Raw genomic sequence first — 55,909 nt, forward strand, 5'->3', positions numbered from 1 at the left:
GCCGATGATGTGATGCTGCCCGAGCGGCTGGGCACGCAGCTGGCCTACCACCAGGCCCACGCGGAGGTGGACGCCAGCAGCTGCCACTGCCACTACATCGACGAGCAGGGCCGGTATATGGGGGTGCAGCGCTACGGGGGCCTGCGCACGGCGGCGGAAGGGCGGCAGGCGCTGGCGCGAGGCGAGACGGTGCTGGTGGCTTTTACGGGCTTGATGCTCAGCCGGCGGGTGTACGGGCGCAGCGGGGGCCTGCACAACCGCTTCTGGCCCTGCGACGACTTTGAGTTTTGCAACCGCTTACTGGAGCAGGGCTACTCGCTGGTCATTCTGGAGCAAGTGCTAATGTGCTACCGTATACACACTTCGGCGGTTACTACGAGCAAGCCAATGCACGTATTCGATGTGCTGGATTACGCCTCTCATTGCATTAAACAACGGCGAGTGGGGCCGGCAGAAGAGGAGCAAGTTTCCTTCGACGCGTTCATGGCTATGCGGCAGCGCGATGCTTGGTGGGTGAAAGCTGACCGGCGGCGCTACCGCTATGCTGTTATTCTCCACCGGCAGGCTGGTTTTTCTCTGCGTACAAAGAATTACTCCCGATTCGTAGGTGAGCTAACTGCCTCGATGTTTCTGTCGCCCACTTACGGGATTGCGAGTATTCACAAGCAGCTAACTCGTCTTAGTAGCCAATAACATCTACTTTGGCTACTCTCCGTCATCTTGCCGGTTTAAGAATCAAAGGGCATCATTTGATTGCTCGGGCCTAGTGGCACGCCTTATTCGACGCGGATGATGAGTGATGCCCGAACACTTGGGCAAGCCGTTGGCTTACTACCGCGGCCACCCGCTGGTAGGTGCCACCAACCCATTAAAAAAAACAGTCGCTGCCCAACGCAACGACTGTTTTACAATAACTTCCGGCCTAAAACCTTCCGGTTACCCACTGCGCCTATCTCAGTAGGCCCGGGCCTGCCACTCGGTGAGTGAGAGACGCATGTTAGGCAGTTGGGAGCGGAAGGTTTCGTCGTCTTTGTCGCCGAGCTTGATGGCTTTGCGGGCGTAGACGATGGCCGTGCCAAAGTCCTGCTGCTGGGCGAGCAGGCGGGCCTTGATCCAGTTGTTGCTGACCTCGTTTTGCAGGCGAATCGATTCGTTGATCCAGTTCAGGGCCCGCTCGGGTTGGAGGTTGTTCTGCACCAGGTAGTCGGCGGCCTGGGCCAGCAGGTGCCAGTCGCGGGGTTGCTGGTTGAGGGCGCGCTCGATGCTGGAGAGCACCTGCTGGTGCACTTCCACCTCGAAGGGCAGCACAAGCGTGCGTTTTTCCCAGGTCAGGTTGAGGTGGGCCCCGTTGGGCCGCACGTTGGAAAACCAGTAGAGCAGGCTCTCCTGAAACTGGGCTGGCTCGGTTTGGGCCGGCACCCGGATAACGTCGTCCTGGGCATTATAGCCATCAGTACCCCAGTGGGTGGTCACGCGGTTGAGCACCACCTCCCAGTCACGGTCCTGGTGGGGCAGCACGTAGAAGGAGTATTGGCCGGCTGGCACTGCCTGGCCGCGCAGCACAATGGGCGTGGAGAAGCGGATGAGCGTGTTTTCATTGGCCCCGGCCCGCCAGATTTCGTCGTAAGGTACCAGTCCGCCCCACACGCCCCGGCCGCGCACTGAGGGCGAGTGGTATTCGACCGTCACGTCGGTCAGGCCCACGGTTTGGGCTACCACGGCGTGGGGGCTGGCCTGGGGCAGGAGCAGCTCAATGCCGGTGGGCACGCCCGTGGTGGGCGGCGGCAACGGGGCCGCCGCGTCTGTTTGCTGGGCCTGGGCCGTTAGGCCTCCACCGGCCAAGGCTACAATAAATCCGAGACGAAAAGCGAGCGAGCGGGCAATAAGCATAGGGCAAAAGGTAAGGCAGGGGAGCAGCGAGGCATAAAATACCGGCAGCAGCGACGAAGCGGCGGTGGGTACTCCGAAACAATGATGCCAAAACCGGGTTGAACCGGTACTGAAAACGTGAAGATCCGGCATTTAGGGTAAATTTTTCATGAAAAAGTTTTCATCCTAACCGCCGCCGCGTACATTTGCCCCGCTACTCCGCACCCCGTATGCCCTTCTCCGCGCTTTTTTTGAGTTCCCAGTGCCACCCGGCCGCCCCCGTTGCGGGTCGCCTGGCCGGGACCCGCGCGTCCGAGACCCAGCATCATCAGCATCACGGGCACCATTCCTCTTTTTAGAGGAATGAACGCATCATATCGACCCCGTTGGGCGAACCAGATTCGGTTCCCCGGCCCCCGAAACCCGGTGGCCCGGCCGGCTTTTGCTCCCGCCCCAACTCCCGGGTCAGCCCGCCCCGATTTCTGCCCCCAACTCTTCCCGAATTACCAGTTAAGAACCCTGTCAAACGGCCAATTCTCAACTCCTAATTCTCAATTCTTAATTAAAATCACATGCTCCGTCTGGCTATCCAGAAATCCGGCCGCTTAAGCGAAGACTCTCAGAACCTGATCCGGGAATGCGGAATCAGCTTCCTCGCCGCTTCCAACAAGCTCAAAACCGAAGCCACCAACTTCCCCCTCGAAATCCTCTACCTGCGCGACGACGACATCCCCGGCTACGTGCAGGACGGCGTGGCCGACCTGGGCATTGTGGGCCAGAACGTGTTGGTAGAAGCCGGTTTCCCGGCCTTGGAAGTAGAAGGCCTGGGTTTCAGCAAGTGCCGCCTGAGCTTGGCCGTGCCCCGCGCCGCCGCCTACGACTCCATCCAGGATTTGCAGGGCGTGAGCATCGCCACCTCGTATCCCCAGATTCTGGGCAACTACCTGCGCGAAAAAGGGGTGGAGGCGCACCTGCACACCATCAGCGGTTCGGTGGAAATTGCCCCGAGCATCGGGCTGGCCGAGGCTATCTGCGACATCGTGAGCAGCGGCTCGACGCTGCTCGGCAATGGCCTACGCGAAGTGGAAACCGTGTTCCGCTCTGAAGCCGTGCTCATCGCCAACCAGAACCTGAACGCCGAGAAGAAGGAGCTGCTGGAGCAGTTGCAGTTCCGGATGCAGGCCGTGCGCCGTGCTCGCCGCAACAAGTACATCATCCTCAACGCGCCCGTGGCGGCCCTGGATGCCGTTAAGCAGTTGCTGCCGGGCATCAAGTCGCCTACCATTACGCCGCTGGCCGAAGAAGGCTGGGTGAGCGTGCAGTCGGTGGTAAACGAGGACGACTTCTGGCACATCACCAGCCAGCTTAAAGCCGTGGGCGCCGAAGGTATCCTGGTACTGCCGATTGAGAAAATGATCAGCTAACCCAGCTGTTGGCTATTAGCTGAGAGCTGTTAGCTTCCAATTGGAGGCTCTCAGAACGAAAGCTACTAGCTGACAGCTCTCAGCTAACAGCTATGAAATTGATTCAAAACCCCTCTCGGCCGGAATGGGCGGCGCTCCAGCAGCGGGCGGCCCAGCAGCAGGCCCAGGACGTGGAGCAGCGCGTGCAGCAGATTTTTGAGGACGTGCGCCAGCGCGGCGACGCGGCCCTGCTGGACTACGCCCAACAGTTCGACCGTGCCGATCTGGCGGCGGTCGGCGGCCTGCGCGTGAGCCCAGAAGAGCTGGCGGCCGCCGCGGCCCAGGTGCCGGCGGAACTCCAAACGGCCATCCGGCAGGCCCACGCCAATATTCTCCGCTTTCACCAGGCCCAGGTGCCGAAGGAGGAACGCGTGGAAACCATGCCGGGCGTGAGCTGCTGGCGGCGGGCGGTGCCCGTGCAGCGGGTGGGCCTCTACATCCCGGGCGGCACCGCGCCCCTATTCAGCACCCTACTGATGCTGGGCGTGCCGGCCAAGCTGGCCGGCTGCCCCCAAATCGTGCTCTGCACCCCGCCCCAGCCGGACGGCTCGGTGAACCCGATTATCCTGTTCACGGCCCAGCTACTCGGCATCACGACCATCGTGAAGGCCGGCGGGGCCCAAGCCGTGGCCGCGTTGAGTGGCGGAACGGACTCGGTGCCGGCCGTGGACAAGATTTTCGGCCCCGGCAACCGCTACGTGACGGCTGCCAAGCAACTGGCCACCCGCTACGGCGTGGCCATCGATATGCCGGCCGGCCCCTCGGAAGTGCTCGTCATGGCCGACTCGTCGGCCAACCCGGCTTTCGTGGCCGCCGACCTGCTCAGCCAGGCCGAGCACGGCCCCGACTCCCAGGTAATTCTGCTCTCCGACTCCTTATATATGTTGGAGCAGACCAAAGAAGAGGTGGAACGCCAATTGCGTGAGCTGCCCCGGGCCGAAGTTGCCGCCCAGGCCCTCACCGAAAGCCGCGCCATTCTGCTGGCAACCCCGCAGGACATGCTCGACTTCTCGAACGAGTATGCGCCCGAACACCTGATTCTGGCGGTGCACAACCCCGAGCAGCTGGCCGAGGGCGTGACGAATGCCGGTTCGGTATTCCTGGGCCACCTGACCCCGGAGGCCGTCGGCGACTACGCCTCGGGCACCAACCACACGCTGCCCACCAACGGCTACGCCCGCAACTACAGCGGCGTCTCGCTGGATTCGTTCTTCAAGAAAATCACGTTCCAACGCCTGACCCCCGAAGGTCTGCTCAACGTGGGCCCCGTGGTTGAAATCATGGCCGAAGCCGAAGGCCTGCGCGCCCACGCCCGTGCCGTAACTCTTCGTCTGGAGTCGTTGGCCAGCGGCGGGGAGCGGGGTTGAAAATAGGGCGTCATTCAGAGGCACTGCTGAAATAACTCGCGTTCATTCTTTTGACAAGCAAGATTACTTCTATGAAAGCTCACAAAGAGAAGTATATCACCTCGTCGTCTATCGAGGAGTTTTTGCAGGGTCTATTGAATCATCAGACCAGCCGAGAAGAGGCATCTCAATGGGCCTTGAACTCGCGAGAGGGGCTGGAGCGAAGGGCTTTAAAATACTTCCCTGCCTCTGCAGAGTCAAAAATTTGGGATGCTGTTCTCTTTATTGAAGGAATTGATTTGCAGGATGCTCCAGGGTCATATTTACATAATGAGGAAGATATTAGGCTCTTTTTAGACCAATTTTCTGCTTGATGTGTAAATCGTGTCGTTCTGCATAGTCCAATGAAACTTTCTAAATCAACGATTTGTGTTCAACCTTGATAATCTTGTACGGCCCAACCTGCGGGATATGAAGCCCTACTCGTCGGCCCGCGACGAATTCCAGGGCGAGGCCCAGGTGATGCTCGATGCCAACGAGAACAGCTTGGGCAGCGCCGGCCCCGAGCGGTTCAACCGTTACCCTGACCCCCAGCAGCGCGCTGTGAAGGCCGAGCTGGCCCAGCTCAAAGGCGTGAGCCCCGGGCAGATTTTCCTCGGCAACGGCTCCGATGAAGCTATTGACCTGCTGGTGCGCCTGACCTGCGTGCCCGGCCAGGACAGCCTGCTCATTCTGCCGCCCACTTACGGCATGTACGAAGTGGCCGCCAACCTCAATGACGTGCGCGTGGAGCGTATTCAGCTGACGCCCGACTTCCAGCTCTCGCCCGAAATCGTGACTGGGGTGCTGGGTTCGGAGGCCAAGCTGGTGTGGCTCTGCTCGCCCAATAACCCCAGCGGCAACCTGCTGGACCCGACGGCCATCGAGGAAATCCTGCGCGGTTTCCGGGGGCTGGTGGTGGTGGATGAGGCCTACGCCGACTTCGCGCCAACCGCCAGCTGGACCACCCGCCTCGCCGAATTCCTGAACCTGGTGGTGCTGCAGACTTTCTCCAAGGCCTGGGGCCTGGCCGGGCTGCGCCTGGGCATGGCCTTCGCCTCACCGGCAGTTATCGGCTACCTCAACAAAATCAAGCCGCCTTACAACATCTCCGAAGCCACCCAGCAGCACGCGCTGGCCGCCCTGCACGACGCGCCCCGCGCGGAAGAGCTGCGCCGGCAGCTACTGACGGGCCGCGACTGGCTGGCCGAGCGCCTGCCCGCGCTGCCCATCGTAGAGCAGGTGTTCCCCTCGGATGCCAACTTCCTGCTGGTCCGCTTTAAGCCCGACGCCACGGCCCTCTACAATTTCCTGGTAGCCCGGGGCATCATCGTGCGCAACCGCACCACCCAGCCCGGCTGCGCCGGTACGCTCCGCCTCACGGTGGGCACGCCCGCCGAGAACGAACTGCTGCTGCGGGCGCTGGGAGAGTTTGCGGAGTAGTAACACATAATAAGCCCGTCATGCTGAGCATGTGGCGGATTGAGCCAGGGGGCGCAGCCGTAGTCGAAGCATCTCTGCCGCTTAGCCCATTAATCATGCATAATGACCGAAAACCCGGTACTTCGCCGAATAGCTAACTCGGAAAGAGTCATTCAGTACTTCGGTTACTGGCCCGGCTTTCACGATGCAGAAATCAAGAAAGTAACGTTTGAGGCTAATCCTGGCTATTATCCTACGGTTACTTTTCTGATAGCGGCTTTCGAGACTACGCGCGACACAGAAGCGCGGGGCTCTTATCGTCAAATGAAACACTGTGAAATCGAACTTCGGTTTACGGACGTCAAGGAAATAGACTTCGATGGATTCGGACATCAAAACGTCATCCTGGAAATGGAATTTGCTGAACAGGATGCTGACCTAACCTGCACAATTAATGGTTCGGTTGGCGTAGACGCATTTATCGTAGCCCGGGCTGCCGAAGTGATTGGGTTGACAATCACACAATCTAGTATAGCGCCAGCGTAAGCATCACTCTTAACCACACATGAAAAAAGTACTCTTCATTGACCGCGACGGGACTATCCTCATCGAGCCGCCGACGGATTTCCAGGTGGACGCGCTGACGCGGGAAAAATTTCAGTTCGTGCCCGGCGCCATTACCGGCCTGGCGCGCATTGCCCGCGAGCTGGATTACGAGTTGGTGCTGGTGAGCAACCAGGATGGCCTCGGTACCGCGAGCTTCCCGGAGGACACCTTCTGGCCGGCCCATACCATGATGCTCGACGTGCTGCGCTCGGAAGACGTGGAGTTTGCGCGTGAGCACATCGACCGGAGCTTCCCCCACGAGAACCTTCCCACCCGCAAGCCCGGCACCGGCCTGTTGCAGCAGTACCTGGCCGAAGGTGCGTATGACCTCAAGAACTCCTTCGTGCTCGGCGACCGGCTGACGGATGTGGAGCTGGCCGTAAACCTCGGCTGCCAGGCCATCCTGTTGCAGCCGGAAGGGGAGGAGCAGGACGAGCGCGCCGCGCTCACGACCATGAGCTGGGAAAAAATATACCAGTTCCTGCGCCTGCCCGCCCGCACCGCCGTGGTCCAGCGCGACACGAACGAAACCAAAATCAGCATCGAGCTCAACCTCGACGGCAACGGCCGCCCCGCCATGCACACCGGCCTGGGCTTCTTCGACCATATGCTCGACCAGCTCAGCAAGCACTCGGGCGTCGACATGAAGATTACGGTGCAGGGCGACCTACACATAGACGAGCACCACACCATCGAGGACACGGCCATTGCCCTGGGCGAAGCCTTCACCCAGGCCCTCGGCGACAAGCGCGGCCTGGCCCGTTACGGCTTCCTGCTACCTATGGATGACGTGCTGGCCCAAGCTGCCATTGACTTCTCGGGCCGCCCCTGGATTGTGTGGGAAGCGGACTTCAAGCGCGAGCGGGTGGGGGATATGCCCTGCGAAATGTTCTACCATTTCTTCAAGAGCTTCTCCGACGCGGCCCGCTGCAACCTCAACATCAAAGCCGAAGGTCAGAACGAGCACCATAAGATCGAAGCCATTTTTAAGGCCGTTGCTAAAGCCATGAAGATGGCCCTGGTGCGCGACGCCGGCCGCATGGAAATCCCCAGTACGAAGGGTATTTTGTAGTTTATCCATTTGTTTATACAAATGGATAAATCTGGTTCGCTGCGCTGTTTTAGACATGTTAAATGAACTCCCGATGCGCGAATAGGATAAGTAGCTATAAGCTGCTGCCAGCTTGCGTTACAGAGTAAATCAAGTGTCTAATAGCTGACAAGCACTGTGAACTCGCTTAACCATTTGTTCATGCAAAAGAATAAACCAGCTCCTCTTTCTTGATATGTTCAAATGGAAATAGCCATAGTTGATTACAAAGGCGGCAATGTGCAGTCGGTGCTGTTTGCCCTGGAACGGCTGGGCGTTCAGGCCACGCTCACGGCCGACCACGACGTGCTGCGCCGGGCCGACAAGGTCCTGTTCCCGGGCGAGGGCGAGGCGGCTTCCGCCATGAAGGAGCTACGGGTTCAGGGACTGGATGAGCTACTGCCCACGCTCACCCAACCCTTCCTTGGCATCTGTCTTGGCATGCAACTGCTGGGCCGCCACAGCCAGGAAGGCGGAGCGTTAGGTACCGATATGCTGGGAATTCTGCCCTTCGATGTAGTGCGCTTCCAGGCGGCCGCGCCGGAGCATAAGGTGCCGCACATGGGCTGGAACAATTTGCAGGCTTTGCGCGGTCCGCTGTTCGAGGGCCTAAGCGCTGAAGACTACGTGTATTTCGTGCACAGCTACTACGCGCCGGTGGGCAGCTACACCATTGCCGAGGCCGCCTACCCCGCGCCCTTCAGCGCCGCCGTGCAGCACGAAAACTTCTACGCCGTGCAGTTTCACACCGAAAAGAGCGGCCCCGTCGGCACCCGCATTCTGGAAAACTTTCTCAAGCTGTAAACTGGTAACATCAGCCCGTCATGCTGAGTGAAGGCGCAGCCGCAGTCGAAGCATCTCTACCGCTTCGTTGCAAAGTCACTTGTTAGTCAGAGGTAGAGATGCTTCGACTGCGGCTGCGCCCCCTGGCTCAATCCGCCACAGGCTCAGCATGACGAGCCTTTATCACCAGCTATTAGCACCAAGCTCCAAACCAAATGAATATCATTCCTGCCATTGACCTCATTAACGGCCAGTGCGTGCGCCTGACGGAGGGCGACTTTGCCCAGCAGACCACCTACGATTCCGACCCGCTGGCCGTGGCCCAGCGCTTTGAAGCCGCCGGCGTCAAGCGCCTGCATCTCGTCGACCTCGACGGGGCCCGGGCCAAGCAGCCCGTGAACCTGCACGTACTCGAGCGCATCGCCCGCCACACCAGCCTGCACATCGATTTCGGGGGCGGGCTGCAAAGCGAGGAAGCCGTGCGCCAGGCCTTCGACGCCGGGGCCCGGCAGATTACGGCCGGCAGCATTGCCGTGCGCGAACCCGAAACCGTAACCGGCTGGCTGCGCACCTTCGGGGCCGAGCGCATCATCATCGGGGCCGATTACCGCGACAACTACATTTCCATCAACGCCTGGGCCGAGCAGAGTGAGCGGACCCTGCGCGAGTTCGTGGAGTTCTACCTCGCCACCGGGGCCACCACCTTCATCTGCACCGACGTGAGCAAGGACGGCAAGCTCCAGGGCCCATCGCTGGCCACCTACACCGAACTGCGCCAGCAGCTGCCCGCCGCCGAGCTGATTGCCAGCGGTGGGGTAACCACCATTGCCGACGTGAAAGCCCTGGCCGCCATCGGTATGCACGGCGCCATCATCGGCAAGGCCATCTACGAAGGTACCATCACGCTGGAGCAGCTGCAACCCTGGCTGTAGGCGTTGCCGAATGGTTCTTCTGTCATCCTGAGCGAGCGAAAGACCTTATTATGTCGGAGGGATACTTATCAACGGTGTCGTGCCTACCTGATAAGGTCTTCGCTCCGCTCAGGATGACAGTTTACTCTGACCACTTATATGCTAACCAAACGAATCATTCCCTGCCTCGACGTGAAGGATGGGCGCACCGTGAAGGGCGTCCGCTTTGAGGGGCTGCGCGACGCCGGCGACCCGGTGGCGCTGGCTTCCCGCTATGCCCGCGAAGGGGCCGACGAGCTGGTGTTTCTCGACATCACGGCTACCAACCAGAAGCGCGCGACGCTCGTGGCCCTGGTGCGCGACGTGGCCCGGGAGCTGGACATTCCATTTACCGTGGGCGGCGGCATCGGCACCGTGTCCGACGTGGAAGCGCTGCTGATGAACGGGGCCGACAAGGTGAGCATCAACTCGGCCGCTTTGGCGCGGCCGGAGCTGATTGACGAGCTGGCCGCCCGCTTCGGCTCCCAGTGCATTGTGGTGGCCGCCGATGCCCGTTTCAACGACGCCGATGGCTGGCAGGTGTACACCCGCGCCGGCACCAACAACACCGGCCGCGACGCCGTGCAGTGGTGCCGCGAAGCCGCCGAGCGGGGCGCGGGCGAAATCCTGCTGACTTCCATGAGCAACGACGGCACCAAGGATGGCTTCGCCCTCGATATTACCGGGGCCGTTAGCCGGGCCGTGAGCATTCCGGTTATTGCCTCGGGCGGGGCCGGCTCCAAGCAGGACTTCACCAACGTCTTCCAACAAGCCCAGGCCGATGCCGGCCTCGCCGCCAGCATCTTCCACTTCGGCGAAATCGGTATCCGTGAGCTAAAAGAACACCTGCGCCGGGACGGTATTCCGATGCGCCTGTAGCGGCTGGTTTTTGGTGGGTGGTTTTTGGTTTTTGGCTTCTCTGAATAGATAAATCAGGAGGACAAAACAGTGAGAACGACTGCCAAAAACCAAAAACCACCCACCAAAAACCAATACCAAATGGACTTTGCCAAAATGCCCGATGGGCTGATTCCCGTGATTGTGCAGGATGCCGCTACGGGCCAGGTGCTCATGCTGGGCTACCAGAACGAGGAAGCGCAGCGCGTGACCCGCGAAACGGGCCGCGTCACGTTCTTTTCCCGCTCCAAGCAGCGCCTCTGGACCAAAGGCGAAATCTCTGGCAACTACCTGACCGTGGTGAGCGAGCACGAAGACTGCGACCAGGACGCGCTGCTCATTCGCGCCATCCCCGACGGCCCGACTTGCCACCGCGGCACCACCAGCTGCTTCGAACAACCCGACCAGACGGCTTATCCGGCCCCGGCCGTGAGCTTCATCGCGGAGCTGGAGCGCCTGGTGCAACGCCGCCACCAGTTTCCCGACGAGGACCCCAACTCCTACACTGCCTCGCTGTTCCGCAAGGGCATGCCCAAAATCGCCCAGAAAGTGGGGGAGGAGGCCGTAGAAACGGTCATCGACGCCGTGGGTGGCAACGTGGAGGGCCTCAAGGGCGAAGCCGCCGACCTGTTGTACCATTTGTTGGTCCTGCTGACGGCCTCGGGTTTGTCGCTGGAAGATGTGGTGGAAGTGCTGCGGGCGCGGCACAGTACCATTTCGGGCGGGGTACGGCGGCCGGAGTAGCCTAACGCAGTCGGTAAGTGACTTGGATAGCGGAAGCTTTGTCTTTTGCTGCGTTCCGCAACTTGGATCAGAGAAAGCGTTATGGCGACTAAAACAAACTGCCCCGGCCGGTATGGTCGGGGCAGTTTGCTGTATCTAGGAAGTAGCCTGGAAAAGAGGTTGTTGGCTTGAGGACTTGGCAGTAGGTCTGCTGCGGGATCTGTGTAAGGGCTTATTCCACTACCAACCGGCGGGTCAAGATGCCGTCGGTGGAGCTCAGGCGCAGCACGTACACACCCCGGGGCAGGTCGGCGACGGAGAGCGTGGCGGCAGGAGCAGCCAGCTCGGCGCGGCGTACTACCCGGCCGAGCGCATCGAGCAAGGTGGCGTTGAGCGTCTGGGACGAGGCGTTCGACTGGCGCACTGTCACTACGTCGCGAGCCGGATTAGGGTAAATATCCACCCCGGCCAGGCGGGCAGTGGCAGTGCTGAGCACGGTGCCCGTCTGGTTGAGCAACACATGCACCGTGTTGTCGCCCTCGCAGCCGATGACGACGTCCAACTTAAAGTCGCCGTTCACGTCGGCGAACTGCATGGTGACCGGGTTGCGGCCCACCGCGTAACTGACGGGCGTACGGTAACGGGTTATGCCCGGCTCAGAGGTATGCTCGAATACGTGGAGCTGACCATCAGCCGTAAGCACGAGCATTTCCGGCCGGCGGTCGTCGTTGAGGTCCTGGAGCATCACCTGGCGCGGGGCGGCCGAGAGCGGGTACGAGACGGTGGTGCCGAACTCGCCGGTGCGTGAGTTAAGGAAGAGCGTTATCTCGTTGCTGCCTTCGTGGGCTAGTGCAATGTCGGGCAGGAAATCGCCGCTTACATCGGCAGCGGCCACCTGCACCGGCCGGCTACCCAGGCTGGGTAGCACGTCGGCCCGCTGGTTGTTGGCCCATTCGGGGTAGCGGTCGGCGCGGGAACTAGCGATAACGACCGTAAACTGGTTGTTGTCTGGGTTGGTGACGACTAGGTCTTCTACCCCGTCGCGGTTGAAATCGGCCAGGGCAAAGTTGGAGGGACGGTAGGCGGGAGTTCGGAAGCGGGAAAACTCATACCCTGGCTGGATGCGGATTTCCGGCAGTAGCCGCTGGCGATAGATGCCAGCATTGATGGTATACCCGGTCGGGTCGATTGAGTAGATAAAGTCGATCCAGCCGTCGCTGTTGAGGTCGCGGGCTTGTAGTTGCGGGTTGACCAGCCCTTCTACCTGACCGAAGTAGTTGTTATCGACCGGGCCGTTACCCGGCGGAATGGGGGTAAACTGGCCGCTGCCGTCGTTCTTGTTGGTGAGCAGGGTATAGAGGTTGCTGGGGCCGCTGATAGCTACCAGATCAATGTACGCGCGCTGGGACGCATTGCCCAGTGGCACGGCTACCAGACCTGAGGGTGCCTGCCCCGCATCATAGGTGCCCGCGGGCTGGCTGGGGAAAGTACCATTGGAGCCTTGCAGGTAGACGCCGATGGAGTTGAGCCCGCGCTGGCAGACGGCCACATCGGGGCGTCGGTCCTGGTTGTAATCGGCGATGGCCAGGGCGCTGGGGGCGGCCCCGGCCGGCAGGGTGATGACAGTGCTGGCGGCGAGCCGCACGTGCGGCGTGGGCTGGGCGAAAGCCGTGGCGGTAGTGGCCATCAGGCCAATAAGGGGTAATAGTTTAGGCATAAAGATGTTGTTAATATGGTTTTGAGGGATGAAGATATACAAAGAGTTTGGGGGTTGGACTAACTTCCGATCAAACCTGCTAGAATAATCAAAAATTTGACTTATTCTGATAAATAACAGTAACGAATGATTTATGCATTCTATCATTTTTTATTGTTGACTCAAAACCATAACTGTTATGATGTAACTAGCGGGAATCATTTGCTATGTGTTAAAAAGGTAATAATAGTTTTATTTCTGAACGCTTAACTCAAAATTTCTGGCGATAAAATAGTGATTTATCCTTCTTGTAGCTTATCAACTATGATGCGGGTGATCATCATGAAATATGGTGAGTGCATACCCCTTCTGCATTCCTTCCGTACCTTGCCGGCCCTTTTAGCTGTTGATTCTATGCCCGCTGCCAACGCCGCTTACCTCGCCACCCAAAGCCTAACGGTGCTCGTGCCCGTGTATAACGAAGAAGAAAGCCTGGGGCAGTTCGTGGTGGAGATGGATAAGTTTCTGGCCCAGACGCCGGTGGCCACCACGGTGCTCTTCGTCAACGACGGCTCGACCGACGGCTCGCTGGTTATTCTGCGGGCGGTGTGCGGGCAGAAACCGGCCTACGAGTTCATCAGCCTCAAAGAAAACCGGGGCCTGAGCACAGCCGTCAAAGCCGGCATCGACCACGCCCGCACCACGCTCATCGGCTACATCGACTCCGATATCCAAACCACGCCGCTCGATTTCCTGACCTTTTTTGAGTTTCTGCCCGCCTTCGATATGGTGAACGGCATCCGGGCCAAGCGCCAGGATACGCTGGTCAAAAAGCTCTCCTCCAAAATTGCCAACGGGGTGCGGCGCACGCTCATCAACGACGGCATCCAGGATACGGGCTGCCCGCTGAAAATCATCAAAACTGAGCATGCCCGCCGTATTCCGTTGTTTCACGGCATGCACCGCTTCCTGGGGGCGCTGGTGCAGCTTCAGGGTGGTAAAGTCAAGCAGCTGCCGGTGCGCCACTTCCCGCGCTTCGCCGGTACGGCCAAGTACAACCTCTGGAACCGGGCCTGGAAGCCGCTGGTCGACACGTTCGGCTTCCGCTGGATTCGCAGCCGCTGGAAGAACTACGACATCAGCGAGCAGCAGGGCGGCCATGCGCCGGCCGCAGCGCCGGCAGCGGAGTAGGTAGGTGAGTGAAGTAGACGAAACAGGTAGACGACGACGAAAAAACGGTGCTGATAGCCATGAAAACGCTTTTGGGTACGGCCAATGTGGCGCTGGTTATCGGGTTGTTGTCGCAGCTGCTGTTTTCGAGTCGCATCGTGCTGCAATGGATTCAGAGCGAGCGGGCCAAGCGGGTGCTCGTGCCCACGCTGTTCTGGCAAATCAGCCTGGTATCGTCGTTTCTGATGATTGTTTACGGCATTCTGCGCCACGACCCCGTTATCCTCGGGGCCCAGCTCATCAGTTACGCCATCTACATTCGCAACCTGCAACTGCTGCGCGAGTGGGACAAGCTCAGTCCCTGGTTCCGGGCGGCCGCTTACGCCTTGCCAGTAGCCATGCTGGGTTGGTTTGTGGCCGGCAACCGCCATTTCAGTCTGCGGGCCATGTTGGGCACCGAAATTCCGGGCGGCCTGCTGCTGCTCGGGGCGGTGGGCCAGGCCATTTTTCTGCTCCGTTTCGTGTACCAATGGATTTACTCCGAGCGGAAGGGTGAATCGAGCCTGCCGCTGAGCTTCTGGATTATCAGCCTGGTGGGGTCGTTGCTGATTCTGGCCTACGCCGTTATGCGCCGGGATGCCGTGCTCATCATTGGCAACGTCTTCGGTACGGTCGTGTACGCCCGCAACATGGTGCTGCTGCGGCGGGAGCTGCGCGGGGTGCCGGCCGTGGCCCTGCCTCAAGTCAACAGCGAGTCGAATATCAACTCCTGACAATCGCCCGAACGCGCAGCATATTATCGACCTAAAAAAGGATGGTTCCCGACTCAATGAGCCGGGAACCATCCTTTTTTAGGTTCAGCCTACAAAGCCAAGGGCGGCCTTACCGCACGGCCACGGCCGGTTTGCGCAGCCACAGCAGTACGGCCAGCAACACCAACAGGACAATGGCCGGAGCGCCGCCCGCCAGGCCACCCGGGATTTTGGTGGCGTGCATCACCACCGCCCCTAGCATAATCAGGATAAGGCCCAGGGCCGCTGGGCGCACGAACCGGGGAATAAGCAGGCCGATACCGCCGAGTACTTCGGCCCCGGCCACCACGTAGGCCATCACGGCGGGTAAGCCCAGGCTTTCAAACATGCCGATCGTGCCGGCCAGATCACGGAATTTATTGCCGCCGGAGGCGATGAAGGCGAGGCCCAATAAGACCTGGAGAATCCAAGCGAGTACGTTGCGGGTAGAAGCAGACATAGCTGGTGGTTTTGGGGAACTGATCAAATGAAAAAAGCCAGGGGCTACGACCCACGGCCGGGGCAATATACTGAGAGCCGACGAGTAGGAGTTACCAGGCTGGCCGGCGGCTAGAGCCTGTTATGCACTGGTGCGCCGAAACGCGGTTTATCAAAAGCACCTCAACGCATTGGAAGCCCTTTACGACACGCAGAGACACTTTTAGTACTGGGCTACCCTTGCTTCTGCTGTAACCAGTCACAGAAAAGTGCCTCAGTTGCTCAAAAAGTACATAACAGGCTCTAGCGGTGGAAGTCTATGAATGAATTTCCGCCTGCAGGCTTGGGGCTGAAGGAAAATCCATACACGGTTTCAAGCGTGAAGCGGGTAGGGGTGAGGTCGCGCACGTACCGGCGTGTGAGGATGGGGTCGTAATTGCCCGGTCCCAGGCTGAAGCCGATTTCTTCGCCCGTGCGGCCGTAGTTTCCTTTTTCGCGCGTGGGCGCGGCCAGCGGCATCCCGCTACGATCATAGTCGTAGTCGACTTTGGTGTAGGTGGTGGCGGCAAAGTCGAATTCCTGCCGGTGGACGATGGTAGTGTCGTAGCTGATGGGTCCTCCGGTCGTCGTGTAGCGGACTAAACGCTCGGTATCAGCCTGCCAGTGGCCTAGCAGCGCGTCAACTGGCGCGGGGGTAGCATCGGCGGCTGGGGAGTGGCATCCAACCACGACTGCCAGCAGTGGGAAAAGTAAGTAGCAGGGCTTCATTGTGGCTAAAGATAGGCTGCCCGTCGCTCAAGAATGCCTGCCCCAAAGAAATTTTGCTCTTGGAAGCCCAGCGCCATAATTAGCTGCTTGTAAAGCCTGTTATTGCTGGGGAGTAACTCTCTCCTTAATGGTGACAAGTGGTGCATCGAGCCACGCCACGAAAGCCTGTAAGCCGTCAGCCAGACTGGTGCGGGGGGCGTAGTCGAGCAGTTGTCGGGCCTTGCTGATATCGGCGTAGGTTACGTCTACGTCGCCGGCCTGCATGGCTTCGAACGCTAACTGGGGCTCGATGCCCACGGCCTGCCCGACGGCCTGTATAAGGGCCAGCAGCGGGACGGGCTGGTTGTTGCCCAGGTTGATGGTTTCGTACACACCCTGGTGGCTCAGCAGGTAGTCTACGCCCCGGCTGATGCCGTCCACGGTATCGAGCACGAAGGTGTAGTCGCGGGCCGTGCTACCGTCGCCGAATACAGGAATGGGCTGCCCGGCCCGCAACAGGCGCACAAACTTATGGATGGCCAAGTCAGGCCGTTGCCGGGGGCCGAAAACGGTAAAGAAGCGGGCGTTAAGCACGTCCAGCCCGTACAGGTGGTGGTAGGTATAGGTGAGCTGCTCACCGCTGAGCTTGGAGGCCGCGTACGGGGAGATGCAGGCCCCGAGCAGGTTCATGTCTTCGCGGAAGGGCTGCTGGCGGGTGTTGCCATACACGGAGGAGGAGGAGGCAAAAAACAGCTTGCTGATGCCCCGCTGGCGCATCCACTCCAGCAGATGGGTGGTGCCGAGCACGTTGTTTTCGAGGTAGGCGACGGGCTCTTTTACGGAGGGCCCCACGCCGGCCTTGGCCGCCAGGTGTACTACTAAGTCAACGGGGTCGGCGGGCAGCGCATCTACCAGTGCGTCGAGGCCGTGGCGCAGGTCAGCTTCGTGGAAGCTGAAGCGGGGGTTGGCCCGGCAGGTGGCCAGGTTCTGCTCCTTGATGGTGCGGTCGTAGAAGGGGTCGAAATTATCGAGGCCCACCACGCGGTGGCCGTCGAGCAGGAGGCGTTCGGCCAGGTGCGAGCCGATAAAGCCCGCGCAGCCCGTAATCAGAATGGAAGCCATGCGTGAGAGGCAGGAGGAAAAAAAGGGGGAACCCTCCGGCTCCCGGGCTAAAGGTAAACGGAATTGACCGGCTCCGGGCTCCCGGCGGGCAACGGGGCCGGCCCACCGGCGTAGTAACCTGGCATTGATTAGCTGGTTATCATTGCGTATTCTTTTTCTCCTCGATGAATTCTTCCCTTCTGTACCGGCTTGCTTGCCGGGCCGGGTGGCGGTGGCCGCTGCTCTTCGTCTGGTTGCTGGCCAGTCCCGGCCAGGGGCGGGCGCAACCGGCCCCGGCGGGTAAGTTGCGGGTGCTTATCCGGCCGCGCCCCCCGGTGCCGGCCGCCGCCGCACCGCTGGTGATTGGCCACGCCGGCTCGGGCTTTCTGACCTTATTTCGGCCCTTTAACCCGTTGCCACCCAGCAGCGGCCGCAGCATCCGGCGGGCGCTGGCCCACGGGGCCGATGGGGTGGAAGTGGATGTGCGCCTGAGCCAGGACAGCATTCCAGTGCTCTACCACGACCCCCGGCTTGAATCCATGACCACCGGTACGGGCTGCGTGAGCCAGCTGTCGGCCGCGGCCCTGACCCAACTGGCCTACCAGGTGCGGTGGCCATACAACTGGTTTCAGCACGAGCGCCCCCAGACCTTCGAGAGTTTGCTGGCTTACCTGCGCGAAAGCCCCGTGTATCCTTATCTGCATCTCGACCTGCACGAAGACGACCCCTGCGCCCCCAACGACCTGGCCCGGCGCCGGGCGCTGGCCCGGCGGCTAGTGGCGTTGCTGGCCCGCTACCAGGCCCCGCCCGAACGGGTGACCATCATTACTGGTAGCCCCGCCACGCTCCGTTACCTGCATCAACTCCTGCCCGCCGTGGGCCTGGGCCTGGAAGTTGGTAATGATTATGCGGCTTCTGTGGCTGAGTTGCATCAGTTGCCGGAGGTGGGGTCGGTGGTACTGCACAAGGACGACATCACGCCCGAACGCACGGCCGAGCTGCACGCGCTGGGCCGGGAGGTGGTCGTGTTCGGAGGGCGCTCGGCCCGGGCCGTGGGCCGGGTAGTGGCCGCTCAGCCCGATGCTTACGAAGTCGACAACCTGCGGCAACTCCGTACCACGCTCCGCCGCCGGCGCAAAATGGCCAACTAGGGCCGCGTCGGTCCCACAACGCTTTCCCATACTCTTCTTTGGCGTCAAGCCACTTTATTTTTCAAGTCACTTGCGATGATGTCAATGCCCAACAAAACCCAACACCGAACGAAGGGGGGGGCTGCCAGGTCCTTGTGGGGCTGGTTTACCGGGTCAGGGTGGGGGCGGGGCCTTCTGCTGACGGTAGTTTGTGCCATCACGTTTTTTCTCCACGTGGGCGCGCCCGCCGTCAGCCTTATGGAGAGCCGTAATTTCGTGGCGGCTCGCGAAATGGTGGCGGGGGGCTCGTGGCTGATTCCGACCATGAACCACGAGCTGCGCCTGGCCAAGCCCCCGCTGCCCACCTGGGCGGTGGCCGGGATCCAGCAGCTCACTGGCCCCACCGAAAACCTGACGGTGCTGCGGCTGCCGGCCGCGCTGGCCGCTACGCTGTTCGTGTTCTTTTTCTGGGGACTGGCCCGCGAACTAACCCGCGACCGGCCCGCAGAAGTCATCTCCCCGGGCCAGACGGCCTGGTTGGCCGCGCTGGTGCTGGCCACGAGCCTGCTCGTCGTGACGACGGGCCGGGAAGGGCAGTGGGATATTTTTGCCACGAGCCTGCTGACGGGTGGCCTCTGGTTGATGGTGGCCGGGTGGCAGCGGCCAGTAAAGCAGGCCGGGGCGTGGTTGGCCGGGGCTGGGGTACTGGTGGGGTTGGCCTTCCTGAGTAAGGGCCCCGTGCCCATCTATGCGCTGCTGCTGCCGTTTCTGCTGGCCTACCTGATTCGGCAGCCCGCTCACCGCCGGGCCGTGGGGGCCCGGGCCGGGGCCACCGGCCTGGGGGCCGTACTGGCCGTGCTGATTGGTGGCAGCTGGCCGCTCTATATCTGGCTGAAGGTGGCACCGGCGGCGCGGGCCGTGGCCCGGGTCGAAATATCGTCGTGGGGCGAGCGGCACGTGCAGCCAATATGGTACTACTGGCCGTTTTTTGCTTTCACGGGTTTATGGGCCGGCGTGGCGCTGGCCGCCCTGGTGTGGCCCTACGCCCGCCCGCGGCTGCGGGCTTTCATCCCCTACGCCGTGGCCCTGACGTGGGTCTTGGCGGGGCTGGCGTTGTTGAGCATCGTGCCCGAAAAGAAAGAGCGTTACATGTTGCCCCTGATGCCGCCGTTAGCTTTGCTCGTGGCGGGGCTGCTGCGCCACTGGCTAACGCAGTCTGAGTCGGCGGCTGATCTGCCCCGGCTTACCAGGGCCGATGCCTGGATTCCGCGAGCCTGGGGTAGCCTGCTGGCGGTGGTAGTGGTGGCGTTGCCCGTGGCGATGGCCCTCACCAACTTTCCCGGCTTTGGAGTCGGCTCGGTTCGGTTTGGTTTGGTGGTAGTGCTGTCGTCCGGTCTGCTGGTACTGTTGATCCGGGGGGGCATAATTCGTCGGCAAATTCCGGTACTGATTGGCTCGACCCTGGCCACGGCGCTGGTTATTATCGTGTTGGTGCTGCCCGTGTACCCCCGTTGGGAAGGCCGCCGCGATGTTCCTAACCGCCAGCACCTGCGTGAAGCCCGACAACTGCCGGCGCTGCTCGGAGTTGCCCAGTGGTACAGCGTCGACACGATGCACGTGAAGCAGGTCTGGGCCGCCGGCCAGGCCGTTCCGATCTGGCAACCCACCGCCGCCAGATTAGCGGCGCTCCGGCAACCGGTGGTCATTCTATCGGGAGTACCCGTGCCCGAGCGTCTGCCAGCCGGCTGGGCCACCCACGTCCGCCTCACCGCCCTCGATTCGTTTTACCTCGACCGTGACCGTAACTCGAGCATCTGGTTCATTTCAAGGTTAGATCCTATTAATTAGTAACGATAGTTTTTAATGTATAAAGCTGATTGTTAATAATTTATAAAATAATAAAATATAATTTGCATTAACATAATAAATAGCCAAGTGTAATCTAAAGACACCGCCCCGTCAGAATCTCTAAGCAGAACTTGAAGATTCCGACGGGGCGGTGTCTTTAGGTTACAATACTAACGCTACAGAAAAGAATCGCGTAACATCGTACAGTAATCTGGGTGGTCCTAGGCCAGCTGACGGCGAATTTTATTGAGCAACGCCTGCACTAAGTCAAGGTCATCTACATGCTCAATGGTCAGATGCGTATCGAGGCCCGGACCGTGGAGGTGAATTGTAAAGGCGCTCGGAGTAACTTCAGCGGGCACGGGGTTGGGATTTCCGGGATTGTTATCAGGAGGGACTGGTGAGGCGTTGGCTACAGGGGCCGTTGAAGCGGTTGGCCCAACGGCAGCAGCAGTGGCCGGGCGAACCGGGGGTTGAGCTATGGGCGTGTGGGAATACTCGGGAGTAGTTCTTATGGGGGCTGATTCATTATCCAGATCATGTGTATCGAGTCCAAACAGGCTCGATACGGCATCGGTAGTCCGTGCCCCAGGTACAACGCGTGGGATGGAAGATATACCCGTAGCTGCGGCGGATGGGGGTGTAGTACTAAGTTGGTCGGTGTCCGTAGCGGAGGTATTTTTCTGAAAGTGATTAAGTGGCATCTCCGTGCTGGCCAACTCCCGGCGTGGCTGCTGCTGCGCCGAGAGCTGGTCGATGTCGGCAATGATGTTCTGCTCGTTGAGGATGCCCGCCATGCGAGCCCCTTCAATGAAAGCCTTGGAAACGTTCTGGGTGTTAATCTCCTCGACGCCGAATTCACGCACCAGCATCACATCGAACATATGAACCGGCAACTCCCGGTTCCGGAATTTGCGGCATATCTGGGTAAAGAGGGGTGGATGCAGAAATGCCTCCCGGTGGTAAATCCGCTCTTCCTGCTTGTCGTAGGCATTCTTGATGCGGCGAAACAGGTTAGTCGTTGTTAGGAGCTCGCGCTTGCTGGTGAGCAAGCCAAACTTAACTGCCGAACCAATAATGGCTTTAAAGGAACCACTGACTTTGCGATTCAATTTGCGGGCTGCTGTTTCAATAGCGCATTTGCCACCAGTATCATCAACCACTTCAGCTACTTCCCATGCGCTTTGATAGGAAGTACGGGGATAATCAATGGTTTTAGGCATGAGTAGTGGTACTAGTATAAAGTGAAGGTGACGTAGCAAATATAAGAAGAACAGTCATAAAATAAGCAAGTAATAGTATGTTATAGTAGTATAAAGCATATAAAAGTTAAACTTTCTAATACTTTTTGTACCTTTTAATACTTATATGTATTTATATTAACTTTATTCTTCCTTTATAGATTGTAACCACTCACAATTATAAATACCTTCTTACAACCCGGAGCCCGGGGGGCGGGTAGGAGGGTTCCGTTACCCATTAGAGGTGTTTTAACCCTTCAGCATCGTCTTATCTCTCCGTTTCTACTTGGTTCTTCCCTGAACGTTGAACCTGCTAAGCAACCAGTAGAATCACCTTAGAACAGCCACTGCTTCAGTTGCTGATTTTTAGGTCTTAGTAGGTGATCCGAAGGCACGTTGCGCGGCACGTACTGCCCCAGAGTTACGGGGCCCACGGTTGTCAGGCGCGGCACGTAGAGTTCGATAGTGGTATTAGCGTTGGCGTAGCCGTCAACCGCGGGCTGGCGGGTCAGCGTGAGCGTGAGCCGGATACCGGGACGGCTGGCAGCTGTGCGGGCCACGCGGGACACGATGGGCTCCGGGGCAAACAGGTTCTGCTGCAGCGGCAGCCAGACCGTGCCATCACCCCGGCAGCCGGCCGTGTTCAATCCCTGAGTAGTGGGCGAAGGCAGTTTTTCGGTAGGAGTCGAGTTGAATTTTGAGCAGGCCGCCAGGGCCAGCGTACTGAGCAGCGAAAGCCTCAGCAAAGGAGTAGCATAGCGCATGAGCAAATATGGGGATGAGTAAGTGATAACGATGATTTGAAGGAATATGACCGGTAGTTGTCAACGCCTAGGTTTGCCTGACTAATATTCTGCTAGCTCCAACACACTTCAACAAATCTACATTCTTACTGCCAAGTCATTCGGAACTAACGAACATATCACGTAACCGGCTGATACTTTATACGATATGATTGTCTTATAATTTATATTATGTTAAGTAATGTTCTTGAAAACAAGGCCGACTCTGAAGCCGGCCCTGTTTCTCTATCCCCTGCTTACGCAGAGTAGCTGTTTATTTAGCGGCGTCGAGTTTAGCCGACATCCGCTGCGAATCAGCTTTACGGTCCAGACGAAGGTATATTTTCTGTAGCGCGCTGATGGTGGCCCGATCATCGGGTTGAACTTCCAGAGCCTTCTCAAAGTACGGCAACGCATCCTGGAAGTACTTCTTACCCTCAGTTTCTAGTTTCTTACCCGACTTCTGATAATCAGTCAAACTCATCTTGGCGGCTTTCGTGTAGAGCTCGGCTGCTTTGTTGTAATTATAGATACCCACGTTGAAGTTGGCATCGAAATTACTTGGGTCTACCTGAACAGCTTTCTGGTAAGCTTCCATGGCTTTGGCTGGCTGCTTGTCCTGATCCAGAATGGAACCCTTCACGGCGTATAGATTCGAGTTCTTAGGATCTGCGGCAATGGCACGGTCAATTTTGTCCAGGGCCTCTTTGCCCCGGCCGGCGCTCAGGTACATGTTCAGCTCTTCGAGCATGAAAGTTTTATTGCTTGGATAAGCAACCAGTGCATCTTGCACCACCTTCATAGCTTCCGCGTCGTTTTTCTCCTGGCGCGCAATCTGCAACAGGCGGCCATACATCTGGGGCGACTTATAGCCGATACCCGCGAGCTTACCGTACATTTCCTTAGCACCAGCGAAATTCTCGTTGGCTTCGGCTGCATAGGCCGCGTACAGATAGGCCGTCGTATCCTGAGGCCGGATCTGCTGGGCCATCCGATAGCCATCCATAGCCTTGGCGAAATCCTTGTTATTGTAGCTCTCTACTCCGGCGTTAAGCGCCAGACCATAGAGACCATCAAGCTTCGCGGCGGCCTGCTTCCCATAGTCGCCGTCTTTACCGTCGAGGCTGATGGCTTTCGAATAGGCTTCGTAGGCAATTTTCGTCCCGTCTTCGGTGCCGAGGCTCTTTTTATAGATGGGGCTGGCATTCATGCCCTCATAGATTTCGCCCCGGGTAAACCAGGTTTTGGCCTTGTCCGACGTTTTTTCGTTGGTAATGGCCTTATCGATTTCGGCTTTCGCCTTGTCGAGCGTACCCTGACGCTGGTAGAGGATGGCATTGGTAACGGCCGAATTCTGAGCCGAAGCGGTGTGCAGAGCGGCCGCAGCCACGATAGTCAAAAGGATTTTCTTCATGGAAGGTTTGCTGAAGAAGTTGCGGTTTGGTGGAAAGGATATTAGCGCAAACGCAGAACTTCCGGGGAAGTTCTGCCGTCGCAAGTTAGTAAGGGCTTAGTTAGCGCTGAACGAATCCGGATCAGGAAGTTCCGTCAGGTCCGCCTCCGGGGCAGCTGCAGTAGCTTCCGCAACGGGGCTGCCGTTGGGCTCCGCTCCTTCGAGCAGTTGTGCTTCGAGCTCCTCTTTCTCCTCCTCGGCTGCCACTTTAGCTACCGACGAAATCTCATCACCCGAGCTGATTTTCAGTAGACGCACGCCCTGGGTGGCCCGCCCGATGCTGCGCAGCTCGCTCATCCGCAGGCGGATGGTGATGCCCGACTTGTTGATAATCATCAGATCGTCAGTGTCGTCAACGGCCTTGATGGTCACTAGCAGTCCGGTTTTGTCGGTCAGCTTCATGGCCCGCACGCCCTTGCCGCCGCGGTTGGTGATACGGTACTCGTCGAGCGGACTGCGCTTGCCGTAACCGTTTTCCGACACCACCAGTAGCTCTTGCTCGCTTTCCTTATCAATGCACACCATACCCACCACCCGGTCGCCGCCGGGCAAATCGTCGGCCAGCGTGATGCCGCGCACGCCGGCGGCGGTGCGGCCCATCGAGCGGACTTTATGCTCGGGGAAGCGTACGGCCCGGCCCGAACGCAGGGCCAGCACTACTTCGGCATTGCCGTTGAGCAGCTGCACATCGAGCAACCGGTCGCCTTCGTTGATGCTGATGGCGTTGATGCCGGCAGTACGGGGGCGCGAGTAGGCTTCGAGCGGGGTTTTCTTTACCGTGCCCTGCTCGGTGCAGAACATGAGGAACGTGTTGTCGAGGTAGTCGGGGTCGCGCAGGCCGCGCACATTGAGTACCGAGCGGATGTTGTCCTCGCGCGGAATCTCAATCAGGTTCTGAATCGGGCGGCCCTTGGTGTTCTTCCCTCCTTCCGGTACTTCGTACACTTTCAGCCAGAATACCCGGCCGGCCTCCGTGAAGAAAAGCAGGTACTCGTGGGTGGTGGCCACAAACAGGTGCTCCGTAAAGTCGTCCTGCTTGGAAGCGGCCCCGCGGGCTCCTACCCCACCCCGGCCCTGGCTGCGGTACTCATCGAGGGCGGTGCGCTTGATGTAGCCTTCGCGCGAAATGGTAATCACCATCGCCTCGTCGGCAATCATGTCCTCCATCGAGAAGTCGCCGCCGGCGTACTCAATCATGGTCCGGCGGGCATCCCCGTAGCGGTCCTTGATTTCGGCCAACTCAGTGCGGATGATGTCGCGCTGCATATCCTCGGAGGCCAGCACGGCCTTCAGGTGATCTACCAGCGCCATCAACTCGTTGTACTCGGCCACGATCTTGTCGCGCTCCAGACCCGTAAGGCGCTGCAGCCGCAAATCCAGAATAGCCCGGGCCTGAATCTCGCTTAGCGAGAACCGCTCGATGAGCTGCAGGCGAGCTACTTCGCCATCGCGCGAGCCGCGGATGATGGCAATGACTTCATCCAAATGGTCAAGCGCAATCAGCAGGCCTTCCAGGATGTGGGCCCGCTTCTGGGCTTCGGCCAACTCGTAGCGGGTGCGGCGCACTACTACGTCGGCGCGGTGCTCGACGAAGTAATGAATCAGCTCTTTCAAGTTGAGCGTCATCGGGCGACCCTTTACCAGGCACACGTTGTTGACGCCGAACGAGCTTTGCAGCTGGGTGTACTTATAGAGGTTGTTGAGCACCACGGTGGGCATGGCGTCGCGCTTGAGGTCGTACACGATGCGCATGCCGTCGCGGTCCGACTCGTCGCGCAAATCGGCGATGCCCTCAATTTTCTTATCGTTGATGAGCGCGGCCGTTTTCTCGATCATCGAGGCCTTGTTCACCATGTAGGGAATCTCAGTGATAACGACCTGCTCCTTGCCGGTGGGCGTGGTTTCGAAGTGGGCTTTGGCCCGCATCACCACCCGGCCGCGGCCGGTTTCGAAAGCCTGCTTCACGCCCTCGTAACCGTAAATGGTACCGCCTGTGGGGAAATCGGGGGCCGTCACGTGCTCCATGAGCTCGGCAATCGTGATGTCGGGGTTGGCCAGGTAGGCCACGATGCCGTCAATTACCTCCGTTAGGTTGTGGGGGGCCATGTTGGTGGCCATGCCCACGGCAATACCGGTAGTACCGTTAACGAGCAAGTTAGGGAACTTGGCTGGCAGCACCGACGGCTCCTCCAACGAGTCGTCGAAGTTGGGCTGGAAGTCCACCGTATCCTTGTCGAGGTCGCCGAGCAGCTCATCGGAGAGGCGCTTGAGGCGGGCTTCGGTGTAACGCATGGCGGCCGGTGAGTCGCCATCGATGCTACCGAAGTTACCCTGCCCATCGACGAGCGGGTAGCGCAGGCTCCACTCCTGGGCCATGCGCACCATCGTGTCGTACACCGAGGAGTCGCCGTGCGGGTGGTACTTACCCAGTACTTCGCCCACGATACGGGCGCTTTTCTTGTAGGATTTGTTGTAGGAAACGCCCAGATCGGACATGCCGTAGAGCACGCGGCGATGCACGGGCTTGAGGCCATCGCGCACGTCGGGCAGCGCCCGGGAGATGATAACCGACATCGAGTAATCGATGTAAGCCCCACGCATCTCATCTTCAATATTGATCGGAATGATTTTTTCGCCTTCCGCCATAGGGAGCATGTAGTCGGCCGGTAAGTCCCCGAGTTAAAGAGGAGCTTACCGGCTCAGGTGAGTGAACGTCGTTGAAGACGGCAAGATACGCAAAAAAGCGCGTTTTACCGCCGTAAATCCGGGCTTTGCCGGCCAGACCGACTGCCTATTTGATCGTCCGGCTCCGGTCGTTTTTGTGCTCGCCCGACTTGGGGTTGTGGGTCTTTATTTTCTCGCCGATGGCTGGGTTCTGCTTCTTGAACCAAGGCTGCCCCCGGAACTTGCTGCCGTTGTGGTAGTGCACCTTGCGGGTGTGGCAGGCCGCCATGGGACAGGTGCGGCAGGAAGAGGCAAAGGCCAGCAGGCCAAGCAGAGCCCCCAGGCTCAGGCGCGAAAGCAGCAAACGGGAAGTTTTCATTGCAGTAAAGATACCGAATAGGACGGGGCCGGGAAAACCAGTCGGCACGGGGATTTTCCCGGCCGCCTCACCCCTGCCGCCCCGTTATAACCCCGCAGACTTGATCCAACGGCTCCAGGCTGCCCAGTTCGGGCACCTGGGCCAGCGGCCGGGCCGCCCCGTGCCGGTTCAGCCACACCGGCCGGATACCCACGGCCAGCGCCCCCACCACATCGGCCAGCCAATTGTCGCCCACCATCACGGTTTCGGCCGGCGCGGCCCGCAGCTGCTCCAGGGCCACCTGGTAAATAGCGGGGTCGGGCTTGAGCACACCCACGGACTCAGACGTAATCAGGGCATCAACCAGGCCGCTCATTCCCAGAAACGCCAGCTTTTCCTCCTGCTCGGCCGTGCGGTTGTTGGTTACCACTCCGATAATATAGTCGGGTTTGAGGCGGCGCAGTAGGGCCAGCGCCCCGGCCACCGGCCACCGGCTGCCGAAACTGCCGGTAATGGCCGTAGTGCTCCTCGGCCAGTTGGGTTAGCCCAGCGGCCGACGGGGCCGGTTCGTAGGGCGCCAGCAGCTCCCGGAACCGCAGCTCACGCGCCGTCAGGTAGTCCAACTCGCCGCGCATCACCCGCAGGTGCATCTGTTCCAGCAAGTCGCTGTAGCGCTGGTACAGCGCCTGGGCCGGCACCCCGCGCAGACTGGCCCGCCCGGCCACCGTGGCCGCCAGTGCCGCCCGGGCCGTGGCGGTGTGGTCGTAGAGCGTGTCGTCGAGGTCGAAGAGAATGGTAGTGATGGGCATGTTTTTTAGCTTTTAGCTGAGAGCTTTTAGCCATCAGCTTATCCGCGTTGAACGAAGCTAACAGCTATCAGCTATCAGCTATCAGCTAAAAGCTTCGTTCAGAATCCACGTCCTCCCCTTCCCATTCGCGCAGGAACTGCTGCAGAAACTGTTCCATGTAGGCGTGGCGCTCGTCGGCTACCCGGCGGGCAGCGGGCGTGTTCATCCGCTCGCGCAGATGCAGCAGCTTCTCGTAGAAATGATTGATGGTGGGCGCCGTGTTCTGCTTGTAGCTCTCGAACGAGTCGTGGCTGACGGGCGGCACGGCAGGGTCGTGCAACGAGCGGTTCTTGTGGCCCCCGTAGGCAAAGGCCCGCGCCACGCCGATGGCCCCGATGGCGTCGAGCCGGTCGGCATCCTGTACCAGCGCGCCCTCCATGCTGCTCATGGGTGTGGGTACGCCCAGGCCTTTGAAACTGATTTCGCGGATGATGGCCTCCACCCCATCTATCACTGCCGAGTTGGCCTGCTGGCTGGTCAGCCAGGCGCGGGCGGCGCGGGGGCCGGCTTCCTCGTCGCCGTCGTGAAATTTCCAGTCGGCCACATCGTGGAGCAGCGCCCCCAACTCGGTTACCAGCAGATCGGCGCCGGACGTTTGGGCGGCCAGCCGACGGGCCACCTGCCACACCCGGCGGATGTGCTCCCAGTCGTGGCCCGAGCCTTCGTGCAGGAATTTTTCGCGGATGAAGTCGGCCGTGCGGGTAATGAGTTGGGCATCGGCAGCGGAAGGCGCAGTGGCAGCGGAAGGCATCATGAGCAGGTAAAAAGTATGTTTTCATCAAAAGTAATCCTTCCCGCGGACCCCGGCCTGGCAGCGGTGGTAAGGGGGCAACGGAATTTTTGGGACGAATGACGGGTTTACCCTTATATTGCTTTCAAATGACGATTAAATATCCGGCAAATGACAATGGTTCGTAGTACTTCCGTCGCCAGCATGGTAGCCCTGATGGGCGGGCCAGCCGTGATTCCGCAGCTCGTGCGCAACGAGATGGACTTGCTGGCCGTGGCCATCAAGGGCCTTTCGGTGCAGGCCGTGCGGGCCTTGCAGCGCCACTTGGGCTTTTCCAACAAGGAAATGAGCGCGGTACTGGGCGTTTCGGAAAGCACCCTCACCCGGCGCGAGCAAACCCAGAAGCCACTCACGCTCGACGAGAGCGAAAAGGCCATCCAGCTTTCGGCCGTGCTGGCCAAGGGGATGGAGGTGTTCGAGGAGGAAGCCGACCTGCATTTCTGGTTTAACTCCCCCATCCCGGCCCTGGGCGGGCAAAAGCCCAAAGACCTGCTCTACTCGGTTATCGGCCGCAACCAGGTCTACGATGTGCTTGGCCGCATCGAGCACGGACATTTTTCCTGAGCTGATAGCTATTAGCTTTTAGCCCCCGTTTATTCAGTCAAAAAGACTTCGGCCCGTCAAACTAACAGCTATCAGCCAATGGCTAACAGCTCCATAAAATGAAGCTTTACCGCCTGGGCAAGGCCCCCTATATTTCGGATACCTCGGGCAAGGGCGGGCTCTACTATGGGGGGCGCTGGCACCGCGTGGGCAATCAGATTCTGTACACGGCCGAGCATTTGTCGCTGGCCAAGCTGGAGGTGCTGGCCAACTCGCCAGTATTGCCGCGCCGTTACTTCGCCCTCACGCTGGAAATCCCCGACGACACGCCCTACCTGCAATATGGTCCGGCAGAGCTGCCCGCTAACTGGCAGCAGGTGCCTTACCCCGCCGAGCTGGCCGAACTGGGCCGGGCCTGGCTCGAAGCCGGCACGCACTGGGTGCTGCGCGTGCCCTCGGCCCACGCCCCGGCCGAATGGAACTACCTGCTCAATCCCCTCCACCCCGACCACAACCGACTGCTGCGCGTAGTCAGCGTGGAGCCCCACCCGTTCGATGAGCGCCTGAAATAACGAACGGTCGGGCAGTAAGCGGGTAGTGTTTTATGGACCTCGAAGTAGGATTTTCCACTGATTTTGCGGACCTTATAGGAGTACCTGTCGCGGACAGTGTTTTACGACGACTCCTTATTTGCAGCTGATGCTGCGTCGCGCTGCTCGCTTTCCCGTCATCTGCTTTCCCCATCCGCATGGTCCGGTCCAGAAGCATGCGGTCGGCTTGCCTGCTCTTACTGCTGGCTGGCCTCTCTCTCGCCCCGGGCCGGCCGGGCAGCTACCATCGGGCCCGCTCCCCACGGGGTCGGCGGAAGTACGCGCCCAACTTCGCCACCTGCTGCGCTCCGACGCAGAGAGCCAGCCGGCCGCCGACCACCTCCTGGGGCTGAAAGCCGGCCCGGCCGTGCGAGCTTTTTACGCCGCTCCCCACAACGACGCAGCTTATTGGGTAGCCGAAACCGGCTGGACGCCCCGGGCCCACGAGGCCCTGCGGCTACTGGCCCAGGCCACCGACCTGGGGCTCCCGCCGGCCCGCTACGGCAGCCCCGACCTGCCCCGTTTGCCCGACTCATTGCGGGCTACCGCCACCGCCAACCCATTGGGTCGGGCCGAGCTGCGCCTCACCGACGCGCTGCTGCGTTATCTTTCCGACCTGCAACGGGGCCACCTGATAGCTGGCACCCTCACACCGCTGTTGACTACCGACAGCCTCGCGGCCCCGGCCGCCGCCCAACAACTACACCAGGCCCTCGACGCGCCCAACCTCAGTCGGGCCCTGCTCGCGCTGCAACCCCCGGCCCGGGCCTACCGCCTCCTGCAAACGGCCTGGCAACGGGCGTTGCACGCCTCTCCCCTCGATTCGGTGCGGCTAATGGCCGACACCACGGCTGGTTTCCGACGGGTGGCCCTGAACCTGGAGCGCCTGCGCTGGGCCGCCCCCACCGACTCGGAATATGTGGTGGTGAATATTCCGGCCTACCGGCTGCAGGTACTCAAAAACGAACAAGTGGTGCTCAGCCAGCGCGTTGTTGTGGGCAAGCCCGAATTCGCTACCCCCACCATCAGCAGCCGCATCGGCGTGTTTGTGGTGGCGCCGGAGTGGCGGGTACCCTACAGTATTGCGGTGCGCGAATTTCTGCCCGAGCTGCAGCGCGACCCCGCCTACCTGGCCGACCATCACTACCGCCTCTACGACGGCCGGGGCCGGCTGCTGAATCCCTGGAACATCAACTGGAAAAAGATAACGCCCGAAACTTTCGTGTACGCCATCCGGCAACGGGCTGGCTCTTACAATGCGCTAGGCAACGTGGTGTTCTATTTCAGCAACCGACACGCCGTGTTCCTGCACGATACCCCCAGCCGAAATGCTTTCAAAAGGCCGGAACGAGCCCTGAGCCATGGCTGCGTACGGGTAGAAACGCCCTTGAAGCTGGCCGATTACCTGCTCCGCCGTGAGGGCCGCGCCCGCGAGCTGCCGGCCATGTACCGCAGCATACAGGCCCACCAGACGCAAACCTACGAGCTGCGCCGCAGCCTGCCCATATACCTGCGCTACTACACCTGCGAAACCGATAACGGCCGCCTCGTCTTCCTGCCCGACATTTATAGCCGCGACGCCCAGCTGGCCGCCGCCCTGTTTGCAGGTCTGGGCCAGTAACGCGCCCCAGTAGCCCAAGGAGAATCAGTAGCTGCCGCAGCTTCGTGAATAAGGTACCCGTTATGGTGTACAACCGCACCGTTTTGCGGCTCGTCGCTGCTGATATTGACCGTTCGCGAAACCACAACTATTTACTTTACATCACATGGCATTCGCTTATTAATGATTGCTATAAAACGAGCTGCTATTATTCATTAATTTTTATTCAGAATGCGGCAAACCAGCTCGTTAACCAGTAGAAAACCCGGGACTATAAATTATTTAGCGGCGTAGTCAATCCATTGGTGGAACCTGGCGCGTAAGTGGGGGAAATAATTACTTGAAACTTTCTTCTTCCCCTTACTTTTCCCGCATGAAAAAGCACCTGCTTTCCCTCGCTCTGGTTGCCCTGATGGGCGCCGCTTCCGCTACTTCCGCTTCGGCCCAGGCCAAAATGACGCCCGGCACCGTCATGGTAGGTGGCGAGGCGATGTACCCAACCAAGAACATCGTTGAAAACGCAGTCAACTCCAAGGATCACACCACCCTGGTAGCCGCAGTAAAGGCCGCTGGCCTGGTAGAAACCCTCTCGAGCAAAGGTCCTTTCACCGTATTCGCCCCCACCAACGCCGCCTTTAACGCCCTGCCCGCAGGCACCGTAGAGACGCTGGTAAAGCCCGAAAGCAAGGCTACGCTCACCAAGATTCTGACCTACCACGTGGTAGCCGGCAACATGACGTCCGACAAGATCATGGCTGCCATCAAGGCCGGCAAGGGTACCGCCAGCCTCAAAACGGTGAGCGGCGGCACGCTCAAAGCCATGATGAACGGCCCGAAAAACATCATCCTCAAGGATGAGAAAGGCAACGTTTCTACCATCTCGACCTACGACGTTATGCAGAGCAACGGCGTTATTCACGTTATCGACAAAGTGCTGATGCCGTAATTAACCGGTTTTTTTCAAAGCTGTCTTTTCTTTTAATAATCCCGCCCCGATTTTACATAAAATCGGGGCGGTATTATTTATTTTAAACTATACGTTTTTATTAAATATTCTATCGGCTTACCATCAGCTTGGTTGCTTTCCAATTTTTACTGCGGGACTTTTGGACCGGCAGGTGGTTACCCTCTCTCCTACTGCCCCCAACCCGCTACTACCGCTATGCCCCACTTCACTGCCGCCGACCTCGGCCAGCTCGAAAAAGTTTACCGCCTCAACCTTGTCAATGCCATCACCGGCTTCAAGCCGGCCAACCTGCTGGGCACCGCCGACGGGGCCGGCCGCACCAACCTGGCCATTATCAGCTCGGTGGTACACTTGGGTTCCAACCCGGCGCTGCTGGGCCTCGTGATGCGCCCGCCCTCGGTGGAGCGCCACTCCTACGACAACCTGCGCGCGACCGGGCACTATACCCTCAACCACGTGAATACCGCCATTGCCCGGGCCGCCCACCTCACGTCGGCCAACTTCCCCCGGGAGGTAGCGGAGTTCGAGGCCACCGGCCTCACGCCCGAGTACCACGACGATTTTCCGGCCCCTTACGTGCAGGAAAGCCACCTGCAAATCGGTCTGACGCTGCTCCAGGAACTACCCATTGAGGCCAACGGCACGGTGCTCGTGATAGGGCGCGTGGAACACCTCTACCTGCCCGACGAGCCCGGCGTGCTCCGCGCCGACGGCTCGCTCGACCTCACGGCCGCCGGCACCGTAGCCCTCAGTGGCCTCGACACCTATTACGAAACCCACCCCGTAGCCCGCTACGGCTACGCCCGCCCCGGGCAGAAGTTGGAGGAACTGCCGCTCTAAGAAAAAAGACTTTAAAGCTTATTCTTGGCTGCTGAACAAACTCACCAAACATAATGCGGTGATAAAACTGGCCCAAAAGAGAATATGCAATGCTAGCTGTAGCTTCAGCGGCAACAAAGGGCTTTCATCAATCATACACTCGGAAACATTCGTAGGGCTGTACCGAATATGCAGCGCGTCGCCGGGGCCGAACCCCATAATAGAGGAAGTATTCAAATCAGTTACAATCCTGACCAGTTGATTAGCTGGCGTGGCGAATTCGACCAAGGCCTTACGTTGACTTGAATGCCCAAGGCCGGACCACTGCCAATCCACTAGATGCCCAACCGCTGGCAGGCCCTTAGCTAACAACCTTCTCTGTTGAATATAACGCTTGATAGCAGCACATAAGCCCCCACTTCCAACTACCAGAAGTATTCCCAGAAAAACTAACATCCCTATCTAAGCTACAAGCCCAAACGCTGCCAGCTCCTCCCAAACGCGGTGCACGGGCAGGCCCATAACGTTGAAGTAGGAGCCTTCGAGGTGGGTAACGGCCACCATCCCGATCCAGTCCTGGGCCCCGTAGGCCCCGGCTTTGTCGAGGGGTTGGTAGTGGCGGACGTAGTGCTCGATTTCGGTGGTGGTCAGGGTACGGAAATGGACCCGGGTTTCGTCGGAAAAAACCACTCTCCGGCCATCGGCGCCCAGCAGGCAGACGCCGGTGTATACCTCGTGGGCGCGGCCCTGCAGGCGCTGGAGCATGGCCACGGCCTCGGCATCGTCGGTGGGCTTATTGAGCACATCATCGTCGAGGCAAACTATTGTATCGGCCGTGAGCACCAGCTCGCCAGGGGCTAGGTCGGGGGCGTAGGCGGCGGCTTTGTGGGCGGCCAGGTACTCCGCAATTTCCGCCCGGCGCAACGTGTCGGGGTAGGTTTCGTCGACTTCGCGCAGGCGGATTTCGTACTCCAGGCCCAAGTCGGTGAGCAACTGGCGGCGGCGGGGCGAGCCGGAGGCCAGCACCAGCCGGATACCGACCGGCGGCACGGCCAGGGCGGCAGGCCCGGACGAAGCGGCGGAAGCAGCTAGGTTATTCGGCGGCGCGGAAGGCGTCATAGAACGGGGCGGTGGTTTCGGCGTCGGCGATGCTGCTGAACAGGAAGCCGCCGATGGTTTTGGGGTAGAAGAACGTGGATTTGGGCGGCATCACGGCCCCCGAGTGGCAGACGCGCTCCACTTCGGCCATGCTCACTTCATTGGTGATGAAGGCGGCCCGGGCCTCGCCCCGGTCTACGCGGGTGAGACACTCGGGGAAGTTGCGCACGTAGGCCACGCCGGGCCACTGCCGCTGGGCTTCGGGGCCCACAATGCCCAGCACTTTTTCGAGCACGAAGTAATGGAGCACCGTCAGGTCGAGGTTTTTGACCTCGGGCGTGGTGGGCCAGTCGAGTTGGGCGTGCACCTCGGGCCGCAGGCGGATTTTGTACGCCTCCCCTTCGCCCAGATACAGCCCGAAGGCCCAGGGCTTGCCGGCAATGCGCTCGGGTAGGCCATAGGGGTCTTCGAGGGGCAGAATAGTGAAGTAGGGCTCCAGGCGGCCCAGCAGCTCGGCGGGCGTGCCAATGCCAGGCAAATCGAGTAGCAGCCGATGGGTGGGCAGAATGCGCAGGTCGTCGGCCGCGGCGTTGGTCAGGTACATGAGGTGGTAGTTCCAGGCCTCGTGGCCGGTGTAGGCCGCCCCGGCCGCCGCCCGGCGGGCCTGCCGGTACACCAGCGAGCCTTCGTAGCGGTGGTGACCATCGGCCAGAATCACTTCCGGGCGGGCGGCCAGCACCCGCTGGAAATGCCGGATCACGGCCACGTCCTGAATCACGGCCAGCACGTCGCGGGCACCCTGGTAGTCTTCCTCGGTTTCGTAGAGCGGGTTGCGCATGGCCTCATCCAGGTAAGGCTCCAGCTCGAAGGCGTCGTCGCGGTAGAGGCCATGGGTGGCGCTGGTCTGGAACTCGGTGCGGGCCAGCAGTTCGGCCCGGTCGTCGACGGCCCCGGGCAGCGTGTTTTCGTGGCGCAGCATCACGTTCTCCGTCCAATCGGTAGCCTTAATGTGGCACATGAAGCCCTTGCGGCAATACTCACGGGAGCTGCCCGGCAGCCGGAAGTACTGGTAGTAGGCATAAATGCCCGGCAGCTCGTCTTGGCGCAGTACGCCGGCCTGCTCCCACTCGTGCAGGCGGGCGCGGGCCGCACCAGCCGCATCGGCGCCCCGGGGCACCGAGAGGTGGATGCTGTTAAGCGGGTTCTGGTAGAGCGCCTCGCGCTGCTTGGGCGAGACGACGTCGAAGAGCGGCGACACCAGCTGGTCGATGCGCGGGCTCAGCTCCGGCCCGTAGCGCCAGCCCCGGATGGGTTGAATTTCAGCCAAATCGATTGGGTGATGAAGTTATGGGGTAACGGGATGCAAAAATACTGTCATGCTGAGCGTAGCCGGAGGCGAAGCCGAAGCATCTCTACCGCTTTGTTGCACCCGATAGGATTACCATTGCGGTAGAGATGCTTCGCCTCCGCAGCGCTGTGCTCAGCATGACACCGTTTTCGTATCCTCTCTACGGGGCCAGCCGGTTCAGCTGCCAGCCGCCCTCGTGCTGCTCATACACGATGCGGTCGTGCAGGCGTGAGGGGCGGCCCTGCCAGAATTCGACCCGGTGGGGGCGCAGCAGGTAGCCGCCCCAGTGCGGCGGGCGAGGCAGCGGCTCCTGGCCCTCGAAACGGACGGCTACTTCGTGCTCGCGCAGTTCCAGGGCCTCGCGGCTCTCGATGGGCTGGCTCTGGGGCGAGGCCCAGGCCCCGATCTGGCTGCTGCGGGGGCGGCTCTGGAAATAAGCAGTCGACTCCTCTTCTGTCACCTTTTCTACCCGGCCCTCGATGCGGACCTGCCGTTCGAGCCCGGGCCAGAAGAACGTGAGGGCGGCCAGCGGGCTGCCGGCCAGCTCCTGGCCCTTGCGCGAGTCGTAGTTGGTGTAGAACAGGAAGCCTTCGTCGTGGGGCAGCCCCTTGAGCAGCACGATGCGGGCGGCGGGCTGGCCCGCGGCGTCCACAGTGGCCAGGTTCATGGCCGTCGGCTCATCGAGGCGGGCGGCCACGGCTTCGTCGAGCCAGGCCCGAAACTGGACTACCGGGTGGGCCTGCACGTCGGCTTCGCCGAGGGTACGCTGGGAGTAAGTCTGGCGCAAGTCGGCCAGTTGCTGGTCGGTCATTTTTTGGAGCTATTAGCGGAGAGCTGTTAGCTACTAGCTTTTTTTCCTAGAAGCTCCTCACTGGAAGCTCCTCAAACGAGAGCTAACAGCTAACAGCTAATAGCTCTCAGCTAACAGCTCTAGTCAAACAAAGGTACTACAATGCGGCGGGGCCGGAACCCCGCGCCCCCCGGGGGCCGTAAGAACAATTACACCCGCAACAGTTTTCGCTATTCCCCAAAAAAGCTAACAGCTAATAGCTCTTGGCTAACAGCTAAAAAATATGCCACGTCTTCGTCCGGGCAGTCTGCTCATTTCCCAACCGTTTCTCGGCGACCCCAACTTCGAGCGCACCGTGGTGCTGCTCTGCTCCCACTCCGACACCGACGGCTCGTTCGGGCTCGTGCTCAACCGCCCGGCCAACCTGCAGCTCGGCGACGTGCTGGAGTTGCCCGGTGGCGATGCCCTGCCCGCCGCGGCCACGCCCCTCGGCGTAGGCGGCCCCGTGCAGCCCGACACGCTCCACTTCCTGCACCAGTTGCCCGAATTGCCCCAGGCCGTGAGCCTGGGCGGGGGCGTAGGCTGGGGTGGCAACTTCGACCGCCTGCTCGATGGGCTCGTGGGTGGGCAAGTGGCCCCCGCGCAAGTACGCCTGTACGTGGGCTATTCGGGCTGGACGGCGGGGCAGCTAGCCGAGGAGGTGAAGGAAAATGTCTGGATCATTGAGCCTAATGCTGCCGCGAAAGTGTTTACTTTGACCACCGATGCCTTTTGGCAGGCCATTTTGCGGGAAAAGGGCGGCCGTTACCGGATGCTGTCCAACTACCCCACCGACCCGAGCCTCAACTAACGCCCCACCCCAACGCTTCTTCACCTTGTGCCCTGCCCGCCGGCAGGGAGTTTTTCCTGAATCCTATGCTACCCGACGACCAACCGACCCCCACCGGCGCTTCCGCCCCCGACGCCAACGCTACTGAGTCGCCCCAGCAGATTCTGGCGCGTCGTCTGGCCGAGCTCAGTGCCAAAACCGATGCCCCGGCCGCCGACAACGCGACCCCAGCTGCCGCCGACATCACCGAGCGGCCCGCCCAGGGCACTGCACCCCTGCCCGCCGACCAGCCCGCCAGCGCGGGCACAGCCGAGCCTTCGGCCGCGGCAAGCGAGGCTACTGCTGCCGCATCGGAGCAGCTGGAGCAGCCAGCTAGCAGCGTACCTACGCCGCCTGCGCCCAACGCCACCGCGCCGCCCGCCGAAATGCCCGAACCGCACCATGAGCTGACTTCGGAGCAGGAAGCCGCCACGCCCGCCCAAACGGACAAGCCGAAACAGGCTACCGATCTGGCCGATCAGCCAGCCGCCGAAGCACCCCACGTGACGCCCGTAGTGGACGTACCGACCGACGAAACCGTAGCCGAGGCCCTCGAAGCCACGCCCGGGGTTGGGTCGCTGCCCACTTCCTCCGATTCGCCGGCCAGCCCCGACACCACGACGGCCGAGCACAAACCGGCCGCCCGGCCCGCCAAACCAACGGCCCCGACCGTAGATTTCGACAGCCTCGATCTGCCCGCCCAAGCCGCCCACCTGCGCGGGCTGTTGGGCCAGGCCAACGCGGGCAAAAACCGCAAGTCCATCACCGACCTGCACCGCCGCTACGACACGGGCCGCAAAACCGACCGCACCGAGCAGCGCCGCCTATTCGTGGAAGCCGGCGGCACGGCCGAGGAGTTTGCTTACGCCGAGCCCGCGGGCCACACCGAGCTCAGCCAGAGCTACCAGGATTTCCGGGCCACCAAAGTGCGCGACGCCAAGGCCGAGGACGAGCAGCGGGCCCAGAACCTGACCCGTAAGCAGGAATTGCTCGGCCAATTGCGCCAGTTGGTAGAATCAGCCGAAACCGAGGATAGCTCGGCCCGCATCAAGGCTCTCCAAACCGAGTGGAAAGCCACCGGCCCGGTGCCCCAGACCGACTCCCAGGAGCTCTGGAACAGCTACCATGCCCTGCTCGACATCTATTACAACAACCGGGGCCTGTTCTTCGAGATGAAGGAGTTGGACCGCCGCCGCAACCAGGAAGCCAAGGAGGCCCTGATTGTCCGGGCCGAGGCCCTGGCCCAGCAGTCCAACGTGAACAAAGCGCTGCAGGAGCTGCGCCAACTGCACGAGGAATGGAAACACATCGGCCCGGTGCCCAACGAGCAGCGCGAGCCGCTGTGGCAGCGCTTTTTGCAGGCCTCCGAGCAGGTACACGCCCGTAAGCAGGAGCTACTAACGGCCCGCAGTGGCCAGGAAACGGCTAACCTGGAGGTTAAAACGGCCCTGTTGGCCCAGATAATACCCTTCGGCGAGTTCGAAACGGAACGCGTGAACGAGTGGCGCGCTAAAACCGACGAGCTCCAGCAGCTCAAGCAGCAGTGGGATGCCGCCGGCCTCGTGCCCCGCAAAGAAGCCGAGCAGGTGAACAAGCAGTTCTGGGGAGCCTACAAGGGTTTCTTCCAGAAGAAGAACCAGTTTTTCAAAGCTCTCGACGAGGAGAAAAGCACCAACCTCCAGCGCAAGCTCGAAATGTGCGAACAGGCCGAAGCCGCCCTCCAGAGTCCCGACTGGGACGCCGCCCGCCAGACCGTTATCCGCCTGCAGAAGGACTGGAAACTGGTGGGCCGCATCCCCGAAAAGCAGTCGGATAAAGTCTGGAAGCGGTTCCGTACCGCCTGCGACGCGTTCTTCGACCGCAAGAAGGAGGAAGGCCGCCAGCGCGAGCAGCAGGTGCAGCAGCTCAGCGAGGAGCAAACCCAGCACCTGACCACTGCGGCCGAAACCGTAGCCGCCCTCTCGGCCGACCAGCCGGGCACGCTCGAAGGTTTCCGCGAGCAGGTAGCCGCTTGGCGGTCGTTCGACGGCGCGACCCGCCCCCAGGCCGAAGACCGGTTCCAGAAGCTGATGGAGCAGTACCTGACCCAGGTGCCGGACCTGGCCTACGCCGACCGCGCCGACCTGCTCTTCAGCCTGCAGGTAGAGCGCCTCAAAGCCTCCCCCGACTCGCAGCAGCTGCTTTATAAGAAAGAGCAGGCACTGCGTCGGGAAATCAACGAGTTGGAAAACGATATTTCGACCCTGCAAACGAACCTGGAGTTCTTCGCCCGTTCCAAGAATGCCAACCAGCTCCGCGAGGAGTACCAGGGCCGCATCGACGAAACCCAGGGCCGCATCGAGGGCCTTAAGCGCCAGTTGCGGGCCGTGCGCAGCTAACCTGGCTCCCGACCAACAGTAAGCCCCCGGTGGCTGCCAATTGGCAGCCGCCGGGGGCTTACTGTTGGTCGGGAGCCAGGTTAGCTGCGCACTATTCCCTCTGCTTAGAGCGTGTTTGGGTATTAGGTGATGCGGCGGTTCAGGCACATGGTGGTATTGGCCAGCAACAGCCAGCAGACATGACTGGCGGGGGTGTATTCATAGTCCACGGCCAGCCGTCGGAAGCAGGCCAGCCAGGCAAAGGTGCGTTTCACGACCCAGCGTTTGGCGACGGGCACAAAGCCGCGCTGGGTGGGTGGCTGGCCACCTGATGCTGGAGCCCGAGGCCGCGCAGGTGGTCGGCGAAGCGGCCCCGATAGGCCGCGTCGGTGAGCACGGTCTGTAAGCGGGCCGCCCACCAGGGCCGATGGGGCAGCAAGCCCAGGGCCCCACGGCTGTCATGCGTGTTGGCCGCGTGTACATGCGCGGCCCGGATACACCCACCCAAGTCGATGAAAATCTGCTGTTTACGTCCGTTGACGAACTTACCCCCGTCCAGCCCCGATGCTCAAAAATACGCGGAGCAAGTTTGACACTTTGGCTCTCGACACAGGCCAGCGAGGGCAACGCCTCGCGTGCTTCCCGCAGCCGGTCCAAGGCATGGAGCACCGTATTCGAGCGTGCCCAGAGTCCGGTTTACTGCCAGCGGTAGCAATAGTAGTAGACCGCCGTCCAAGCCGGGAATTCGGCCGGCAAGGGCCGCCATTGCCCGCCGGTGCGACAGACGTAGAGTAGGGCGTTGAACACGTGGCGCAAACACAGGCGGCGACGCCGTTGCACAGGCAGCAAGCACGCTATAACTTGCCACTGCGAGTCAGTAAGGGGTTGATAGCCGTCAACCATAAGCAGAACGGAGCCTAGAAACTCCGCCTGCAACTTACTGACTCGTTCCTATTTACCCACTATCCCAATTCCCAAACACGCTTTTAACAAGGTCAGAGAGTGGCCGCGCAAGGCTGAAAACAGGCATTAAATTGTCTCACAAGCGGGATCGAACGAAACGCAAAAAACCCGGAAAACGCCTTTCTCGGTGCGAGAAAGCATTTTCCGGGTGCTTCGGTAGGGATAATGTGAGCCTCCTGTCGGGATCGAACCAACGACCTACTGATTACAAGTCAGTTGCTCTACCAGCTGAGCTAAGGAGGCGGGGAAGTGGCACAAAAGTAGCTGCTACCGATGAGGCCGCCAAGGCTTTTATTGATTTTCCTGCTTCAAATACGATAACTGGCTGATTATTCAGTCAATAAAAGAACCTTTATCAACCCGGCACGGGGGCAAGAATCATTTTCTGCCCTGTCAAGCTCATTGCTCGTGCTTTCCAGCCCCCTTACTTCTTTAGACGGCGGTATCTCCGGAATCCGGTGGGCGGGTTTGTTGAGATGACCCCGACAAATGAGCAGCGGCCGGCAGAAGTTGGCTATCCAAACCCAGGATAGCCCCGAATCCGGCGTGGGGGTCCATTGTGCGGGACCCGCGCCGGAAGTATCGGCGGAATGTAGGGGCGCAATAGTAACTATCACTATAAAGCCTTTAACCATCTCTGAAACTGCCTAAATGGAGCAGTTCCAGAGATGGTCAGGCCGGGCGCTACCCGCCGGACAGCTACTGCGGGGCCGGGGTGGCGGCAGTTTCCTCCTTCACTAGGTCCATGTGGCACTTAGGGCACTGGCCAGGGCTGCCTTCGTGGATTTCCGGGTGCATAGGGCAAGTGTAGCTCACGGCGGCCATATCGGCGGGCATGGCCGTGCTGTCGGTGACCATGGCCGGAGCACCGCTCATCGACGTTTCAGGGGTCGTTTCGGTGGTGCTTTTGTTTTCGGAGCAGCTGGTGGCCGCGAAGCCGATAGTGGTGAGGGCCAGAGCCCAGGTGGTGATTTTCAGCATAAGTGAGAAGTGAGAAGTGAGAAGTGAGAAGTGAGAAGTGAGAAGTGAGAAGTGAGAAGTGAGAAGTGAGGTACTGGGATTGAAATTGGTGGGTTGCGTTAGTGAAGCCAAAGTTACATGACCATACCGCTCATTTCGGTGCCAGGGCCTTGGCGCAGAGTAAACTCGCTCTGCAGCAGGAAAGCCCCCGACGTGACGACCCGGTCGCCGGGGCGCACGCCGGCCGTAACGGGCACGGCATTGGCCGAGGCGGCGCTGGTGGTTACGCGTGCCCGCCGAAACTGCCGGGGCCCGGTCTGGAGCCAGACGTAGCTACGGCCGCCGTCGTGGATGATGGACTGCTGGGGCACCAGTACCGGCCCCTGAGCAACCGAAGTCCCGGGCCGGCCAGCCCCCCCGGCCGGCGCGGGGGTAGCGGGCGCCGGGCTGGCCGGGAGCAGCACGTTGGCGGCGGAGCCGGGCTGCAGGCGGCCGTCGGGGTTGGCTACTTCTATGCGGGCCAGGGTAACGGGGCCGCTACCCGTACGCTCGGGGCTGAGGAACACCACCCGGCCGGGACGGGTATCGGCCGTGCCGGGCACCTGCACCCGCACGGCGGTACCCACCGGCAGGCGGGCCAACTCGGCCGGATACGCCTGGGCCTCCACCCACACCCGGCTCAGGTCGGTGAGTGTGAGCAGGGGGCTGCCCTCGGCTACGTATTGGCCCTGCACCACATTCAGGGCCTGCACCGTACCGGTTTGGGGACTGTAGTAGGTGAGCAGGGCCTCGGGCCGACCGCGCTTTACCAGCGCCCGCAGCTGGCCGGCGGTAACGCCCAGCAGCCGCAGCTTTTGGGCCGTAGCCTCGGCAAAGCGGGCATAAGAGCCCTCCCCGCCCGGTTCGCGGCTTTGGGCGCGGGCCAGCAGGTATTCCTTCTGAAGCGTCTGGAGCTCTTCACTGTACACCGAAAACAACGGTGCCCCCCGGCGCAGCACCTGGCCGGTCTGGCGCACGTAGAGGCGGTCGATGCGCCCGGCCACCCGGCTGCTGACGCTGGTGGTGCGGTTGGCATCGGGCGTGACGGTGCCCGTAAGCACGGCCGGGGGCGGGTTCTGGGCAAAACCTGGCGCCGTAGGCTCATTACCGGAAGCCTCCGCTCCCACCGTACTTTCTGCCCCCCCCGCCCCCACCACCTGAGTTTGGATATTGCCCAGCTGCACCTGCTGGGCAGTCAGAATCAGGTCGGCGGCGGCGGAAGCGGTGCCAGAAGCGGCCGGGGAGCCGGTGCCGGGCCGGGGCACGAGGTCCATGTGGCAGATGGGGCAGCTGCCGGGCGGCGGCCTGCACCTGGGGGTGCATGGGGCAGGTATAGCCGCCGGAGTGCGCCGCCGCTTCGGCCGCCGTGGTTTCCGCAGTAGCTGTGGGCGCGGGTGCCCCTGCCTGGGCAACAGGCGCCACCGCTACCAGATCCATGTGGCAGATGGGGCAGCTGCCGGGCGCGTCCTCGTGGATTTGCGCGTGCATGGGACAGGTGTAATAGGCCACGGCAGCGGCGGTATCGGCCGTTGGCTTGGCTTTCTGGCAGGCCGACGCGCCCAAAAGTAGCAGCAGCAGGACCAGCAGCAACGGCTGGCCGAGCAGGTGCCTGCCAGCCCGGCCCGGTCGCCGGAGCGAAGTGGCCTTAGCGACGGTCAGGGGCAGTTGCATCATTAGAAGTTGCTTGAATGAAACCTTCACTATCAATTAAGTACTGGCCGTTGGCGGCCACGTTTTCATCGCCCCGCAAGCCGCTCAGCACCTGCACCTGGGTGGCGGTGCGCTGGCCCACCTGCACCGCCACCGGCACGAAGGTGGCCCCGCGCTGCACGAAGGCAATCTGGCGGGTGCCCAGGTCCACGACGGCGGTTCGGGGCAGCCAGAACGCACTGGGGGCAGCGGCAGTTGGGGCAGTTGCGGCGGCCGAAGCGGCCCCGGCCACCAGCCGGGCCGTGAGGCGCTGCCCCCGGCGCAGCTCGCCGCGGGGGTTAGGCAGGTACACCCGCACGGCGGCGGTGCTTTCATTGGCCCGGTACTCGGGCTCCACAAAATCGAGGCGGGCAGACAGCAGCTTGGTCTGCCCCTCTACCGCCACTTGCAGCTGCTGGCCGGGCCGCAACCGGGCCAGCTCGGCCGGCGTGGGCTGAAACAGGCCCCACACCTGATCGGTGTTCATCACCTGAAACAGGGCCTGGCCGGTCCTCACGTAGGCCCCTTCGGTGAGGCTTAGCTGGCTGCCAGCCGCGGCAGGCATACCCCCGGCGGGCGGGGCCGTGGCGGCTTCCGTTGCCCCTCCACCGCCACCCGGGCCGGCCGACATTTCTACCACGTAGCCATCGTAGGGGCTGAACACGGCCACCCGGTAGGTGGGGCGGCGGGTGCGGGCCAGGCCCTGAAGTTGCGCTTCGGTGAGGCCCAGCAGGGCCAGCTTGCGGCGGGCACCACTGACCAGCGCCGCATTGTCGGCGTCGTTTTCAAGCACGAAAATATACTCCTGCTCGGCCGTTACCAGCTCGGGGCTGTAGAGCTCAAGCAGCTTCTGGCCCCGGCGCACGGGTTGGTAGTTGAAGCGCACCAGCAGCCGTTCGATGCGCCCTCCGAAACGGGCGGCTACCACCCGGCTCCGGCGCGGGTCGTAGGCTACCACACCGGGCAAACTGAGCGTGTCGGCCACTACCGCGCCAGCCCCAGCCCCACCGGCGGCTCCAACGGGCACCGGCCGCACCGTGGCCACGGTGCTGAGCACGGCCGCGTTGGGCTCGGCCAGCACGTTATCAAGGCGCGTCCCGACGCTCGCGGCGGCGGCGTTGCTCATCAGCTTCGGCACCAGATCCATGTTGCAGATGGGGCAGCTGCCGGGCGCTTCCCGAATGATTTGCGGGTGCATGGGGCAGGTGTACTGCTGAGCCGCCGACGTAGCCACCGGCTGGGCCGGGGCCGTCGATTCGGGCCCGTGGGCCTGGCCTTTGCAGCCGGCCAGCAGCAGTAGCAGCCCGAATGCCGGCAGCCACCCGAAGGTGCGAGGGCACGGGCGAACGTCATGCTGAGTCTGTCGAAGCATCTCTACCGCTTCGTTGCTGTCGTTTAAGTTACTAGTGCGGTAGAGATGCTTCGACAGACTCAGCATGACGTTCTTCCAACTCCCCTTAGCGTTTTTTATACTGCTGTTCATGGCCTTATTGCTCAAGTTCTTGGTCGTACTGCACGCGCAGGGTGAGGAGTTCATTCTGGGTGTCGAGGTAGGTAAGGCGCATGCGTAGCCAATTGTCGAGGGCCTCCACCACGGCCGGCAGCTGGGCCGTGTTCTGCTCGTAGGCCAGCAGCGTAACCTGGTAGGTTTTGTGCAGGGCGGGCAGAATATGGGCCTCGAAGTTAGCCACCTGCTCCTGCCGGGTTTGCAGGTTTGATTGCAGGGTGCGCAGGCGGCCGGTGGCGTCGTTGAGCAAGCTAGCCCGCTGCTGCTGCACGGCCTGGGCCTCCAGACCCAGCGCGGCGGTGTTGGCCTTGTACTCGCGGGCCGACCACGGCGCGAAGGGCAGCGTGACCATGCCCATGAGCGTGAACTGGTTGGGCCGGGGGCCGATACCGTTCATGTGGTCGTAACGGATGCCGAACTCGGGGCGGCGGCGGTTGGCCTCTACCTCCCGGCTCAGGCGTAGCACGTTCAGCTGCTGGTTGAGGCCCCGCACATCGCTACGGGCGGCGGCCAGGTCGGTGGTATCGGCGGGCAGCAGGCCGGCGGTGGTAGCGGGCAGCAGGGTGTCAACGGCAAACTCGGCGGCCGGGTCGCGGGCCATGAGCGTGTTGAGGGCAATGCGGTTCTGGCGCAGCTGGCCGTACAGCTCGGCGTGGTCGTTGCCGTGCATGGCCACCCGCGACTGCACCTGATAGATGTCGGCCAGGCTGCTCTGGTTGTAGGGGTAGCGGGCCTGGGCAATCTTGAGCAGGAACTCCAGTAACTCCTGGCTCCGGTCGAGCACGCGCAGCTTCTTTTCCAGAATCACCTGGTTGAAGTACAGCCCCCGGGCCTGGCTCCGCAGCGTGTTATACAGCGCCCCCTGGTCGGCCTGCTCCACGGCGGCCTGGCCAGCCAGGTAGGCCCGCTTGGCCCGCTGCCGGGCCGGGTTCGGAATCATCTGCTCCACTCCTACCATCCGCATGCCCCGCTCGCCGGCCATTTCGGCACTTTGGGGCGCGCTATACGGCTTCATGAAGTAGCCGGCGCTGATGCGGGGCGCCTCCCAGCTCGTAGCCCCCGCCACGGCCGCCGCCTTGGCCCGGGCCCGGTAGTCGTACTCACGCAGGGCCGGATTAGCCCGTTGCACGGCGCTAAGCACCGAATCAAGCGGCAGCAGCTGCTGGGCCCGCGCCAGCGGGGCGCTGGTGAGGAGCAGGAGGAGAAATAAGATGTAGCGGTTCATGGTCGTCGTTTTGGCGTTGCGCCTCACCCCCCGGCCCCCTCTCCTTCAGAGAGGGGGAGCCACGGCGGCGTGGTTTTTTTTGTTGGCTTTGCTATCCGTAATGCAGTTGTTAAAGCTAAATTCTGACTGCCACACAGCGCACTATTTTCGGCCGTCTGGCTCCCCCTCTCTGAAGGAGAGGGGGCCGGGGGGTGAGGCTAATGCGTGACTTCTAGCACGTCAATCTTGCCGAATTTACGCAGCTCGTACTCCTTGGTCATCAGGAAGATAAGCGGCGTAACGAGCAGGATGTGGGTCGAGGAGGTGAATACGCCGCCAATCATGGGCAGCACGATGGGCAGCATCACGTCGGAGCCCGTGCCGGTGGCCCAGAGCACCGGCACGAGCCCGAACAGGGCTACCGACACAGTCATCAACTTGGGCCGGAGGCGCTTGGCGGCCCCGTGAAATACGGCCTCGCGCAGGTCGTGCTTCGTAATCGTCTCGCTCGAATTGCCCTTGCGGGCCACCAGTTGCTGCATGGCATCGTTGAGGTAAATGACCATGATGACGCCCGTTTCGACGGCCAGCCCGAACAGGGCTATGAAGCCCACGGCCACCGCCACCGACAAATGCACCCCGTAGAAGTACACCAGGTAGGCCCCGCCAATGAGGGCAAACGGAATCGTAACCAGACTCAGCAGCGCCTCGCGCACCGAGTGGAAGGCGAAGTACAGGCAGCCAAAAATCACGACCAGTACGATGGGCAGGATGAAGAGCAGCGTGCGTTGCGAACTGATGAGGTTTTCGTACTGCCCGCTCCACTCCAGGTAGTAGCCGGCCGGGAGCTTGCCACCCCGCTCCTGCACCCGCTGCATGGCCTCCTGCACGGTGCCGCCCAGGTCGCGGCCCCGCACGTTAAACAGCACCGCCCCGCGCAGCTGGGCGTTTTCGGAGTTGATCATGGGCGGGCCGTTCTCGAAGCGCAAATCGGCCACCGCCGAGAGTGGCACCGGGCCGTAGTCGGTGGTCTGGATGGGGATGCGGCCCAGCGCGGCCACGCTGTTGCGGTAGTCCTCGGCCAGGCGCACCCCGATGGCGAAGCGGCGGCGACCCTCCACGGTGCTGGCCACCGGAGCACCACCAATGGCGGTTTCCACCACCTCATTCACCTGGTCCACGCTTAGCCCGTAGCGGGCCAGCTGGTCGCGCTTGAGGTTAATCTGCAGGTACTTGCCGCCCGTAATCGGGTCCACGTACAGGTCCTCGACGCCCGCCACGCCGGTCAGGGCCGCCCGCACCCGTTGCGAAACCTGGTAAATCGTGTCGAGCTGCTGGCCGTACACTTTCACGCCCACATCGGTCCGGATGCCGGTGCTCAGCATGTTGATGCGGTTGATGATGGGTTGGGTCCAGCCATTGACGACGCCCGGAATCTGGAGTTTCTGGTTGAGTTCGGCAATGAGCTTGGCCTTGGTCATGCCCTCGCGCCACTCGGCGCGGGGCTTGAGCTGGATGATGGTTTCAATCATACTCAGCGGGGCATTGTCGGTGGCCGTGCTGGCCCGGCCGGCCTTGCCGAGCACGCCCTTCACCTCCGGCACCTGCATAATAATGCGGTCCTGTACCTGCAAAATGCGCTTTACCTCCGTGTTCGACACGTCGGGCTGGGTGATGGGCATGAACAGAATCGAGCCCTCATCGAGCGGGGGCATGAACTCGGTGCCCAAACTCAGCAGCAGCGGAATGCTGAGGGCCAACAGGGCCAGGTTGATGCCGATGGTAGTTTTACGCCAGGTCAGGCACCAGTTAATCAGCGGCGCGTACACCCGCTCCAGGCCCCGGTTGATGGGGTTCTGGTCCTCGGTTTTGAACTTGCCCTTCATAAAAAAGGACAGCAGTACCGGGGCCAGCGTAACGGCCAGCACGGCGTCAATGAGCAGGATAAACGTTTTGGTGTAGGCCAGCGGATGAAATAGCTTGCCCTCCTGCCCGGTGAGCAAAAAAACCGGCAGGAACGAGGCCACAATAATGATCGTGGAGAAAAATATCCCCCGCGACACCTGCTTGCTGGACTTCTCGATAATGGCGAGGCGCTCTTCGTTGGTCATGTGGTGGGGGTTTGAGGGCCGGAGGGTAAGGTGCCCGATTCTTCGGCTGCTTGGTACAGGGCCAGGTTACGGTAGGCGTTTTCGGCCATCACGATGCCGTTATCGACGATGACGCCGATGGCCAGCGCAATGCCAGTGAGCGACATGATGTTGGAGGAGATATCGAAGGCGTTGAGCAGGATGAAGCTCGTGGCGATGGTAATCGGAATCTGGAGCAGGATGCTCAGGGCGCTGCGCCAGTGGAACAGGAACACCAGCACCACCACCGACACCACGGCCATTTCCTCCAGCAGTGTGTGCTGGATGTTGGTCACCGACTCCTCAATCAGCCCGCTCCGGTCGTACACGATATCGAACGACACGCCGGCGGGCAGGCCCTTGGCGACTTCCTTCATTTTGGCCTTCACCCGCGTGATGACCTCGTCGGCATTCTCGCCGTAGCGCATCACCACAATACCGCCCACGGCCTCGCCCTGGCCGTTGTGGTCGAAGATGCCCAGGCGGCTCTCGCCCGTCATCTGCACGGTGCCCAAGTCGGCGAGGCGCAGGGGTACACCGTTGGCGCGGGTGCGGACCGGCACGTTTTCGAGCGTGGCCACGTCCTGGATATAGCCGCTGGTTTTGATGATGTAGCCCACCCCGGCCTGCTCAAATTTGCGCCCTCCGGCCTCGTTGTTGTTGCTGCGCACGGCCGCCAGCACCTCGGGTAAACTCACGTTGTAATAGGTGAGCTTGGTGGGGTCCACGGTTACCTGGTACTCGGGCTGGAAGCCGCCGAAGCTGGCCACCTCGCTCACGCCGGGCACGGTCTGCAGGCCGAACTTCACGTACCAGTCCTGCAGGGCGCGCTGCTCGCCCAGGTCGAGTTTGGGGGCTTTGAGCACGTACCAGAGCACGTGGCCCACGCCCGTACCGTCGGGGCCGAGGGTGGGCGTGAGGCCGGCCGGCAGCAGGCGCTGGGCGTAGTTGAGGCGTTCCAGCACCCGCTCGCGGGCCCAGTATACGTCGGTATCATCCTCGAAAATGACATACACGAAGCTCATCCCGAACATGGAGGCGGCGCGCACGGCCCGCACCTGGGCCAGGCCCTGCAGGTTGGTCACAAGCGGGTAGGTCACCTGGTCCTCGATGATCTGGGGCCCGCGCCCGGCCCATTCGGTGAACACGATTACCTGGTTTTCCGACAGGTCGGGGATGGCGTCGATCTTGCTGGCCCGCACCGAAAACACGCCCCACACGAACAGGCCGGTGGCTATCAGCAGTACCAGCCCGCGGTTGCGCAGGGAAAGGGAAATAAGCCGCTCAATCATTGGATTCCTAAGCTTTTAGCTGACAGCTTTTGGCTGCTAGCTTTTCTCGACCGGATTCAGGACGGGTCGAAATCCTGGCTGGCGGCGTTTTTTAAGCTGTTAGCTAATAGCTTTCATCTAACAGCTTAAAAAAGCACGCGCAAAAGCCCACGGCCACAAGGCCGGGGGCAGCAGAAGGAAGCCAGGAAGCTAAATCAGGAAGGCGTGGCCGCGCACGTAGGCGGGGCAGGCAGGCGGAGGCGGCCCAGAGGCCACCCGCAACCGCGGGGCCGGCTCATCGGCCGGGTAGGTAAGAGCCAGGTGGCGCACTACGCGCAACGCGGGCGGAGCCGGCAGGGCTACGGGAGCCACCAGCTTTAACTGGGCGGTGGTCAGCTTCACGTCCTTCAGCGAGCTGGCCACTTTCTGGTCGTGGCAGCAGCCCTTCATGCCCTTCACCGGCTTAGCCGATTCGGGGCAGCAACCGGCTGGCTCCCCCACCCCGCTCAGGCTCACACCCGTTACCTGCTGCCCGCACAAGTGCAGGCTGTACACCAGCCCGGGGCTGGCAAACAGGTAAGCAAGGAGCAGCAACAGGCTGGCAAGGCGTTTCATGAAAGGCAAGCGTTTAGCCGGAGTTCGGCCCAAAGATAAGCAAACCAGCCGGGTCGGGGTTTGCACAATTCAGCGGACAGGATTAGCGCTAGATGAACTGACTCAGCAGCACGAGTACGCCCACAGCCAGGTAAATACCGAAGCGCTGGAGCTGTAATTTGGGTGGATGATGAGCACACATATCCACTTAACCCCCGGCAGCTGCTTCTGGTTCGCGGGTGGTAGCATCAGCATGCCTAACCCACATCATAAAAAAAAGCCGTCAAGTGCGGAAGTCTCACTCCCTCAAAATTTCATTCGCTGAATGCGGACGGCGTTCAGAATGGCCAGCAACGCCACGCCTACGTCGGCAAACACGGCTTCCCACATCGTGGCCAAGCCGCCTGCACCCAGGGCCAGCACCACGCCCTTCACGATGAAGGCCAGCCAGATGTTCTGCCATACTACGCGGTGCGTGGCGCGGGCGATGCGGCGGGCGGTGGCGATTTTGCTCGGGTGGTCGGTCTGAATCACCACGTCGGCGGTTTCGATGGTAGCGTCGGAGCCGAGGCCGCCCATGGCGATGCCCACGTTGGCCAGGGCCACTACCGGGGCGTCATTCACGCCGTCGCCTACGAAGGCGAGCTTATGGCCTGCGTCGAGGTACTGCTGCACGTAGCGGGCCTTGTCTTCGGGCAGCAGGCCGCCGTGGGCCTCGGTAATGCCCAGCTCGGCAGCCACGCGCTGCACGATGCTGTCCTTGTCGCCCGAGAGCATAACGAGCTTGGTGATGCCGTCGGCTTTCAGCTCCCGCACGGCCTGAACGGCGTCGGCCTTGGGGGCGTCGGCCACGGTGAGGTGGCCGGCGTACTGGCCATCCACGGCCACCACCACAATGCTGTCCACGACTTCGTCCACTTCAGGCGGATAGGCTACGTCAAACTTGCGCAGCAGCTTGGTGTTGCCGGCCAGCACGTCGTGGCCATCCACGCGGCCGCGCAGGCCATGTCCGGCAATTTCCTGCACGCTTTCTACCGGCACGCCTTGGGCCGCGTCGGCCGCGTGTTTTACCACAGCTTTGGCAATGGGGTGGGTTGATTTGGTTTCGAGCGCGCCGGCCAGCCGCAGCAGCTCGGGCGTTTCGGTACCGGGGGCGGGCACTACCTGCCGCACGGCGAATACGCCCTCGGTGAGCGTGCCGGTTTTGTCCATTACCACGGTGTCGATTTCGCGCAGCACGTCGAGGAAGTTGGAGCCCTTGAACAGAATACCGTTTTTGGAGGCCGCCCCGATGCCCCCGAAGTAGCCCAACGGAATGCTGATAACCAACGCGCAGGGGCAGGAAATCACCAGAAACACCAGCGCCCGGTACAGCCAGTCGCGAAACACGTAATCGTCGACCACAAAAAACGGCACGAGCACCAGCAGCACGGCCAGCACCACTACGATGGGCGTGTAGACCTTGGCAAATTTGGTGATGAACTGCTGGGTTTTGGCCTTGCGGCCCACCGCGTCCTGCACCATGGCCAGGATCTTACTCAACTTGGTGTCTTTGAAAGCGGCCGTCACGGTCACCTGCACCAGGCTTTCGAGGTTGATCATGCCGGCCAGCACGGTTTCGCCCGTTTGCTTGGTCTGGGGGGCCGATTCGCCGGTGAGGGCGGCCGTGTTGAAGCTGGCCGCCGGACCGTTGAGGGTGCCGTCGAGGGCCACTTTCTCGCCGGGCTTCACTTCCATCACGTCGCCCACCTGCACCTGCTGGGGCTCGATAACCAGCGGCCGGCCCTCGCGCACCACGGTCACCTCGGTGGCCTGGATTTCGAGCAGGGCCCGGATGCTGCGCTTGGCCCGGTTCACGGCCGCGTCCTGGAACAGCTCGCCCACGGTGTAGAACAGCATCACGGCCACGCCCTCGGGGTATTCGCCAATGGCAAAGGCCCCAAGCGTAGCCAGGCTCATCAGCAGAAACTCGTTGAAGATGTTGCCGCTCGGAACACTCAGCACGGCCGCCCGCAGCACCTTCCAGCCCACCAGCAGAAACGCCACCCCGTACCAGATAGGCCGCACGAGCCCCGCGAAAAACGGCACGTCGAAGTAGTCGAGCGCAATACCGGCCAGCAGCAAAACCAAGCTCACGGCCGGCCACAGATACGGCCGCTCGCCCACCGGGCCGTGGTCGTGCCCGTCGTGCGAATGGCCGTCGTGCTCGTCGTGGTCGGCCTTATCGGTGGGCGCGTGGTCCTGGCCGCGGGGGGCAGCGGCGGCGGCGGGCGTGAGCTGCTCGCGGGTGAGGGCGCCTACATTGATCAGGTCCACCTGCTTGGCGGTGTTCAGGTCTTCATTGAGTTTATCGGGGTTCGGGTTGGGCATCAGGACGGGGTTAGAAGGGAGGGTATGGGAGTGAAACCGTAGCTTTCAAAACGGTGAACCGCCCCGGGGGTTATGCCCGGACCAGCCGCCGGACGCAAACGGAGCCCGACCAAAAGGCCGGGCTCCGCACTGTTGGTAAGCTATTCGGGCAGTTGCCCGACGTTTTCCGCCCTTATGCGGGCTGGGCCTCGAAGCCGGCCTCCGTTACCAACGTCACCACCTGCTCGGCGGTCAGGTCGCCGTTTATCGTGAGAATTTTGTTGGGGTTGGCCGTGTCTACCTGCCAGTTAGTAATACCTTTTTCGCCGTTGAGCGTGGGCGTAACGGCCTTGATGCAGCCGCCGCAGTTGATGTTGGTTTTAAATTGAAGGGTATTCATCTGGATTGTTGTTTTGAGGTGAAGTCGGGCTGTTGCCTGTTGCTGGTTATTGAACGGCGAGCAGGGCCCAATTGGTTGCCGGTGGTTTCAATTCGGCACAATCTTGCAAGATTACGTACGAATCCTGCACATCCCGAACGACCGTTTTCGGGTTTAGTATAGTAACTCAAGTTGCGGAGTAAAAACCAAGGAGGAGAGCTAGCTTCTAACGCTAGTTTTAGCACTCCGCAACTTGAGTTGTAGTAGTATAATGGAGCCGGAACCGGCCGTTGTTGCTGCGTCGGCTCTGCCGGGGCTCCTCCTGTTTTCTACCCGCCTTCCCTACCCTCGTGAATACGTCCTCCACCCCCGCCGTGCCCGCCGCCGGCAACCCGCCGGCCGCCACCGATACTGCCGCCACGCGCACCGAAACGCTCAACATCGAGGGCATGACCTGCGCCTCCTGCTCCAACTTCGTGGAAAAGGCCCTCAGCCGCACCCCCGGCGTGCAGCGGGCCACCGTGAACCTGGCCGCCGAGAAGGCCACCATTGAATACGCGCCCGGGCAGATAAACCGCGCCGGCCTGAAGGCGGCCGTGGAGCAGGCCGGCTATGGCGTGTTCGAACCCGAAGCTCCCACCGCTCCGGGCGTGCTGGCTTCCGACGAAGAACTGGCTGAGCGTAAGGCTGAGGCCTACCAGGACCTCAAGCGGCGCTTTCAGGTGGCAGTAGGGCTGGCCGTCGTCATTATGCCACTGAGCATGCTCATGCTCTGGCCCGCCATGATGAGCCGGATTTCGACGCCGGTGCTCAATTACGTGCTGCTGGCCCTCACGCTGCCAGTACTGGCCTACAGTGGCCGCGAGTTCTACGTGTCGGCCTGGAACGGGCTGCGCCACCGGACCGCCAGCATGGACACGTTGATTGCCGTGGGCACCGGCGCGGCCTTTCTGTACAGCCTCGCCGCCACCGTGGTGCCGGAGTTTTTCCACCAGCGCGGCCTCATGCCCGAGGTGTACTACGACACCACGGCCACCATTATTGCCCTGATTCTGCTGGGCAAGGTGCTCGAAAGCCGGGCCAAGCTCAAAACCTCGGCCGCCATCAAAGCTCTCATCGGCCTGCAGGCCAAAACAGCCCGCGTAGTGCGCCCGGGCGGCCAGGAAGTGGATATCCCGCTAGCGCAGGTGCAAACCGGCGACGAGGTGCTGGTGCGCCCCGGTGAGAAGGTGGCCACCGACGGCGTAATTCTGGAAGGCCGCTCGGCCCTCGACGAATCCATGCTCACCGGCGAGAGCTTGCCCGTAGAGAAAAAGGCCGGCGACCAGGTGTTTGGGGCGACCATCAATAAAACCGGGGCCTTCCGCTTCCGCGTCAGCAAAGTGGGCACCGATACCGTGCTGGCCCAGATTGTGAAGCTTGTGGAGGAGGCCCAGGGCAGCCGCGCGCCCATTCAGCGCCTGGCCGACAAGGTCAGCGCCGTGTTTGTGCCCGTGGTGATTATGGTGGCCATTGCCACGTTCGTAATCTGGTTTGATCTGGCCGCGCCCGAACAGCGGGTACCGCTGGCGCTGGTCAATTTCGTGGCCGTGCTCATCATTGCCTGCCCCTGCGCGCTGGGGCTGGCCACGCCCACGGCCATTATGGTGGGCACCGGCAAAGGGGCCGAGCACGGCGTGCTTATCCGCAACGCCGAGGCCCTCGAAAAAGCCTACCAGGTGAACACCGTGCTGCTCGACAAAACCGGTACCATCACGAAGGGCGAGCCGGCCGTTACCGATTTCGTGGTGGCTTCCGGCACCGCGCCCGCCACCGTGCTGCCGCTGCTGGCGGCCCTGGAGCGCCAGAGCGAGCACCCACTGGCCGAGGCCGTAGTTCGCTACGCCGCCGATCAGCAGGCCGATACCAGCGCCCCGGTCGCCGATTTTGTTGCCCACGAGGGCCGCGGGGCCGGCGCCACCGTGCAGGGCCAGGCCGTGCTCATCGGCAACCGCCGCCTGCTCGAAGAAAACAATATCGGGCTGGGTGCAGAGCTGGAACAGGCCGCCGCCGAACTGCTGGCCCAGGCCCGCACCTTGCTCTACGCCGCCGTGGGCGGGCAGGCCGTGGCCCTGGTGGGGGTGGCCGATACCGTGCGCGACACCTCGGCGGCTGCCATCCGCCATTTGCAGGCCGAAGGGTTGGAAGTGGTGATGATGACCGGCGACAACCGCCAGACGGCCGAGAAAGTGGCTGGCCAGGTGGGCATCACCCGCTTCTTCGCCGAAGTGCTGCCCGCCGACAAAGCCGGCAAAGTGAAGGAGCTGCAAGCCGAGGGCCGCATCGTAGCTATGGTCGGCGACGGCATCAACGACGCGCCCGCTCTGGCCCAGGCCGACCTGGGCCTGGCCATGGGCGGCGGCACCGACGTGGCCATGGAAGCGGCCGGCATCACGCTCATGCGTTCCGATTTGCAGGGCGTGGTTACGGCCATCGACCTCTCGCGCCAGACCATGCGCACCATCAAGCAGAACCTGTTTTTTGCCTTCATCTACAACACGCTGGGTATTCCCATCGCTGCCGGCCTGCTCTACCCCTTCACCGGCTGGCTGCTCTCGCCCATGCTCGCCGCTGGCGCCATGGCCCTGAGCTCGGTATCGGTGCTTACCAACTCGCTGCGCCTGCGCGGGTTTAAGGCCAATTAAGCATTTCCAGAACGTCATGCTGAGCGCAGTCGAAGTATCTCTACCGCAATGCTAACCCTAACGCGAAAGGCAGTTTGGCAACGAAGCGGTAGAGATGCTTCGACTACGCTCCGCTTCGCTCAGCATGACGTTCAACTTAATTTTTAGCTCTCACTTCTGACTTTATGTTCTAATGGACTCTTCCCAAATTCTCGTGACTATCCTCGGCACCGGCCTGATTGGCTTCGTGGGCTGGTTTTTCTTTCTGGCCCCGCACCAGGTAGCGGCGGCCGTGTCCAGCAGCAGCGGTGTGCAGCAGGTCGATATTACGGTGAAGGGCGGCTACTCGCCCGATGTGATTGAGGTGCAGAAAGGCCAGCCGGTGCAGCTCAATTTCTACCGCGACGAGTCGAACAGCTGCTCCGAGGAGCTGCTGCTGCCCGACTTCAACATCCGCCGCGACCTGGCCCCGTTTCAGACCACGACCATCGAATTTCTACCCGAAAAAGCCGGCACCTACCCCTTCACCTGCGGCATGAGCATGCTGCGGGGTAGTTTGGTAGTGAAGTAGAAGAACAGTTGTAGCGCGAAGCAGCCTTTTGCCGTACCGTAAAACGGCCGTAGCGCGAACCACAGGACAGCGAAGATAAGCTGTCCTGTGGTTCGCGCTACGGCCGTTCTGCGACATACTGTACTTCAGCCTCAGTTCCGGGTTGTTTCCGCTTCGTGCTGCTGGCGGCGCATGGGCACATCGAGCAGCATGGGCACGCCCTGGATTACGGCCAGTATGATGTACTGATAGCCTTCGAGCAGCTCGTGATTGAAGGTTAGGGCCACGGTCCCGATAAGGTTGAGCGCCGCAGCCAGCCCGTAGAGTTGCTTGCGGCGGCTGCCCTCCACGGCCGAGGCAGTGTAGGCGAAGCCCAGGGCCCCAAAC

At 61.3% G+C, this 55,909-nt stretch carries 55 protein-coding genes and 1 tRNA gene (1 of these 56 cut by a window edge); 24 read left to right on the plus strand and 32 right to left on the minus strand.

What is annotated here, in order from left to right; all coding sequences use genetic code 11:
• A partial coding sequence (locus CDA63_RS05685; RefSeq protein ID WP_133074285.1) for a glycosyltransferase family 2 protein occupies positions 1–693 on the plus strand: 693 nt, incomplete at its 5' end.
• 261 nt (positions 694–954) lie between these two features.
• Here the strand turns inward: CDA63_RS05685 and CDA63_RS05690 are convergent.
• Entirely contained in the window at positions 955–1,890 is a 936-nt protein-coding gene (locus tag CDA63_RS05690; protein WP_165768205.1) for a DUF2911 domain-containing protein, read from the minus strand.
• 551 nt (positions 1,891–2,441) lie between these two features.
• On the opposite strand from CDA63_RS05690, the gene hisG reads away from it, so the two are divergent.
• The 10 genes from hisG to hisIE all read left to right on the plus strand — a co-directional run bounded on the left by hisG (position 2,442) and on the right by hisIE (position 11,209).
• Positions 2,442–3,293 (plus strand): ATP phosphoribosyltransferase, encoded by an 852-nt coding sequence (gene hisG / locus CDA63_RS05695; protein WP_088463490.1) that lies wholly within the window; start codon positions 2,442–2,444, stop codon positions 3,291–3,293.
• A gap of 92 nt (positions 3,294–3,385) precedes the next feature.
• A complete protein-coding gene (gene hisD, locus CDA63_RS05700; protein WP_088463491.1) occupies positions 3,386–4,699 on the plus strand; it encodes a histidinol dehydrogenase in 1,314 nt (437 codons plus the stop codon).
• Positions 4,700–4,770: 71 nt separating this feature from the next.
• Positions 4,771–5,052, plus strand: coding sequence for a hypothetical protein (locus tag CDA63_RS05705; protein ID WP_088463492.1), 282 nt, complete (start codon positions 4,771–4,773; stop codon positions 5,050–5,052).
• 55 nt (positions 5,053–5,107) lie between these two features.
• Positions 5,108–6,160 carry a histidinol-phosphate transaminase gene (hisC, locus tag CDA63_RS05710; protein WP_088463493.1) on the plus strand — a complete coding sequence of 351 codons (1,053 nt, stop codon included), beginning with the start codon at positions 5,108–5,110 and terminating at the stop codon, positions 6,158–6,160.
• Between the two features lie 102 nt (positions 6,161–6,262).
• On the plus strand, positions 6,263–6,685 hold the full coding sequence (locus tag CDA63_RS05715) for an Imm50 family immunity protein (protein WP_088463494.1): 423 nt from the start codon (positions 6,263–6,265) through the stop codon (positions 6,683–6,685).
• 19 nt (positions 6,686–6,704) lie between these two features.
• On the plus strand, positions 6,705–7,817 hold the full coding sequence (gene hisB / locus CDA63_RS05720; protein ID WP_088463495.1) for a bifunctional histidinol-phosphatase/imidazoleglycerol-phosphate dehydratase HisB: 1,113 nt from the start codon (positions 6,705–6,707) through the stop codon (positions 7,815–7,817).
• A gap of 222 nt (positions 7,818–8,039) precedes the next feature.
• Positions 8,040–8,639 (plus strand): imidazole glycerol phosphate synthase subunit HisH, encoded by a 600-nt coding sequence (gene hisH, locus CDA63_RS05725; protein ID WP_088463496.1) that lies wholly within the window; start codon positions 8,040–8,042, stop codon positions 8,637–8,639.
• Between the two features lie 194 nt (positions 8,640–8,833).
• Positions 8,834–9,550, plus strand: coding sequence for a 1-(5-phosphoribosyl)-5-[(5-phosphoribosylamino)methylideneamino]imidazole-4-carboxamide isomerase (hisA, locus tag CDA63_RS05730; RefSeq protein ID WP_088463497.1), 717 nt, complete (start codon positions 8,834–8,836; stop codon positions 9,548–9,550).
• A gap of 138 nt (positions 9,551–9,688) precedes the next feature.
• The gene (hisF, locus tag CDA63_RS05735) at positions 9,689–10,447 is read left to right on the plus strand and encodes an imidazole glycerol phosphate synthase subunit HisF (protein WP_088463498.1); all 759 of its coding nucleotides are present in this window, start codon (positions 9,689–9,691) and stop codon (positions 10,445–10,447) included.
• 120 nt (positions 10,448–10,567) lie between these two features.
• On the plus strand, positions 10,568–11,209 hold the full coding sequence (hisIE, locus tag CDA63_RS05740; protein WP_088463499.1) for a bifunctional phosphoribosyl-AMP cyclohydrolase/phosphoribosyl-ATP diphosphatase HisIE: 642 nt from the start codon (positions 10,568–10,570) through the stop codon (positions 11,207–11,209).
• A gap of 211 nt (positions 11,210–11,420) precedes the next feature.
• Here hisIE and CDA63_RS05745 read toward each other — a convergent pair whose 3' ends face one another.
• The gene (locus CDA63_RS05745; RefSeq protein ID WP_165768206.1) at positions 11,421–12,905 is read right to left on the minus strand and encodes a T9SS type A sorting domain-containing protein; all 1,485 of its coding nucleotides are present in this window, start codon (positions 12,903–12,905) and stop codon (positions 11,421–11,423) included.
• A 393-nt stretch (positions 12,906–13,298) separates the two neighbouring features.
• Here CDA63_RS05745 and CDA63_RS05750 point away from each other — a divergent pair, with 393 nt between their 5' ends.
• A complete protein-coding gene (locus CDA63_RS05750) occupies positions 13,299–14,075 on the plus strand; it encodes a glycosyltransferase family 2 protein (protein ID WP_088463501.1) in 777 nt (258 codons plus the stop codon).
• 59 nt (positions 14,076–14,134) lie between these two features.
• Positions 14,135–14,827, plus strand: coding sequence for a lipid-A-disaccharide synthase N-terminal domain-containing protein (locus tag CDA63_RS05755; protein ID WP_242434561.1), 693 nt, complete (start codon positions 14,135–14,137; stop codon positions 14,825–14,827).
• 109 nt (positions 14,828–14,936) lie between these two features.
• Here the strand turns inward: CDA63_RS05755 and CDA63_RS05760 are convergent, their stop codons facing one another.
• The 3 genes from CDA63_RS05760 to CDA63_RS05770 form a co-directional block, all read right to left on the minus strand.
• Positions 14,937–15,305, minus strand: coding sequence for a DoxX family protein (locus CDA63_RS05760; protein WP_088463502.1), 369 nt, complete (start codon positions 15,303–15,305; stop codon positions 14,937–14,939).
• 281 nt (positions 15,306–15,586) lie between these two features.
• Positions 15,587–16,051, minus strand: a complete 465-nt coding sequence (locus CDA63_RS05765; protein WP_088463503.1) for a hypothetical protein — start codon at positions 16,049–16,051, stop codon at positions 15,587–15,589.
• 99 nt (positions 16,052–16,150) lie between these two features.
• Entirely contained in the window at positions 16,151–17,152 is a 1,002-nt protein-coding gene (locus CDA63_RS05770; protein WP_088463504.1) for a GDP-mannose 4,6-dehydratase, read from the minus strand.
• A gap of 164 nt (positions 17,153–17,316) precedes the next feature.
• Between CDA63_RS05770 and CDA63_RS05775 the strand changes: the two genes are divergently transcribed.
• On the plus strand, positions 17,317–18,282 hold the full coding sequence (locus CDA63_RS05775) for a glycerophosphodiester phosphodiesterase (RefSeq protein ID WP_088463505.1): 966 nt from the start codon (positions 17,317–17,319) through the stop codon (positions 18,280–18,282).
• Between the two features lie 237 nt (positions 18,283–18,519).
• Positions 18,520–20,109: an ArnT family glycosyltransferase gene (locus tag CDA63_RS05780; protein ID WP_165768207.1), complete on the plus strand. Its 1,590-nt coding sequence runs from the start codon at positions 18,520–18,522 to the stop codon at positions 20,107–20,109.
• 221 nt (positions 20,110–20,330) lie between these two features.
• Here CDA63_RS05780 and CDA63_RS05785 read toward each other — a convergent pair whose 3' ends face one another.
• The 8 genes from CDA63_RS05785 to CDA63_RS05815 form a co-directional block, all read right to left on the minus strand.
• The gene (locus CDA63_RS05785) at positions 20,331–21,332 is read right to left on the minus strand and encodes a hypothetical protein (RefSeq protein ID WP_088463507.1); all 1,002 of its coding nucleotides are present in this window, start codon (positions 21,330–21,332) and stop codon (positions 20,331–20,333) included.
• A 353-nt stretch (positions 21,333–21,685) separates the two neighbouring features.
• Complete coding sequence (locus CDA63_RS05790) at positions 21,686–22,114, minus strand: hypothetical protein (RefSeq protein ID WP_088463508.1); 429 nt, start codon at positions 22,112–22,114, stop codon at positions 21,686–21,688.
• Between the two features lie 292 nt (positions 22,115–22,406).
• Positions 22,407–23,546 carry a tetratricopeptide repeat protein gene (locus CDA63_RS05795; protein ID WP_088463509.1) on the minus strand — a complete coding sequence of 380 codons (1,140 nt, stop codon included), beginning with the start codon at positions 23,544–23,546 and terminating at the stop codon, positions 22,407–22,409.
• Positions 23,547–23,642: 96 nt separating this feature from the next.
• Positions 23,643–26,231, minus strand: coding sequence for a DNA gyrase subunit A (gene gyrA, locus CDA63_RS05800; protein WP_088463510.1), 2,589 nt, complete (start codon positions 26,229–26,231; stop codon positions 23,643–23,645).
• A 145-nt stretch (positions 26,232–26,376) separates the two neighbouring features.
• On the minus strand, positions 26,377–26,628 hold the full coding sequence (locus CDA63_RS05805; RefSeq protein WP_088463511.1) for a hypothetical protein: 252 nt from the start codon (positions 26,626–26,628) through the stop codon (positions 26,377–26,379).
• Between the two features lie 67 nt (positions 26,629–26,695).
• The gene (locus tag CDA63_RS05810) at positions 26,696–27,079 is read right to left on the minus strand and encodes an HAD family hydrolase (RefSeq protein ID WP_242434572.1); all 384 of its coding nucleotides are present in this window, start codon (positions 27,077–27,079) and stop codon (positions 26,696–26,698) included.
• Positions 26,967–27,416, minus strand: coding sequence for an HAD family hydrolase (locus CDA63_RS21260; protein ID WP_242434562.1), 450 nt, complete (start codon positions 27,414–27,416; stop codon positions 26,967–26,969). The genes CDA63_RS05810 and CDA63_RS21260 overlap by 113 nt, the downstream gene beginning before the upstream one ends.
• Positions 27,417–27,501: 85 nt before the next feature.
• The gene (locus tag CDA63_RS05815; RefSeq protein ID WP_242434563.1) at positions 27,502–28,209 is read right to left on the minus strand and encodes an HD domain-containing protein; all 708 of its coding nucleotides are present in this window, start codon (positions 28,207–28,209) and stop codon (positions 27,502–27,504) included.
• Positions 28,210–28,356: 147 nt separating this feature from the next.
• On the opposite strand from CDA63_RS05815, the gene parS reads away from it, so the two are divergent.
• From parS to CDA63_RS05840, 5 genes are all read left to right on the plus strand, one after another.
• Positions 28,357–28,809, plus strand: coding sequence for a type II RES/Xre toxin-antitoxin system antitoxin (parS, locus tag CDA63_RS05820; RefSeq protein ID WP_088463513.1), 453 nt, complete (start codon positions 28,357–28,359; stop codon positions 28,807–28,809).
• Positions 28,810–28,907: 98 nt separating this feature from the next.
• The gene (locus tag CDA63_RS05825; protein WP_088463514.1) at positions 28,908–29,360 is read left to right on the plus strand and encodes an RES family NAD+ phosphorylase; all 453 of its coding nucleotides are present in this window, start codon (positions 28,908–28,910) and stop codon (positions 29,358–29,360) included.
• 205 nt (positions 29,361–29,565) lie between these two features.
• Entirely contained in the window at positions 29,566–30,999 is a 1,434-nt protein-coding gene (locus CDA63_RS05830) for a L,D-transpeptidase family protein (protein WP_165768209.1), read from the plus strand.
• Between the two features lie 352 nt (positions 31,000–31,351).
• On the plus strand, positions 31,352–31,924 hold the full coding sequence (locus CDA63_RS05835) for a fasciclin domain-containing protein (RefSeq protein WP_088463516.1): 573 nt from the start codon (positions 31,352–31,354) through the stop codon (positions 31,922–31,924).
• A 216-nt stretch (positions 31,925–32,140) separates the two neighbouring features.
• Complete coding sequence (locus tag CDA63_RS05840) at positions 32,141–32,785, plus strand: flavin reductase family protein (protein ID WP_088463517.1); 645 nt, start codon at positions 32,141–32,143, stop codon at positions 32,783–32,785.
• Positions 32,786–32,803: 18 nt separating this feature from the next.
• Here the strand turns inward: CDA63_RS05840 and CDA63_RS05845 are convergent, their stop codons facing one another.
• From CDA63_RS05845 to pdxH, 4 genes are all read right to left on the minus strand, one after another.
• Positions 32,804–33,220, minus strand: a complete 417-nt coding sequence (locus CDA63_RS05845; RefSeq protein ID WP_088463518.1) for a DUF3592 domain-containing protein — start codon at positions 33,218–33,220, stop codon at positions 32,804–32,806.
• A gap of 6 nt (positions 33,221–33,226) precedes the next feature.
• On the minus strand, positions 33,227–33,883 hold the full coding sequence (locus CDA63_RS05850) for a Maf family nucleotide pyrophosphatase (RefSeq protein ID WP_088463519.1): 657 nt from the start codon (positions 33,881–33,883) through the stop codon (positions 33,227–33,229).
• Positions 33,858–35,189 (minus strand): DUF1015 domain-containing protein, encoded by a 1,332-nt coding sequence (locus CDA63_RS05855; protein WP_088463520.1) that lies wholly within the window; start codon positions 35,187–35,189, stop codon positions 33,858–33,860. The genes CDA63_RS05850 and CDA63_RS05855 overlap by 26 nt, the downstream gene beginning before the upstream one ends.
• Positions 35,190–35,370: 181 nt before the next feature.
• The gene (pdxH, locus tag CDA63_RS05860; RefSeq protein WP_088463521.1) at positions 35,371–36,021 is read right to left on the minus strand and encodes a pyridoxamine 5'-phosphate oxidase; all 651 of its coding nucleotides are present in this window, start codon (positions 36,019–36,021) and stop codon (positions 35,371–35,373) included.
• Between the two features lie 262 nt (positions 36,022–36,283).
• Between pdxH and CDA63_RS05865 the strand changes: the two genes are divergently transcribed.
• Together CDA63_RS05865 and CDA63_RS05870 are read left to right on the plus strand one after the other, a co-directional pair.
• On the plus strand, positions 36,284–36,850 hold the full coding sequence (locus tag CDA63_RS05865) for a YqgE/AlgH family protein (protein ID WP_088463522.1): 567 nt from the start codon (positions 36,284–36,286) through the stop codon (positions 36,848–36,850).
• A 65-nt stretch (positions 36,851–36,915) separates the two neighbouring features.
• Entirely contained in the window at positions 36,916–39,246 is a 2,331-nt protein-coding gene (locus tag CDA63_RS05870; protein ID WP_088463523.1) for a DUF349 domain-containing protein, read from the plus strand.
• A gap of 122 nt (positions 39,247–39,368) precedes the next feature.
• Here the strand turns inward: CDA63_RS05870 and CDA63_RS21540 are convergent, their stop codons facing one another.
• From CDA63_RS21540 to CDA63_RS05935, 14 genes are all read right to left on the minus strand, one after another.
• Positions 39,369–39,500, minus strand: coding sequence for a hypothetical protein (locus CDA63_RS21540; protein ID WP_262490645.1), 132 nt, complete (start codon positions 39,498–39,500; stop codon positions 39,369–39,371).
• Positions 39,497–39,784 carry a transposase gene (locus CDA63_RS05880; RefSeq protein ID WP_262490646.1) on the minus strand — a complete coding sequence of 96 codons (288 nt, stop codon included), beginning with the start codon at positions 39,782–39,784 and terminating at the stop codon, positions 39,497–39,499. The genes CDA63_RS21540 and CDA63_RS05880 overlap by 4 nt, the downstream gene beginning before the upstream one ends.
• A gap of 137 nt (positions 39,785–39,921) precedes the next feature.
• The gene (locus CDA63_RS05885; RefSeq protein ID WP_088463526.1) at positions 39,922–40,128 is read right to left on the minus strand and encodes a transposase; all 207 of its coding nucleotides are present in this window, start codon (positions 40,126–40,128) and stop codon (positions 39,922–39,924) included.
• Between the two features lie 230 nt (positions 40,129–40,358).
• Positions 40,359–40,431 (minus strand) — tRNA-Thr (locus tag CDA63_RS05890).
• A gap of 456 nt (positions 40,432–40,887) precedes the next feature.
• A complete protein-coding gene (locus CDA63_RS05895) occupies positions 40,888–41,169 on the minus strand; it encodes a heavy metal-binding domain-containing protein (RefSeq protein ID WP_088463527.1) in 282 nt (93 codons plus the stop codon).
• A 113-nt stretch (positions 41,170–41,282) separates the two neighbouring features.
• Positions 41,283–42,371 (minus strand): efflux RND transporter periplasmic adaptor subunit, encoded by a 1,089-nt coding sequence (locus CDA63_RS05900; RefSeq protein ID WP_242434573.1) that lies wholly within the window; start codon positions 42,369–42,371, stop codon positions 41,283–41,285.
• Entirely contained in the window at positions 42,292–42,861 is a 570-nt protein-coding gene (locus CDA63_RS21265; RefSeq protein WP_242434565.1) for a heavy metal-binding domain-containing protein, read from the minus strand. The genes CDA63_RS05900 and CDA63_RS21265 overlap by 80 nt, the downstream gene beginning before the upstream one ends.
• Positions 42,833–44,248, minus strand: coding sequence for an efflux RND transporter periplasmic adaptor subunit (locus CDA63_RS05905; RefSeq protein WP_165768212.1), 1,416 nt, complete (start codon positions 44,246–44,248; stop codon positions 42,833–42,835). Before CDA63_RS05905 ends, CDA63_RS21265 begins: the two co-directional genes overlap by 29 nt.
• A 115-nt stretch (positions 44,249–44,363) precedes the next feature.
• Entirely contained in the window at positions 44,364–45,608 is a 1,245-nt protein-coding gene (locus CDA63_RS05910) for a TolC family protein (protein ID WP_088463530.1), read from the minus strand.
• 197 nt (positions 45,609–45,805) lie between these two features.
• Entirely contained in the window at positions 45,806–47,698 is a 1,893-nt protein-coding gene (locus CDA63_RS05915) for an efflux RND transporter permease subunit (protein WP_088463531.1), read from the minus strand.
• Positions 47,695–49,008 (minus strand): efflux RND transporter permease subunit, encoded by a 1,314-nt coding sequence (locus CDA63_RS05920; RefSeq protein WP_088463532.1) that lies wholly within the window; start codon positions 49,006–49,008, stop codon positions 47,695–47,697. Before CDA63_RS05920 ends, CDA63_RS05915 begins: the two co-directional genes overlap by 4 nt.
• 189 nt (positions 49,009–49,197) lie before the next feature.
• Entirely contained in the window at positions 49,198–49,602 is a 405-nt protein-coding gene (locus CDA63_RS05925; protein ID WP_088463533.1) for an HYC_CC_PP family protein, read from the minus strand.
• 285 nt (positions 49,603–49,887) lie between these two features.
• The gene (locus CDA63_RS05930) at positions 49,888–51,951 is read right to left on the minus strand and encodes a heavy metal translocating P-type ATPase (protein WP_088463534.1); all 2,064 of its coding nucleotides are present in this window, start codon (positions 51,949–51,951) and stop codon (positions 49,888–49,890) included.
• A gap of 172 nt (positions 51,952–52,123) precedes the next feature.
• Complete coding sequence (locus CDA63_RS05935; RefSeq protein ID WP_088463535.1) at positions 52,124–52,330, minus strand: heavy-metal-associated domain-containing protein; 207 nt, start codon at positions 52,328–52,330, stop codon at positions 52,124–52,126.
• 329 nt (positions 52,331–52,659) lie between these two features.
• Here CDA63_RS05935 and CDA63_RS05940 point away from each other — a divergent pair, with 329 nt between their 5' ends.
• The gene (locus tag CDA63_RS05940; protein WP_088463536.1) at positions 52,660–54,993 is read left to right on the plus strand and encodes a heavy metal translocating P-type ATPase; all 2,334 of its coding nucleotides are present in this window, start codon (positions 52,660–52,662) and stop codon (positions 54,991–54,993) included.
• A 172-nt stretch (positions 54,994–55,165) separates the two neighbouring features.
• Positions 55,166–55,543 (plus strand): cupredoxin domain-containing protein, encoded by a 378-nt coding sequence (locus CDA63_RS05945; protein WP_088463537.1) that lies wholly within the window; start codon positions 55,166–55,168, stop codon positions 55,541–55,543.
• Between the two features lie 131 nt (positions 55,544–55,674).
• On the opposite strand, the gene CDA63_RS05950 is transcribed toward CDA63_RS05945, so the two are convergent.
• Positions 55,675–55,909, minus strand: the end of a protein-coding gene (locus CDA63_RS05950; RefSeq protein WP_088463538.1) for a hypothetical protein. It continues 290 nt past the right edge of the window; only the last 235 of its 525 coding nucleotides appear in the window; its start codon lies off the right edge, out of view — the gene reads right to left on this strand; the stop codon is at positions 55,675–55,677.

This window comes from Hymenobacter amundsenii, assembly GCF_002204745.1.
In the GTDB taxonomy this organism is placed as follows: Bacteria; Bacteroidota; Bacteroidia; order Cytophagales; family Hymenobacteraceae; genus Hymenobacter; species Hymenobacter amundsenii.

Coding starts and splice junctions, on each gene's coding strand:
- CDA63_RS05690 (WP_165768205.1), bottom strand. CDS start 1,890: ATGCTTATTGCCCGCTCGCTCGCTTTTCGTCTCGGATTTATTGTAGCC.
- hisG (WP_088463490.1), top strand. CDS start 2,442: ATGCTCCGTCTGGCTATCCAGAAATCCGGCCGCTTAAGCGAAGACTCT.
- hisD (WP_088463491.1), top strand. CDS start 3,386: ATGAAATTGATTCAAAACCCCTCTCGGCCGGAATGGGCGGCGCTCCAG.
- CDA63_RS05705 (WP_088463492.1), top strand. CDS start 4,771: ATGAAAGCTCACAAAGAGAAGTATATCACCTCGTCGTCTATCGAGGAG.
- CDA63_RS05715 (WP_088463494.1), top strand. CDS start 6,263: ATGACCGAAAACCCGGTACTTCGCCGAATAGCTAACTCGGAAAGAGTC.
- hisB (WP_088463495.1), top strand. CDS start 6,705: ATGAAAAAAGTACTCTTCATTGACCGCGACGGGACTATCCTCATCGAG.
- hisH (WP_088463496.1), top strand. CDS start 8,040: ATGGAAATAGCCATAGTTGATTACAAAGGCGGCAATGTGCAGTCGGTG.
- hisA (WP_088463497.1), top strand. CDS start 8,834: ATGAATATCATTCCTGCCATTGACCTCATTAACGGCCAGTGCGTGCGC.
- hisF (WP_088463498.1), top strand. CDS start 9,689: ATGCTAACCAAACGAATCATTCCCTGCCTCGACGTGAAGGATGGGCGC.
- hisIE (WP_088463499.1), top strand. CDS start 10,568: ATGGACTTTGCCAAAATGCCCGATGGGCTGATTCCCGTGATTGTGCAG.
- CDA63_RS05745 (WP_165768206.1), bottom strand. CDS start 12,905: ATGCCTAAACTATTACCCCTTATTGGCCTGATGGCCACTACCGCCACG.
- CDA63_RS05750 (WP_088463501.1), top strand. CDS start 13,299: ATGCCCGCTGCCAACGCCGCTTACCTCGCCACCCAAAGCCTAACGGTG.
- CDA63_RS05755 (WP_242434561.1), top strand. CDS start 14,135: ATGAAAACGCTTTTGGGTACGGCCAATGTGGCGCTGGTTATCGGGTTG.
- CDA63_RS05760 (WP_088463502.1), bottom strand. CDS start 15,305: ATGTCTGCTTCTACCCGCAACGTACTCGCTTGGATTCTCCAGGTCTTA.
- CDA63_RS05765 (WP_088463503.1), bottom strand. CDS start 16,051: ATGAAGCCCTGCTACTTACTTTTCCCACTGCTGGCAGTCGTGGTTGGA.
- CDA63_RS05770 (WP_088463504.1), bottom strand. CDS start 17,152: ATGGCTTCCATTCTGATTACGGGCTGCGCGGGCTTTATCGGCTCGCAC.
- CDA63_RS05775 (WP_088463505.1), top strand. CDS start 17,317: ATGAATTCTTCCCTTCTGTACCGGCTTGCTTGCCGGGCCGGGTGGCGG.
- CDA63_RS05780 (WP_165768207.1), top strand. CDS start 18,520: ATGGAGAGCCGTAATTTCGTGGCGGCTCGCGAAATGGTGGCGGGGGGC.
- CDA63_RS05785 (WP_088463507.1), bottom strand. CDS start 21,332: ATGCCTAAAACCATTGATTATCCCCGTACTTCCTATCAAAGCGCATGG.
- CDA63_RS05790 (WP_088463508.1), bottom strand. CDS start 22,114: ATGCGCTATGCTACTCCTTTGCTGAGGCTTTCGCTGCTCAGTACGCTG.
- CDA63_RS05795 (WP_088463509.1), bottom strand. CDS start 23,546: ATGAAGAAAATCCTTTTGACTATCGTGGCTGCGGCCGCTCTGCACACC.
- gyrA (WP_088463510.1), bottom strand. CDS start 26,231: ATGGCGGAAGGCGAAAAAATCATTCCGATCAATATTGAAGATGAGATG.
- CDA63_RS05805 (WP_088463511.1), bottom strand. CDS start 26,628: ATGAAAACTTCCCGTTTGCTGCTTTCGCGCCTGAGCCTGGGGGCTCTG.
- CDA63_RS21260 (WP_242434562.1), bottom strand. CDS start 27,416: ATGCCCATCACTACCATTCTCTTCGACCTCGACGACACGCTCTACGAC.
- CDA63_RS05815 (WP_242434563.1), bottom strand. CDS start 28,209: ATGATGCCTTCCGCTGCCACTGCGCCTTCCGCTGCCGATGCCCAACTC.
- parS (WP_088463513.1), top strand. CDS start 28,357: ATGACAATGGTTCGTAGTACTTCCGTCGCCAGCATGGTAGCCCTGATG.
- CDA63_RS05825 (WP_088463514.1), top strand. CDS start 28,908: ATGAAGCTTTACCGCCTGGGCAAGGCCCCCTATATTTCGGATACCTCG.
- CDA63_RS05835 (WP_088463516.1), top strand. CDS start 31,352: ATGAAAAAGCACCTGCTTTCCCTCGCTCTGGTTGCCCTGATGGGCGCC.
- CDA63_RS05840 (WP_088463517.1), top strand. CDS start 32,141: ATGCCCCACTTCACTGCCGCCGACCTCGGCCAGCTCGAAAAAGTTTAC.
- CDA63_RS05845 (WP_088463518.1), bottom strand. CDS start 33,220: ATGTTAGTTTTTCTGGGAATACTTCTGGTAGTTGGAAGTGGGGGCTTA.
- CDA63_RS05850 (WP_088463519.1), bottom strand. CDS start 33,883: ATGACGCCTTCCGCGCCGCCGAATAACCTAGCTGCTTCCGCCGCTTCG.
- pdxH (WP_088463521.1), bottom strand. CDS start 36,021: ATGACCGACCAGCAACTGGCCGACTTGCGCCAGACTTACTCCCAGCGT.
- CDA63_RS05865 (WP_088463522.1), top strand. CDS start 36,284: ATGCCACGTCTTCGTCCGGGCAGTCTGCTCATTTCCCAACCGTTTCTC.
- CDA63_RS05870 (WP_088463523.1), top strand. CDS start 36,916: ATGCTACCCGACGACCAACCGACCCCCACCGGCGCTTCCGCCCCCGAC.
- CDA63_RS05885 (WP_088463526.1), bottom strand. CDS start 40,128: ATGGTTGACGGCTATCAACCCCTTACTGACTCGCAGTGGCAAGTTATA.
- CDA63_RS05895 (WP_088463527.1), bottom strand. CDS start 41,169: ATGCTGAAAATCACCACCTGGGCTCTGGCCCTCACCACTATCGGCTTC.
- CDA63_RS21265 (WP_242434565.1), bottom strand. CDS start 42,861: ATGATGCAACTGCCCCTGACCGTCGCTAAGGCCACTTCGCTCCGGCGA.
- CDA63_RS05905 (WP_165768212.1), bottom strand. CDS start 44,248: ATGCTTCGACAGACTCAGCATGACGTTCGCCCGTGCCCTCGCACCTTC.
- CDA63_RS05910 (WP_088463530.1), bottom strand. CDS start 45,608: ATGAACCGCTACATCTTATTTCTCCTCCTGCTCCTCACCAGCGCCCCG.
- CDA63_RS05915 (WP_088463531.1), bottom strand. CDS start 47,698: ATGACCAACGAAGAGCGCCTCGCCATTATCGAGAAGTCCAGCAAGCAG.
- CDA63_RS05920 (WP_088463532.1), bottom strand. CDS start 49,008: ATGATTGAGCGGCTTATTTCCCTTTCCCTGCGCAACCGCGGGCTGGTA.
- CDA63_RS05925 (WP_088463533.1), bottom strand. CDS start 49,602: ATGAAACGCCTTGCCAGCCTGTTGCTGCTCCTTGCTTACCTGTTTGCC.
- CDA63_RS05930 (WP_088463534.1), bottom strand. CDS start 51,951: ATGCCCAACCCGAACCCCGATAAACTCAATGAAGACCTGAACACCGCC.
- CDA63_RS05935 (WP_088463535.1), bottom strand. CDS start 52,330: ATGAATACCCTTCAATTTAAAACCAACATCAACTGCGGCGGCTGCATC.
- CDA63_RS05945 (WP_088463537.1), top strand. CDS start 55,166: ATGGACTCTTCCCAAATTCTCGTGACTATCCTCGGCACCGGCCTGATT.